Origin of the sequence: Pseudomonas sp. Sample_20, from assembly GCF_004307585.1 — a bacterium.
Lineage (GTDB): Bacteria > Pseudomonadota > Gammaproteobacteria > Pseudomonadales > Pseudomonadaceae > Aquipseudomonas > Aquipseudomonas atacamensis.
Genome location: NZ_RCOA01000032.1, coordinates 1 through 54976, shown reverse-complemented (window position 1 = coordinate 54976; position 54976 = coordinate 1). Strand labels below are relative to the sequence as shown.

The window sequence follows — 54976 nt, the reverse complement described above, 5'->3', positions numbered from 1 at the left end:
TAACCGCTCAGGACGTCGGACAGGCGACCACCTTCGGTGGTGACGCGGGTGTACTCGGAGAGAATGTGGTCAACCGTGCCAGGGAAGTGCGCAATTGCGCTCATCACTTCACGAATGCCTTCTTCGATCCGCTTGGCGATTTCGATTTCGCCTTCACGGGTCAGAAGCTCGACCGTACCCATTTCACGCATGTACATGCGCACCGGGTCAGTGGTGCGACCGATATCGGTCTCCACCGCCGCCAACGCAGCGGCTGCTTCTTCCGCAGCGGCCTCGTCGGTATCGGCGTCGGCCAACATAAGGGCGTCCGCATCCGGAGCACTCTCGTGTACGGGGATCCCCATGTCGTTAATCATGCGGATGATGTCTTCCACCTGCTCCGGATCTGAAATATCCTCGGGCAGGTGGTCGTTGACCTCGGCGTAAGTCAGATACTTCTGCTCACGACCCAGTTTGATCAACTCAATAATACGAGACTGCTGTTGCGCTTTTCCGGACATAACACCCTATCCACTGAAGGTCTTGGCGGGCAAAAAACAAGCCGAGGATTATACCTGAGCTATGACCTCACGCGCCAGTTGAGGTCGGGTTTGATGCGGAAACATTGCGACTTAAAAGGTCGCGCAGTTGATTTTTCTCTTCGACGCTCAGTTCGCTTTGCCGCGCTTTCCTGAGTAACTGTTCGAGATTTCGCTCGCGTTGGCGGGCGGACAAGCTAGTAATGGTGTCGAAAAACTGTTGTTCAAGGTTATCTCCGTCAATCAGCCATTCCTTTTCTGCCAGTGCCTTGAGCAAGCGACCCTGTTCAGTGCCGTGCCATCGCGCGATCAACTGAAATGAGTTTAGCTTGGGATTCTTCTGTACGGCTTCGAGCAGCGCCACAAGCAGCTGGGCGTTGGTCTGATTTTCATCGGCAATATGCCCGGCGTCCTCGACGCGCTTGGCCAGTTGCGGATGATGGAGCAATGTTCTCAATGCCGTCAGGGTCGGCGATTCAACGCCAATCGGCGTGCGCGGGCGCTGCTGTTCGCGATCGCCACCACGCTTGCCGTTCTTGTCCCACGGTTTCTTGTCCCACTTCTTGCCGCCGGCGCCGGGTTTCTTCGGCGTCCATTCCTGCTGCGGCGCGTACATGTCCTGTGCCTGCGGCTGATGGTAGTCGCTGTAGTCCGGCATGGCGTCGTAATCGAAGCCCGGATCGTAGGCGGGCGGTGCTTCCTGCGGCGCACTCTGAACCAATTGGCTGACGGTTTCGCTGCTCAGGCCGGTAATCTCGGTCAGGCGCTGACGCATGAGGATGCGCAGGTTCGCGCCCGGCACCTTGTCGATCAATGGTGCGGCGAGGGTGGCCATGTGCGCCTTGCCCTCAAGAGAGCGCGGGTCGGATTCTTCGGTCAGTTGCTGGAAAAAATAATCGGCCAGCGGCTGCGCGTGCTGATTGATGCGCGCCTTGAATGCGTCGGTGCCTTCGGCGCGAACCAGGGTGTCCGGGTCTTCGCCTTCGGGCAAAAACAGGAACCGCGCGCGACGACCGTCCTGCAGGCACGGCAGGGTCGCTTCCAGTGCACGCCAGGCTGCGTTGCGGCCGGCCTGGTCGCCGTCGAAGCAGAACAATACGTTCGGGACGACGCGGAACAGGCGTTTCAAATGTTCTTCGCTGGTCGCGGTACCCAGTGTGGCGACGGCATTGCGCAAGCCTTGCTGGGCGAGGGCGATGACGTCCATATAACCCTCGACGACGATGATTTCGTCGAGGTTGCGATTGTTCTTGCGTGCTTCATAAAGGCCGTAGAGTTCCTGGCCTTTATGGAATACCGGGGTTTCCGGTGAGTTCAGGTACTTGGGCTTGTCGTCGCCCAGTACGCGACCGCCGAAGGCGATGATCCGTCCACGGGTGTCGCGGATCGGGAACATCACGCGATCGCGGAAGCGATCATAGCGCTTGCCGGTTTCGGCGTTCTCGATCAGCAGGCCGGCTTCGATCATGGCTTTCTGTTGCAGGGTGTCGCTGCTCAGATGCTTGAGCAGGTTGTCCCAGCCTGGCGGCGCAAAGCCGAGGCCGAAATCCCGAGCGATCTCGCCGGTCAGGCCGCGGCCCTTGAGGTAATCCACCGCAGCCTTGCGCGACGGATGACTCTTGAGTGCCTGCCGGTAAAAATCAGCGGCGGCGGTGAGCAGCGGGTACAGCGGCGAATCGGTCGGCTGACGCGGCTTGCGCTCGCGGCCGCTTTCTTCGCGGGGGATTTCCATGCCGGCGGCTTTGGCCAGATCTTCGACGGCCTGGGGGAAATCCAGATTGTCGTGATCCATGAGAAAGCCGAGGGCGTTGCCGCCAGCGCCGCAGCCGAAACAGTAATAGAACTGCTTGTCGGGGCTGACGCTGAACGACGGGGTTTTCTCTTTGTGGAACGGGCAGCAGGCGGTGTAGTTCTTGCCGGCCTTCTTCAATTGCACGCGCGAGCTGACCACGTCGACGATGTCGGTGCGGTTCAGCAGGTCGTCAATGAAGCTCTGGGGAATCAGCCCGGCCATGGCGTTCTCGTTGTCTGCGCTGCAATAAATCCGTTGCGACAGGCTGTCGGACGCGGGCCATTGCTGGAAACGCACAAAAAGTGCGGCTCGACCGGTGTCGTCTGCGTGATCGCTGTCGGGAAGTGTATCTGCCGAAAATCCACTGACGTTAGTACCTATCAGTCTTCGACTATTTGAAAGTGTTGCGCTGAATCCGCTGACGGCCGGTTGTCGGCCTCGGATAGCTCAATAAAGCGGGCACGCATGCAGGTGCCTTGGGCTGATCGTCGTAAGAGGAATCAGTGGGTGTGCTCGTCAGTAGCCTTGAAAGGCTCGTCAGAAAAGACGTGCACCGCTGGCAAAAGAGCCAGGCCTGACGCGGTGAAGCAGATTTGTCTCGGTCGCATCGGCGGCGTCGACGGTGAAGCATCAAGCGTTTTACGCAAATGCCATTAGCCCGGCTGAGGGCCGGGCTTAGGCAAGAAGCTTGCTACGAACGTCTGTGGATTAGTACAGACGAACGGCGCGGCGCTGTTCGCGCTGAACTTTCTTGGCGTGACGCTTAACAGCGGCTGCTGCTTTGCGCTTACGCTCAGAAGTTGGCTTCTCGTAAAATTCGCGGCTACGAACTTCAGCCAGTACACCGGCTTTTTCGCAGGAGCGCTTGAAACGACGCAGAGCTACGTCGAAGGGTTCGTTCTCTTTTACTTTGACGGCTGGCATCCAGAGCTACCTTCATTCATTACCGGGGTCAACATCCTCGCGGCAAAAGAGCACTTGAAGACGTCGGTTTTTAAGGGTTGCGGATGTTAACCCCTCATCGCTCGGAATGCAAAGCCTCTGATCGAAAACCGCTGGTCGGGGCATCACGTGGCGACTATTATGCGCGCCTTCGAATTCAGCCTAAACAAGGCGCAAACCCATGCTAGTACTGGGATTAGAAACCTCCTGCGACGAAACCGGCGTCGCATTGTATGACAGTGAACGCGGTCTGCTGGCCGACGCGCTGTTCAGTCAGATCGACCTGCACCGAGTCTATGGCGGTGTAGTGCCGGAGCTGGCCTCGCGTGACCACGTCAAACGCATGCTGCCCTTGATCCGTCAGGTGTTGGCCGAGGCCGACTGTGTGCCGACCGAGATCGACGCAATCGCCTACACCGCAGGTCCTGGCCTGGTCGGCGCGCTGCTGGTCGGTGCCTCCTGCGCGCAGGCGCTGGCGTTTGCCTGGGGCATTCCGGCGCTTGGCGTGCACCACATGGAAGGCCACTTGCTGGCACCGATGCTGGAGCCGAAACCGCCGCAATTCCCGTTCGTCGCTTTGTTGGTTTCCGGTGGCCATACGCAGTTGGTTCAGGTCGACGGCATTGGCCAATACAGCCTGCTCGGCGAGACGCTCGACGATGCGGCCGGTGAAGCCTTCGACAAAACCGCAAAGATGATGGGCCTCAATTACCCCGGTGGGCCGGAAATCGCCAAACTGGCCGAGAAGGGCGTCGCAGGACGTTTCACTTTTCCGCGTCCGATGTGTGATCGCCCAGGTCTGGACTTCAGCTTCAGCGGCTTGAAAACCTTCGCCCTCAACACCTGGCAGCAATGCGTCAGCGCCGGGGACGACGGCGAGCAAGCCCGTTGCGACATCGCGCTGGCATTCCAGCAGGCCGTGGTGGAGACTTTGACCATCAAGTGCAAGCGCGCCCTGAAACAGGCAGGCATGAAGCGGCTGGTGATTGCCGGCGGCGTCAGCGCCAACAAGGCGTTGCGGGTTTCGCTGGAAAAGATGCTCGGCGATATGAAGGGCGATGTGTTCTATGCGCGCCCGGAGTTCTGCACCGACAATGGCGCGATGATCGCGTTTGCCGGTTGTCAGCGCCTGAAGGCTGGTCAGCAGGAAAGTCTGGCAATCACCGTGCAGGCACGCTGGCCAATGGAGCAGTTGTCGGCGCTGTAATGAGCGGCGCTCATGAACGGCAGTCAGAAATGCCGTTCGCGCCCGGCAAACAGGTCGCGTAGATTGCCGCGATGGCGCCAGACAATCAGCAAGGTCAGCGCGCTCATTGGCAGCAAGGCTTCCGGCTCTTGCCAGGCCAGCAACGGCAGGGTCAGTGGCGTGGCAATCAGCGCCGCCAGCGAGCTGGTGCGGGTCAGGTAGAACGTCAGTAGCCAGGCACATACGGCCAGCAGTGCGGCGGGTGGATACAGGCCGAGCAGCATGCCGGCGGCAGTGGCAACGCCTTTGCCGCCGCGGAAGCGAAAGTACAAAGGGAACAGGTGACCGATCACGGCGCACACGCCAATCCACGCCTGATCCTGCAGTGAGAGGCCCGCGCTCGAGGCGATCAGCACCGGCAGCAGGCCTTTGCACAGATCACCGAGCAGGGTCAGGATCGCCAGTTTGCGACCGGCCAGGCGCAGCATGTTGGTGGCGCCGGCATTACCCGAGCCACTCATTCGCGGATCCGGATTTCCGGTCAGGCGGCTGAGCAAAATGGCGAAGGACAGCGAGCCGAGCAGGTAGGCGAGAATCGCCAGTAACCAAAACATGCTAACTATTCCGGGCGAGGACGCCCTGATTCTAACGGCGCATCGCGCCCTTGTCGTGCAGCGGAGAGAAGTGCTTGGACAGAGTGTTTATCGAGGGCCTGGAAGTCGACACCGTGATCGGTGCCTACGACTGGGAGCGTGGCATCCGTCAGTGCCTGCGTCTTGATCTGAGCTTCGCCTGGGACAATCGCCCGGCTGCCGCCGGTGACGACCTGACCCTGGCGCTCGATTACGCCAGTGTTTCCACGCGCATTCAGGCCTTTGCCGAGCAGGCGCAGTTCCAACTGGTCGAAACCTTTGCCGAGCGTCTGGTTGAAGTGCTGATGGCCGAATTCAAGATCACCTGGGTGCGACTGAAACTGACCAAGCCGGGCGCCGTTCCGGCCGCCAAGGGTGGTGTGGGTGTGGAGATCGAGCGCGGATGTCGCTGACTCAGGTCTACCTCGGGCTCGGTAGCAATATCGAGCGCGAAACCCATTTGTGCGCAGGTCTCGATGCGCTGGCCACGTTCCTGGTGGATATCCGATGTTCGGCGGTGTTCGAGAGCCAGCCGGTGGGCATCAAGAGCGGACCGTTCTTCAATTTCGTGGTCTCGGCCTACACCGATCTGCCGTTGATGGAGCTTGATCGCCGCTTGAAATTCATCGAGGCAGACAACGGTCGCTATGCACCGGATCGCAAGGGCTTGCCGCTGGATATCGACGTGCTGCTGTATGGCGATCTGGTCGGTAACTTCGACGGATTGGTACTGCCGCGTGCGGAAATTCTGAAAAATGCCTTTGTGCTGTGGCCGTTGTCGTTGATTGCGCCGGAGCGGGTGCATCCGGGGGTGGGCAAGAGCTTTGCGATGTTGTGGGCTGAGGCGCAGATTGATCAGGTGTTGGCGCCGGTTGCGTTCGAATGGCGGGGGGAGCAGCTCACGCCTTCGGATTTGCGGTGATATCAAATTCGCTTTCGCGAGCAGGCTCGCTCCCACATTGGATCGAGGTCTCCGGTGGGAGCGAGCCTGCTCGCAAAGTTTTTTATCAGGCTGTCGCCGCCTCTTTGTAGGCTTTCAACGCCTTCAGTCGTTCCCGCTTCAGCGCTTCGCCCAGTTCAGGCCCCTTGAATCCCTGCTCCAGCAACGGCTGCACGGCCACTTCTCGTGCAGCTTTCGCCGCTCCGCGCAAATAATCTGCCTGTGGATAACTGCGCTGCTCCAGGCCCTTGCGGCCACGGGCATCCATCTCGCACGCGGCGATAAACTCTTCGAATCGTTGCGGCCGGCGATAGATATCGAAACTCTGCAGCAACTCCAGCAGCGTCGAGGCTTTCAGCTCCAGCGCCCGGTGCCCATGGGTGTGGTATTGCCCGACCAGCAGCGCCAGTTCCTGACAGTCTTTGGGGACTTTGAAGCGCTCGTTGACCGCTTTGATCAGCTTCAGCCCGGTGTACTCATGGGCGATATGCCTGGGCCATTCTTCTTCCGGCGTCAGGCCTTTGCCCAAGTCGTGCAGGAGGCAGGCCCAGCGCACTGTCAGTGGTTGTTTGTGCAGGGATGATTGCTCCAGCACGCTCAGAGTGTGCAGGCCGGTGTCGATTTCCGGGTGATGGGTCTCTGGCTGCGGCACGCCGAACAAGGCGTCGACTTCCGGCATTAGCTCTTTGAGTGCGCCACAGTCGCGCAAGACCTGGATGAACACCTGCGGGTGGTCTTCCATCAATGCTCGAGAAATCTCCTTCCAGCTACGTTCGGCAGTCAGCGCTTGTAGTTCGCCGGACTCACTGAGCTGGCGCATCAAGTCCATGGTCTCATCGGCGACCGTAAAGCCCAATCCTGCGTAGCGCGCAGCAAAACGGGCAACACGCAGGACACGGAGCGGATCTTCGGCGAATGCCGGGGATACATGGCGCAGGATTCGTGCTTCGAGGTCGCGTTGACCATGATACGGATCGGTCAGGTTGAGCTGATCGTCCTCGGCCATGGCATTGATCGTCAGGTCGCGTCGAATCAGGTCTTCTTCGAGCGTGACTTCGGGACTTGCGTAGAAAGTGAAACCGCCGTAACCGCGACCGCTTTTGCGCTCGGTGCGGGCGAGGGCGTATTCCTCACCGGTTTTCGGGTGCAGAAACACCGGGAAATCCGCGCCGACCGGGCGGAATCCCTGGGCGAGCATTTCTTCAGTGGTCGCACCGACCACGACCCGGTCGACATCAGTGACCGGCAACCCTAACAGGCGATCACGTACCGCGCCGCCAACCTTGTAAACCTGCATAAAAAACCTCCGTCAGTCCGACAGGATAACCCTTGCGTCAGACTTTCGGAGGCCAGAACCGGATCAAAGATGAATCACGGCCAGATCGAGCCGGCCGTAATCGCCCTCGCTGTGTTCACTGCGTGGCGGCACGTGATGGGTTTTCATGATCTGGTCGCCTTGCAGGGTTTCCAGATGAATGTCGAAGCCCCAGAGCCGGTGCAGGTGCTTGAGCACTTCCTCGGTGGAGTCGCCCAATGGTTTGCGGTCGTGCTGCTGATGGCGCAGGGTCAGCGAGCGATCACCGCGCCGGTCGATGCTGTAGATCTGCACGTTCGGCTCACGATTGCCGAGGTTGTACTGCGCTGCCAGGGTTTCCCGGATGATGCGGTAGCCGCCCTCATCATGAATGGCCGGCACCAGCAGATCGTCTTTCTGGTCATCATCGAGAATGCTGAACAGCTTCAGATCGCGGATCACTTTCGGCGACAGGTACTGCAGGATGAAGCTCTCATCCTTGAAACTGCTCATGGCGAACTTGATGGTCGACAGCCAGTCGGAACCGGCGATGTCCGGGAACCAGCGGCGATCCTCTTCGGTAGGCTCTTCGCACATGCGCCGAATGTCGCGGTACATGGCGAAACCCAAGGCATAGGGGTTGATGCCGCTGTAGTACGGACTGTCGAAACCCGGTTGGAATACCACGCTGGTGTGCGAGGTGAGGAATTCCATCATGAAGCCGTCGGTGACCAGGCCTTCGTCGTACAAATCATTCATCAGCGTGTAATGCCAGAACGTTGCCCAGCCTTCGTTCATGACCTGGGTCTGGCGCTGTGGATAGAAATACTGGGCGATCTTGCGCACGATGCGCACGATCTCGCGCTGCCACGGCTCCAGCAGCGGTGCGTGTTTCTCAATGAAATAAAGGATGTTTTCCTGCGGCTCGGCCGGGAAGCGGGCGTTGTCCTTGTCGCTGTATTTGTCCGCGCCTTTGGGAATGGTGCGCCACAGATCATTGATCTGCTTTTGCAGGTGCTCTTCACGATCCTTTTGCCGCCGGCGCTCTTCTTCGGCGGAGATCGGATACGGACGCTTGTAGCGGTCGACGCCGTAATTCATCAAGGCATGGCAGGAATCGAGCAGATCTTCCACGGCGTCGATGCCGTGGCGTTCCTCGCACTGCATGATGTACTGCTTGGCGAACACCAGGTAATCAATGATCGAACTGGCATCGGTCCAGGTGCGGAACAGGTAGTTGCCCTTGAAGAAGCTGTTGTGGCCATAGCAGGCATGGGCCACCACCAGCGCCTGCATGCAGATGGTGTTTTCTTCCATCAGATAGGCGATGCACGGATCCGAGTTGATCACGATCTCGTAAGCCAGGCCCATCTGTCCGCGACTGTAGGATTTCTCTGTGCTGAGGAAGTGTTTGCCGTAGGACCAGTGGTGATAGCCCAGCGGCATGCCCACCGAGGCATAGGCGTCCATCATCTGCTCGGCGGTGATCACTTCGATCTGGTTGGGATAGGTGTCCAGAGCATAGCGGGCGGCGATCCGGGCGATTTCGCGGTCGTAGGTCTGGATCAGCTCGAATGTCCATTCGGAGCCGGTGGAAATGGGTTGGCGTTTCTGCTCTTTGGCGGTCATGTCACTAACCTGCGCTGGAAGAGTTCACGGAAGACCGGATAGATATCTCCGGCCGAGACCAGTTGCTGCTGGGCAAACGTGTCAGAGAAGGCTTCGGCGATGCGTTCGTATTCGTACCACAGGGCCTGATGTTCGCGCGGGGTGATCTCCACATAAGTGTAGTACTGCACAAACGGCATGATCTGGTTGATCAGGATGTCACGGCAGATCGGCGAATCGTCGTTCCAGTTGTCGCCGTCGGAGGCCTGAGCGGCGTAGATGTTCCACTCGTTGCTCGGATAGCGCTCGGCCATGATTTCCTGCATCAGCTTCAGGGCGCTGGAAACGATGGTGCCGCCGGTCTCGCGAGAATAGAAAAACTCCTCTTCGTCCACTTCCCGGGCGCTGGTGTGGTGACGGATGAACACCACGTCGATCTTGTCGTAGTTACGCTTGAGGAAAAGGTACAGCAGGATGAAGAAGCGCTTGGCGATGTCCTTGGTCGCCTGCGTCATCGAACCGGAAACGTCCATCAGGCAAAACATCACTGCTTTGGAACTGGGATTGGGTTGCTTGACCAGCAGGTTGTATTTCAAGTCGAAGGTATCGAGGAACGGCACGCGATGGATGCGTGCGCTGAGTTTTTCAATTTCAGCCTCGAGTTCCTGGATATCGCCGAAGTTGTCCGGTTCTTCGCGCTTGAGCCGTGCCAGCTCTTCCTTAGCTTCACGAAGCTTTGCGCGGCTGCTGCCGGACAGGGCAATACGACGTGCATGTGCTGAGCGCAGGGTGCGGATGATATTGATGCGTGAAGGGTTACCTTCGTTGCTGATCCCGGCGCGTACGGTTTTGAACGTGTCGGTGCCGGTCAGGTTGCGTTTGACCAGGTTCGGCAGTTCCAGGTCTTCGAACATGAATTCGAGAAACTCTTCCTGCGTGATCTGGAAGACGAACTCGTCCATGCCTTCGCCGGAATTCCCCGCCTTGCCCGGACCGCGTCCACCGCCGCCTCCCGGTGGACGAGCGATATGTTCACCGGCCGTGAACTCTTTGTTACCGGGATGCACCACGGTCTGCTTGCCGCCGCGTCCATGATGAAGCACCGGCTCGTCGATATCGCGGCCGGGAATGCTGATCTGCTCGCCATGCTCCATATCCGTGATGGAGCGGCGACTGACTGCCTCTTCGACAGCCTTCTTGATGTGGTCACGGTAGCGCCGCAGAAAACGCTGGCGGTTCACCGTGCTCTTGTTCTTGCCATTGAGGCGTCGGTCGATCACATAGCTCATAAGGCCCCTCCGGGGAGCTTCAAGTTTTGAGCTGCAAGCTGCAAGTAGAAGCGAATGTCCGTGTTTTCGGGTTCACGCGCTTAGTTCTTGCAGCTTGTGGCCTATAGCTTGCAGCTGCCTCACTGCGACTTGCGGACCCGCAGGTACCATTCGGACAGCAGGCGTACCTGTTTATCGGTGTAGCCACGTTCAACCATTCGCGTTACGAAGTCGTTGTGTTTCTGCTGATCCTCCTTGCTGGCCTTGGCGTTGAAGCTGATGACGGGCAGCAGGTCTTCGGTGTTGGAGAACATTTTCTTCTCGATGACCACCCGCAGTTTTTCGTAGCTGAGCCAGGTCGGGTTCTTGCCGTTGTTGTTGGCCCGGGCGCGCAGGACGAAGTTGACGATTTCGTTGCGGAAATCCTTCGGATTGCTGATCCCTGCCGGTTTCTCGATTTTTTCCAGTTCTTCGTTCAGCGCCACGCGGTTGAGAATCTCGCCGGTTTCCGGGTCGCGATACTCCTGATCCTGAATCCAGAAATCCGCATACAGCACGTAGCGGTCGAAGATGTTCTGACCGTATTCGCTGTAGGACTCCAGATAAGCGGTCTGGATTTCCTTGCCGATGAACTCGATGTAGCGCGGCGCCAGGTATTCCTTCAGATAGCGCAGGTAGCGTTCGCGGGTTTCGGCCTGGAACTGTTCCTGTTCGATCTGCTGCTCCAGCACATAGAGCAGGTGCACCGGGTTGGCGGCGATTTCATGCGGATCGAAGTTGAACACCTTGGAGAGGATCTTGAAGGCGAAGCGGGTCGACAGACCGTTCATGCCTTCGTCGACACCGGCCGAATCGCGATACTCCTGAATCGACTTGGCCTTCGGATCGGTGTCCTTGAGGTTTTCACCGTCGTAGACGCGCATCTTCGAGTAGATGTTGGAGTTTTCCGGCTCCTTGAGGCGTGACAGCACGGTGAATTGCGCAAGCATTTTCAAGGTGTCCGGTGCGCAGTGCGCCTTGGACAAGGAACTGTTGAACAGGAGTTTGTCGTAGATCTTCACTTCATCGCTCACGCGCAGGCAGTACGGCACCTTGACGATATAGATCCGGTCGATGAACGCCTCGTTGTTCTTGTTGTTGCGGAAGGTGTGCCACTCCGACTCGTTGGAGTGAGCCAGCAAGATCCCGGTGAACGGAATCGCGCCGAGGCCTTCGGTACTGTTGTAGTTGCCCTCCTGGGTAGCAGTCAGCAATGGGTGCAGCACCTTGATCGGCGCCTTGAACATTTCGACGAATTCCATCAAGCCCTGGTTGGCCCGGCACAGCGCACCGGAGTAGCTATAGGCATCAGCGTCGTTCTGTGGGAATTCTTCGAGTTTGCGGATATCGACCTTGCCGACCAGCGCCGAGATGTCCTGGTTGTTCTCGTCACCGGGTTCGGTCTTGGCCACCGCAATCTGATTGAGGATCGACGGGTACAGCTTGACCACGCGGAACTGGCTGATGTCGCCGCCGAATTCGGCCAGGCGTTTGGTCGCCCAGGGCGACATGATGGTGTTCAGATAGCGCCTTGGGATACCGAAGTCTTCCTCAAGGATCGCGCCATCTTCAGTGGCGTTGAACAGACCCAGAGGTGATTCGAAGACCGGCGAGCCCTTGATGGCGTAGAAAGGCACTTTTTCCATCAGCTGTTTCAGCTTCTCGGCCAGGGACGATTTACCGCCGCCAACGGGGCCGAGCAGATAAAGAATCTGTTTCTTCTCTTCCAGGCCTTGGGCGGCGTGGCGGAAATACGAGACGATCTGGTCGATGCATTCTTCCATCCCGTGGAAGTCTTCAAAGGCCGGATAGCGGCGGATCACCTTGTTGGAGAAGATGCGCGACAGCCTCGAATTGGTCGAAGTGTCGAGCAGTTCCGGTTCGCCGATCGCCATCAAGAGACGCTCGGCGGCGGAAACGTAGGCGCTGCGATCGTTTTTGCACAGCTCCAGGTACTCCTGCAGAGAGAGTTCTTCCTGGCGTGTGGATTCGAAGCGTTGTTGGAAGTGGCTAAAGATACTCATGACGTCACCTCGCTCGATACGTGGAGCCGACGCCGGATCACTCAGTCGATGCTGGCAGCAGTCGCTGTGGCAGCTGCTGTTTACCCCCCAGAATTCTCCCACGGTCGACAAACCGCGAAAGCTACTCCCGATGATCCGCGCGCCGGTGTACCGGCTCTCCCCTGATTTGGATGGCCTGCGCTTAAGGATAGTTGGGAATTCGAGAGGTAAAGGCGAGATACGTAATTAGTTGTGGCAGACCGTTCGTCTGCCGCGCGCAGGCCCACGGCAGCCGGGGCCTGCGCGGCGCAAAAAAATTATTCGGCGGTGCCTTGCGCGGTTTCCGACGGATAAGTCGTACGCCACAGCTCAAAGCCGCCGTCCATGCTGTAAACGTCGGAGAAGCCTTGGCTGACCAGATAGGCGGCTGCGCCCTGACTGGAATTGCCGTGGTAGCAAACCACGACGGTCGGTGCATCGAGGTCGGCGCCCTGAATGAAAGCGTGCAGGGAATGGTTGTCGAGATGTTTGGAGCCGCTGATGTGCAGCGCGGCGAAGGTTGCTGGATCGCGCACGTCGACCACAACGGCGCCTTGTTCACGCAGGGCCTGCGCCTGTTCCGGGGGGATTCGTTTGAATTCGGTCATGACTAAGTACCTGTTGCTCTACTGAAGGCGCAGTCTAACGCGAGGCGTTGACGGGCGAATCGTTGGGGGTGAGTGGGGCGACTGATGGCGCAAGTCCGCCGTGCTCGTCGCATTTGCATGACAGGCGTTCGCCGCTGTCGACGTTCATCAGCGTCAGGCTGCCGCCCCAGACGCATCCGGTGTCCAGCGCGGAAATGCCCGGCTCGTGGATATTGCCCTCGAGCGCAGCCCAGTGACCGAAGATGATGCGCAGGCCTTTGGTCTTGCGCTCCTTGTGCTGAAACCACGGCCTGTAGCCGGGCGGGGCGCTGTCCAGGCCTTCCTTGCTTTTGAGGTCGAGCTTGCCCTCGGCGGTGCAAAAGCGCATGCGCGTGAAGTAATTGGTGATCACCCGCAGACGATCAATGCCTTTGAGGTCGTTGTCCCATTTTGCCGGCTCGTTGCCGTACATACCGTCAAGGTAGGCGGGGAATACGTTGTCGTCACGCAGGGCGGTCTCGACTTCGGCGGCGCACTTCAACGCGCGGCGCAGCGACCATTGCGGCGGGATGCCGGCATGGACCATCGCAACATCGCGTGTTTCGTCGTAATGCATCAGCTTCTGCTGGCGCAGCCATTCCATCAATTGCGGGCCATCGGGGGCCTCGATGATTTCGCGCAGTGTGTCGCTTTTCTTCAAGCGCTCGATCTTCTTCGCGGCGGCCAGCAGGTGCAGGTCGTGATTGCCGAGCACACAGACCAGCGACTCGCGCATCTCGTAGAGAAAGCGCAGGGTTTCCAGCGACTGCGGGCCACGGTTGACCAGATCGCCGACCAGCCATAGCCGATCCAGCACCGGGTCGAAGGCAACTTGCTTGAGCAGGCACTTGAGCGGTTCGAGGCAGCCTTGCAGGTCACCGACGGCGTAAGTCGTCATCAGTGCAGGGCTCCGGGTACGGCGAGGCGAAACGGTTTGATGACGGCATCGAAATGTTTGCCGTCATCGGCGAGCATTTGATAAGTGCCCTGCATGGTGCCGACCTTGGTGGTCATCACCGTGCCGCTGGTATACGTGTGGCTCTTGCCCGCATCGATCAACGGTTGCTGGCCGACGACGCCTTCACCGCGCACTTGTTCAACATGGCCGTCACCATCGGTAATCACCCAGTGCCGGGACAGAAGCTTGGCCGGAAGATCGCCATTGTTCTCCACAGTGATGGTGTAGGCGAAGGCGAAACGGTCGTGTTCGGGTTGCGATTGGTCTGCCAGATAGTGGGTGACGACGCTGACATCGACCTGATAACGGGAATCGGACATGCAAGAGGGCCTTAACGAAGCGGAACGCGGGGCGTAGCTGATGGGGAATCAGTCTAGGCAAGTATCGGGCAGTAAACCAGAGTGGTGTGCTGCCCGATAGCGTTCATCGCGGGTCAGTCGGCGGCGGGAGCTGCCGGGACCTGTATCGCGAGCTGGTCGGCCAGACGCACGAATGCGGCCAGATCCAGTTGCTCGGGACGCAGGCTGCCATCAACGCCAGCGGCTTCGATCTCGGCGTTGCTGAGCAATTGCTTGAGGGTATTGCGCAAGGTTTTGCGGCGCTGGTTGAAGGCTTCGCGTACCACGCGCTCCAGCAACTTGTGATCCTTGGCCGGGTGTGGCAGTACCGCATGGGGCACGAGACGAACGATCGCCGAATCGACTTTCGGCGGCGGATTGAATGCGCCCGGGCCGACGTTGAACAGATGTTCCACGCGGCAATGGTACTGAACCATGATCGACAAACGACCCCAGTCACCGCCACCCGGGCCTGCGGCCAGACGCTCGACCACTTCTTTCTGCAACATGAAGTGCATGTCACGAATGATGCCGGCGTTGTTCAGCAGGTGAAAAATCAGCGGCGTGGAGATGTTGTACGGCAGGTTGCCAACCACCCGCAGGCTGTTCGGTGCGGCGTTCAGCGTATTGAAGTCGAACTTCAGCGCATCGCCCTGATGCAGGTTGAAATTGCTCATGCCGGCAAACTGCTGATTGAGGATCGGGATCAGATCCTTGTCCAGCTCCACTACGTCGAGTTGCGCGCCGGAGCCCAGCAAACCTTGGGTCAGCGCACCCTGACCGGGGCCGATTTCCAGCAGGCGGTCGTCAGGCTTGGCGTGAATGGAGCGCAGAATGCGGTCGATAACGCCGGCATCGTGGAGGAAGTTCTGACCAAAGCGTTTGCGCGCCTTGTGTTGGTATTGCTCGTTCATAAACGGGTCTCGGCCATCTGGTAGGCGGTTTCCAGGGCGACTTGCAGGCTGCCGGTGTCGATCCTGCCGCTGCCGGCCAGATCCAGGGCGGTACCATGGTCGACCGAGGTGCGGATGATCGGCAGGCCCAGCGTCACGTTGACGGCAGCGCCGAAGCCTTTGTACTTGAGCACGGGCAAGCCCTGGTCGTGGTACATCGCCAGCACTGCGTCGCAGTGCTCCAGATATTTGGGGGTAAACAGAGTGTCGGCAGGCAGCGGGCCACGAAGGTCCATGCCCTCGCCGCGCAGGCGCTCTAATGTCGGTTCGATGATGTCGATTTCTTCATGGCCCAGGTGGCCGCCTTCACCGGCGTGCGGGTTGAGGCCGCAGACCAGGATGCGGGGCCGGGCGATGCCGAATTTCTCTTGCAGGTCGGCGTGCAGGATTCGCGTCACGCGCTCCAGCCGTTCCGGGGTAATCGCGTCAGCAATCTCGCGCAGAGGCAGATGCGTGGTGACCAGCGCCACGCGCAAACCGCGAGTGGCAAGCATCATCACTACTTGCGCGGTGTGCGTCAGCTCGGCAAGGAATTCTGTGTGTCCGGAGAACGCGATACCCGACTCGTTGATCACACCTTTGTGCACCGGCGCGGTGATCATCCCGGCGAAGTCGCCGTTCAGGCAGCCGTTGCCGGCGCGGGTCAAGGTTTCGAGGACGAATGCCGCGTTGGCCTTGTCCAGTTGCCCGGCGATTACCGGTGCGCTGAGCGGCGTGTCCCAGACGTACAGGCTGTTGGCCGGCGCTGAAACATCTGGCCACTGCCCCGGCGCGACATCCAGCAGATTGACGGCCAGCCCCAGCTGCGCGGCCCGCTCAAGGAGCAGGTCGCGGCTGGTGATGGCAATCAGGGGATGTGGCTGGGCTTGCGAGGCGAGCAGCAGGCACAGGTCGGGACCGATGCCGGCTGGTTCGCCGGGTGTCAGCGCGAAACGCTTGGGTTTCACTGCGCTGCCTGGTCTGCACCAGGGAGTTTGATCTCTACGTACGCTTCGTCACGGATCTGACGCAGCCAGGTTTGCAGCTCTTCGTCGTATTTGCGGTTCCGCAGTACGGACATCGCTTGCTGCTCACGGGCCTGCTCGGTGCCGTCAGTGGCGCGACGGCCAAGGACTTCCAGCACGTGCCAGCCGTATTGGGTCTGGAATGGCTTGGACAGCTGACCTTGTGGGGTCGAAGCCATCACTTCGCGGAATTCCGGTACCAGCACGTTCGGGTCGATCCAGTTCAGGTCGCCGCCGTTGAGGGCGGAACCCGGGTCTTCCGAGTAGTTTTTCGCCAGCTCGGCAAAGTCTTCGCCGGCGGTGATGCGGTCATACAACGATTGCACCAGTGCCTTGGTCTTGGCTTCGTCGCGGATCGGGCTCGGCTTGACCAGGATGTGACGCACATGCACTTCGTCGCGCATCTGCGCTTCGCCGCCACGTTTGCCCAGCAGCTTCAGAATGATGAAGCCGCCCGGTGTACGCGCAGGCTGAGTAATGTCGCCAACGGCCATGCTGCTCAATTCACGATCGAACGGCGGTGGCAGTTGCGCGGCTTTACGCCAGCCCATCTCGCCGCCTTCCAGCGCGTTGTCGCTACCGGATTTGGCCACGGCCATCTGACCGAAGTCGGCGCCTTGCTTGAGCTGCTGGTATACATCCATGGCCTGACGATAAGCGCTCTGAATCGCTTCGGAGTTGGCGCTTTCAGGGGTTGGAATCAGGATGTTGGCCAGGTGCAGTTCTTCGGACAGTTGCATCTTGCCGAGGTCAGAGGCGAGGAAGTTCTTCACTTCCTGCTCGGACACCTGAATGCGTTCTGCCACGCGACGCTGACGCACACGGCTGATGATCATCTCGCGCTTGATCTGATCACGGGCGTCGTCATAGTTCAGGCCATCGCGAGCCAGCGCAGCACGGAACTGATCAACAGTCATGTTGTTGCGTTGGGCGATGGTGCCGACAGCCTGGTTCAGCTCTTCGTCAGTAATGCGGATGCCGGAACGTTCGCCGATCTGCAGTTGCAGGTTTTCGACGATCAGGCGCTCAAGCACTTGCTGATCGAGCACGCCGGGAGGCGGCAGGCCGCCACCGCGCTTGGCGATGGTCTGCTGAACTTCGTGAACGCGCTGGTCCAGTTGGCTCTGCATGACCACGTCGTTATCGACGATCGCCACCACTTTATCGATGGACTGTACGGCGGCGTTGGCCGCCGTACCCAGGAACAACGCGCCCAGCAGCACCGGGCGCAGACAATCAGAAAGCTTGGTCTTCACGTTCACGATAACCTTGAATGCCTTTGTCGAGGAAGCTCTCTACCTTGGCGCCAGTCAGGCCGCCGAGTCCCTTCAGAACAATTTGGAGGAAGACGCCATGGTCGCCTTTTTCGTTTTGCGGAGCTTCCTGGCTGAACTCGTCATAGGAAACCCAGTAACGATTGATCAGGCGCAGTTTCCAGCAGCAGTTGTCGTATTCGAAACCACCGAAGGCTTCCAGCGTGCGATTGCGGTTGTAGTCGTACTGCCAGCGACTGATGGCGTTCCACTGCGGAACGATCGGCCAGATGACCGAGAAGTCATGCTGCTGGATCTTGTAGTAGTCCTTCACGTAGCCAGGTTGGCCCGGGGTGCCATAGTCACCGCCGCCCACAGTCCAGCGACCGGTGTTCTGGTCGTAACGAACCTGGTCGTTACGATAGCGGTAACCGACGTTGACCACCTTGTTCGGGTTGTCTTCCGGCTGGTAGTGGAACATCGCGCTGCCAGAGCGCGGGCTGCGGCTGTCCGGGTCCCAGTTGTAGTCGGCAGTGGTGCGCCAATCGCGGTTCCAGCGGTATTCGTATTCCAGCGCGTATGGCGAAACGTCGGATTTCGCGTCGTCACGATCGTTGAAAGCGATACCCGGCAGTTGGACCTTGCGATCCTTGAAGTACAGAGCCTGGCCGACGCTGATGCGCTGACGCTCGAAACCGTTGTCTTCGATCCAGCGACTGGTCACGCCCAGAGACAGCTTGTTCTCGTCACCGACACGGTCGGAGCCGGTAAAGCGGTTGTCACGGAAGAGCGACGAGTAGTTGAACGTCGTTTCGCTGGTGTCGAATACAGGAATGTCTTCCTGATCAACCTCAGGTACATAGAGGTAGAACAGGCGCGGTTCCAGGGTCTGACGGTAGTTTTTGCCGAAGTACGACGTGTTGCGGTCGAAGTACAGGCCGCTGTCGATGCTGGCGATCGGAACACCGCGGTTCTGATTGCTATCGAATTCGCCGTTGAGCTTCTTCTGTTCTGCGGTCATCGCATCGATCTGCGATTTACCGGTACTGTCCAGATCAAGCTGATACTGCGTGTACTGATACTTCAACGATGGTTTGAGGAAACCATACGTCCAGTTCATCGGCAGGCTGACGCCCGGCTTCAGATTCAGGCGATCACCGTTGGCGCGGGCCAGACCGCTGATGTTTGTGTCCAGACGACGCTCGGCAATGCCATCTTCATTGATGAAGTCACCATCACGTAGATCGCGATCGAAACGAACCAGCTCAGTCTCGTAATCGAAATTCAGACCTTCCGGATGGTACGGCAGCTGACCATTGAAGGTGATCTGCGGCAGACGACCATACGGTGTGATGTTGGAAACGGTAGCCAACTGATATTGCTGAGCATTCAGGCGTGCTGTGTAGTTGTCGCCACGATAGCTGACCGCACCCTGCTGATTGACGAAATCATCGCTCTTCACACCAATTTGATCGGTCTGCAGATCCTGGAAGTAATACGGATCGCTGATCTTGGTGTAATCAACTTCTGTGAGCACGCGGGAGTCGAGACCGCCCTTGTGCTGCCAGTTGTACATATAGCGGGTGTCTTTGTAGTCGGACTGAAGCTTGCGATCGTCGTTCTCATCGTTGAGATACGCCGCACCGAACTGACCTTCACTCGACTTGGTCAGGTAACGGAATTCACCTTCCACCAACATGCCGCGCTTGCTCATGTAGCGCGGGTACAACGTGGCGTCGTAGTTCGGCGCCAGGTTGAAGTAGTAAGGAGTGACCAGCATGAAGCCGGTGTCGCTGCCCGAACCGATGGTCGGCGGCAGGAAACCTGACTGGCGGCGGTCGTCGATCGGGAAGTAGATGTACGGGGTGTACAGAATCGGGATGTCTTTGACGCGCAACGTCACGTTGGTTGCGGTACCGAAACCGGTCGCCGGGTTCAAGGTGATGTTGTTGCCCTTGAGCTGCCAGGCGTTGCTGTTCGGTTCGCACGTGGTGTACGTACCGTCCTTCAAGCGGATGATCGCGTTTTCGGCACGCTTGGCATACAGCGCGTTACCGCGGATGCGCGATTTGTGCATCACGTATTCGGCGTTGTCGACCTTGGCTTCACCGGTGTCGAGCTGTACATCGGCGTGGTCGCCGACGATCAGCGCGCCGTTGTCACGGATGCGCACGTTGCCGGCCAGTTCGCCACGGCTCTCGGCCTGATACAGGTTGGCCTCGTCGGCTTCGACCTGCATGCTGCCCTGACGCATGACCACGTCACCGGCGAGGCTGGCGACTTGTGTGTCCTGCTCATAACGCGACGCTTTGGCACCGATGAAGGTCGGCGCGTCACTTTTATTCGTCTTGTCATTCATGCCAGGACGAATCGGTTCGATATAGGAACCAGAGCAGTAAGGACCAGTCTCGGCCAATTGGGCGGCGGTGAGCTTCTCGCGCGGAACCCAGTCGAGGTGACTGTAGTCTTCGCTACGGGATTTCAGGCCGCGGCCCTTGGACTCGGTGACCAGTGCGGTTTTTGCACCGGTCTCTGCGTCGGAACCGTTGTCGGCCGGGGCCTCGCCAGCAGAGCTGACGGCACTGCCGTCATGCACCGGGCGCGGCGGCAATGCCGCGGCGGGCGACTTGGGCGCACAGTCCCAGCCACCCGTAGCCGAGACGGAGCAGTCATACTGCTCGGCGGCAACAACGAATTGACTGGCCAGAGGTTGCATAGCCAGCAGACTGCCGGTTACCAACAACGGAAATTTTTTACGAAACGCGGGGGATTTCAATGCCATCTTATTAGTCCGGGCTTCCTGCGTGCCATCTGCCCGCGGTGTGGGCCGCACGCCTCTCGATGGTCTGAAAAAGATGCTGGATAATAAAGCATGACCCGCTTGACGGCTAGCGCCGTCGGAGACCCTTGCAATGCCTGACCAAGATGTACGCTTGCAACACCTGAAAGTTTGGCTCGATGAGCAGTTGGCAAAGTTGTTTGCCGAGCAGGGCTGGGGCACCGTGCCCCCGGCCACGTTGACTGCGGCCAGCAGCGACGCGAGTTTCCGCCGCTACTTCCGCTGGGAGGGCGATGGTCGCAGCTTCGTCGTGATGGACGCGCCGCCCCCCCAGGAAAACTGCAAACCGTTCGTGGATATCGCTTTTTTGCTGGCGAAATCCGGAATTAATGTGCCGAAAATTTACGCCGAAGACCTCGAGCGCGGTTTTCTTTTGCTCAATGACCTGGGCAACAAGACCTATCTCGACGTCATCGATGGCGAAAATGCCGACGCGTTATTCCACGATGCCCTGCAAGCGCTGTTGGCTTTTCAACAGTTGCCGATGGTTGCGCCGTTGCCCAGTTACGACGTCGCCCTATTGCGTCGTGAGCTTGAGTTGTTCCCCGAGTGGTACGTCAAGCGCGAGCTGGGCGTCGAGTTCGATGCGGCCCAGCAGCAACAATGGCAGCACATCAGCGAGTTGCTGATCGACAGCGCGCTGGCGCAGCCGAAAGTGCTGGTGCACCGCGACTACATGCCGCGCAACCTGATGCTTAGCGAGCCCAACCCCGGCGTGCTGGACTTCCAGGACGCGGTTTACGGCCCGGTGACCTACGACGTGACCTGCCTGTTCAAGGATGCTTTCCTCAGCTGGCCGGAAGAACGCGTGCGCGGCTGGCTGGAAAGTTATTGGCAGCAGGCCTCGGCGCTGGATATTCCGGTGCAGGCGGATTTCGAAGACTTCCTGCGTGCCAGCGACCTGATGGGCGTGCAGCGCCACCTGAAAGTCATCGGCATCTTTGCGCGCATCTGCCACCGCGATGGCAAGCCGCGTTATCTGGCCGACGTGCCGCGCTTCTTCTCTTATATAGAAGCGGTGATCGCCCGCCGTCCCGAACTGGCGGAGCTGCAAGCGCTGTTCAGCAGCTTGCGTGCTGGAGCGACGGCATGAAGGCAATGATCCTGGCCGCAGGCAAAGGCGAGCGCATGCGCCCGCTGACCCTGACCACGCCGAAACCGCTGGTGCGTGCCGCTGGCGTGCCGCTGATCGAGTATCACCTGCGCGCCCTCGCGGCCGCAGGCTTCAACGAAATTGTCATCAACCACGCCTGGCTCGGTCAGCAGATCGAGGATCATCTCGGCGACGGTTCGCGTTTCGGCCTGAGCATCCAGTACTCGCCGGAAGGCGAGCCGCTGGAGACCGGTGGCGGGATTTTCCGCGCGCTGCCGTTACTTGGTGACGATGCGTTTCTGGTGGTCAACGGCGACATCTGGACCGATTACGACTTCAGCGTGCTGCACCAGCCGATCAATGGCCTGGCGCATCTGGTGCTGGCGGACAATCCGCCGCATCACCCGAAAGGCGACTTCACTCTCATCGACGGCAAAGTGCAGGACGGCGAGCCTGATGCGCAGACGCTGACTTACAGCGGCATCGCCGTGCTGCATCCGCAGTTGTTCGATGGTTGCAGCGATGGCGCGTTCAAGCTCGCGCCGCTGCTACGCAACGCCATGGCCAAAGGTGAAGTTACGGGCGAGCGGTTGAAAGGGCATTGGGTAGATGTTGGTACCTACGAGCGTCTGGCCGAAGCCGAAGCCTTGATAGAAGCGAGTCGCTGAGATGCTGTGGCCAGGGACTCTGATTGGAGCCGGAGTGGGGTACGCGATTGCCAGCATTCCGGGGGCCATGCTTGGGGCGTTGTTGGGGCAGGCGCTGGATCGGCGCCTGCACTTGCAGAGCTGGGGACACTTGCGCGAAAAGCTCGGCGGCCGGCCGATGCTGCGCAACGATGAATTGCTGTTCGTGTTGCTCGGACGTCTGGCCAAGAGCGACGGGCGCGTCACTGACGGGCATATCCAGCAGGCGCGCAACGAAATGCGCGCGCTGGAAATGAGCGAGCCGGCGACACGGCGGGCCATTGCTGCATTCAATCGCGGCAAGTCCGGCAGCGACAATCTGCGCGGCTATCTGCGTCGTTTGAGTGCGCAACCGCATGCGGCTGAAGGCGTGTTGCGCGCCTGTTGGCGAATGGTCTGGGCTGATGGTCGCGCCGGGGTCAGCGAACGCGAGTTGCTGGCGCAGTGGGGCAAGTGGCTCGGCTGGACGGCGCAGCAGGTGCAGGCATTGGCCAGCGATTACGAACCGGGCAAGCGGCCGATCGTCAGTGCGGCAGTGAGCTATCAGGAGGCGATGAAGCTGCTTGGTGTGTCAGCGAGCAGCGAGCCGGCACAGATCAAGCGCGCTTACCGGCGATTGCTCAGTCGCCATCACCCGGACAAGATCGCCGGCAGTGGCGCGACCCCGGCACAGGTGCGTGAGGCGACCGAGCGGACGCGGGAATTGCACAATGCCTATACGTTGATTCGCGAGCGACGGGATTTTCGCTAGAAATTAGATGGGTGTTGCTTTTGCTTGCCTCTTCGCGAGCAGGCTCGCTCCCACATTGAATTTTGCATAGATCCAATGTGGGAGCGAGCCTGTTCGCGAAGAGGGGCGACTCGGTCTGAATGTCAGTCAACAGCCTGAGGATTCAACCAGCCCCGCACCCGCCGAAACAATTGTTCCTGCTCAGCCTTCTTGTCCGGCAATACCTTCAGCGCCACCTGGCTGAACGCCGAGGTCTTCAGACGCTTGCTCGCCTGCATGCGCTCCAGCGCCGCGTTGCGATCCAGCGCTTTGTCCATGTAGAAAATATCCACCGTCGGCAGCTTCAGCGTCGGCGTCAGCTCGGCGAGTGGCGGCAGGGCTTTGGTCGGGACTTGCGCATCGACCATCACCAGTTTTTCCACCTGCGGCGTCTGCCGCTCGCTGAGAAAACGCGCCGCCCAATAAGCGCCGGTGCCGTGACCGAGCACGACAATGCTGCGCGCGCTCTGCTGTTCGGCGTAGGCAATCGCCGCGTCGATGCGTCCGAAGATGCGATCGGCATCGGCCTTGGCTTGTTCTTCGCTGGTCTCGGCGACCACCTGTTCGGCAACTTCCGCTTCCCCACCAGCGGCTTGCTCGATCGGTTGCGCGGTGGTGGCATCCTTGCTTGTGGTTTCCGGGGCTTTCGGCGCCGCGGCCGGTTCGATCACGCGCGGAGCAAGGGCGTCGCCTTGCAGATCCGGCAGGGTGATACTCAGGCTGCTCCACTCGACGTCCGGCAATTTGCGTCGCAACGGGCCGATTGTCTGCGGCCAGTCAGCGGTTTCGCCGGCACCGGGGACGATGATCACCGCACCTTTGGGTTCGGCGCTGTTGGCCGGTTTCCACAGGGCGAGGAAAGTGTCGCTGCCAGCCTGCAGTTGTTGCTGCTCTTGCGCCGGCAGTTTACGTTGCAGTGCGGCGGCCTCTTCCTGACTACGCTCAAGCAGTGGCTGGCGCTCGGCCGGTTTTTCTTCGGCGGGTTTATCCGTGGCGGCAGGCGCCGGGTCGGCGGCTTCGACGGAAAACGCACAAGGCAGGATCAGCGACAGGCACAATGCTGGCAGTGCCAGGCGGTAGACAGAGGGCATCGGTTATTCCAGGCCAGAAAAGTATCCCGGCAGCCTAATGGGTTGGTCAGAATTTGTCAGTGTATGAGACTTCAATGAAGCGATTTTGCTGCCTGTGGGTTATCGGCTGTTTGTGGTTTCCCTTGATGGGCTGGGCGGCGCCTGCGCCACCGGATCATGCCGCGCAATTGTCGCCAGAGCAGCAGCAATGGCTGGCGCAGCACAACGAATTGCGCGTCGGCCTGGTCTTGCAAGCACCCTACGCGACCTACGATCGGCGCCTGCAGCGATTGTCCGGGGCCAATGTCGAGTTGATGAAACTGCTGGCCAACACCCTCGGCGTGGAACTGAGCTGGCGCAACTTTCAGGATCTGGGGGCATTGGAAAACGCTTTGCGCGAGGGCGAGATCGACATCGCCCCGGGCCTCAGCCAGACCCCCAGCGCGCTGCGCCTCTGGCAGTTTTCCGACCCGTACATGCGCGTGCCGCAACTGGTGGTCAGCGACCAGAAAAGCAGCGGCGCGGTCGATCTGGAAAAGCTCGACAGCCAGACCCGCGTCGCCGTGCGCATGCCGAGCAGCACTGCCGACTATATGCGCAGCAACTATCCGCACTTGAATTTGCAAGGCGTGCCGTTGGAACGTCAGGCCTTGCAACTGCTGTTGAGTCAGCAAGCCTCCTACGCGGTGGTCGACGAAGCACAGTTGGGCCGGCTGTCGGTGGAGCCGGAGTTTGCCGAACTGGTGGTGGTTGGCGATATCGGCCTGCCGCAGCTGCTGCGCGTGGCCTCGCGGCGCGATTGGCCGGAGCTGGCCGGCATCGTCCAGAGCGCCTTGCGCGCGATCCCGGCCAAGGATCTGGAACAACTGCACAACCAATGGCTGCAGCCGAAATACCCACGGCTGACCGAATCGCCGGGGTTCTGGCAGAACCTCAGTCTGTTGTTCGCGGTGATGCTGTTCAGTTGCGCGGCGATCGTGGCGTGGCAGCGGCGCCAACAGCACAGCCTCGAACAGCGCCTGCTCAGCGCCCGCGAAGACATTGCATTGCGCGCGGCCAGTGAAGAGGCGCTGCGGCTGACACAGTTTTCCATCGACCAAAGCACCGTCGGCATTCTCTGGGTCAATTGGGACAGCCATGTGCGTTACGCCAACCGCGCGGCGGAAAACATGCTTGGTTATCCCTCGGGCGGGCTGATCGAACGGCCGCTGATCGATTTCGAGCCCGGTCTGCACATGGATCGCTGGCTCAATCTGTGGAAGCGTGCGCGGGCCAGCGAAGAAGGGCCGCTGAGCTTCGAAACCAGCTGCCTGCGCGCCGATGGCAGCGTGTTGCCGGCCGACGTGTCTTTGAGTTTCCTGCGTTTTCGCGACAGTGAATATCTGGTGGTCTACCTCACCGACGTCACCGACCGCCGCCGCGCGCTCGCCGCTTTGCAGGAAAGCGAGGCGCGCCTGCAAGGCATCGCCGCCAACGTCCCGGGTCTGGTGTTCAGGCTGGAGCGGGCACCGGTGACCGGGCAGATCGACTTTGCCTACATCAGCGAGGGCAGCGAAAGTCTGGTCGGTTATGCGCCGGCAGCCATCGCACATCGCGACATGGGCTTGCGCAGCCTCGTGCACCCCGACGACAAGGCCAGTTATCACCGCACCCAGGATCAGGCGCTGGACACTGACAGCGACTGGTCGTGGCAGGGTCGCATCGTCACGCGCCAGGGTGAGCAGCGCTGGGCCGAGATCAAGGCGATCACCCGCCAGCTGGAGGACGGCGCCTATGTGTGGGACGGCATCGTCTGGGACATCAGCGAAAGCAAACGCATCGAGCTGGAACTGGCGGCCTCGCGCGAGCAACTGCGCGAACTGTCGGCGCACCTGGAAAGCGTGCGCGAAGAAGAGAAGGCGCGCATTGCCCGGGAAGTTCATGATGAGTTGGGGCAGATGCTCACCGTGCTGAAACTGGAGACATCGATGTGCGAATTGGCCTATGCGCAACTCGATCCGGGACTCAACGAGCGGCTCAACAGCATGAAACGCCTGATCGCGCAGTTGTTTCAGCTGGTACGCGATGTGGCGACGGCGTTGCGTCCGCCGATCCTTGATGCCGGGATTGCCTCGGCCATCGAGTGGCAGGCTCGGCGTTTCGAGGCGCGCACACAGATACCGTGTCTGGTGCAGGTGCCGGACAACCTGCCGGCACTCAGCGATGCCAAAGCGGTGGGGCTGTTCCGGATTTTGCAGGAGGCGCTGACCAATGTGATGCGCCATGCTCAGGCGCACACGGTGGAGCTGACGCTGGAGCTTGCGGGCGATGAATTGTGTCTGACCGTCAGCGATGATGGCGTAGGATTTGTCGCGGCCGAGGGTAGGCCGACGTCGTTTGGCCTGGTCGGCATGCGTGAGCGGGTGCTGATCATGGGCGGGCGGCTGGAGCTGCTGAGTGAGCCGGGGGAGGGCACCAGTCTGGTGGTGCGAGTGCCGGTGAGCGAAGTCTGAGGATTTGTGTCGTGAGTGCTGACGCCTTCGCGAGCAGGCTCGCTCCCACAGGGATTGGTGTGTACCTGAAATCTGGAGAAGAACGTGATCCGTGTACTGGTAGCCGAAGACCACACCATCGTCCGTGAAGGCATCAAGCAACTGATTGGCCTGGCCAAAGATCTGCAAGTGGTGGGGGAGGCGAGCAATGGCGAGCAACTGCTCGAAACCCTGCGCAGCGTGCCGTGCGAGGTGGTGTTGCTGGACATCTCCATGCCCGGCGTCAATGGCCTGGAAGCGATCCCGCGCATTCGGGCGCTGAACAATCCGCCGGCGATTCTGGTGCTGTCGATGCACGACGAAGCGCAAATGGCCGCGCGCGCATTGAAGGTCGGCGCGGCCGGGTATGCGACCAAGGACAGCGATCCGGCGCTGCTGCTCACGGCGATCCGCAAGGTCGCGGCGGGCGGGCGCTACATTGACCCGGAACTGGCCGACCGCATGGTCTTCGAAGTCGGCCTGACCGATACCCGGCCCCTGCATTCGCTGTTGTCAGAACGCGAATTCTCGGTGTTCGAACGCCTCGCTCAGGGCGCCAACGTCAACGACATCGCCCAGCAACTGGCCTTGAGCAGCAAGACCATCAGCACGCACAAGGCGCGGCTGATGCAGAAGCTCAACATCACCTCGCTGGCCGAACTGGTGAAGTATGCGATGGAGCACAAACTCCTCTGACCATCACCGCGATCAAATGTGGAAGTGAGCCTGCTCGCGATAGCGTCTTCTCTGAAAACAATTCAGCGACTGATACACCGCTATCGCGAGCAGGCTCACTCCTACAATGGATATGCGTGCGGGCATATCCATTAGCGACAAGCGCTTTTGCCTGTTCTTGCCGCTTGCAGCTTGCCCCTTGCCGCTGCGCTTGCCCAAACGCGCCATCCTTGTAGGGCAATCCCTACCCCCAACCTTCCATTGCGCTTAAGCGATTCTCTCCTGCGCCCCGATTTGCGTGGCCGCCGCCAGCCACTAGGCTTGATGAACAAGCAGTCATCAACAACAAAGGTGTGGGTATGAGCCAGGTCGATACAAGCGCAGGGACCAGTGATGTGCTGGTCAGCTTTCGTGGTGTGCAGAAGAGCTACGACGGCGAGAACCTGATCGTCAAAGACCTCAACCTGGACATTCGCAAAGGCGAATTCCTCACCCTGCTCGGGCCGTCCGGTTCCGGCAAGACCACCAGCCTGATGATGCTCGCCGGTTTCGAAACGCCGACCGCCGGTGAAATCCTTCTGTCCGGGCGTTCGATCAACAACGTACCGCCGCACAAGCGCGATATCGGCATGGTGTTCCAGAACTACGCGCTGTTTCCGCACATGACTGTCGCGGAGAACCTTGCTTTCCCGTTGACCGTACGCGGCTTGAATAAAAGCGATGTCAGCGAGCGGGTGAAGAAAGTCCTCAGCATGGTTCAGCTCGATGCCTTCGCTTCGCGCTATCCGGCGCAGTTGTCCGGTGGTCAGCAGCAACGTGTGGCACTGGCCCGCGCGCTGGTGTTCGAGCCGCAACTGGTGCTGATGGACGAACCGTTGGGCGCCCTCGACAAGCAACTGCGTGAACACATGCAGATGGAGATCAAACACCTGCACCAGCGCCTCGGCGTGACCGTGGTCTACGTGACCCACGATCAGGGTGAAGCGCTGACCATGTCCGACCGCGTCGCGGTGTTCCATCAGGGCGAAATCCAGCAGATCGCCCCGCCGCGCACGCTTTACGAAGAGCCGAAAAACACCTTTGTCGCCAACTTCATTGGCGAGAACAACCGCCTCAACGGTCGCCTGCTCAGCCAGAGCGGCGAGCGCTGCGTGGTCGAATTGGGGCGTGGAGAGAAGGTCGAGGCGCTGGCCGTCAACGTTGGCCAGACCGGCGAACCGGTGACCCTGTCGATCCGTCCGGAGCGCGTCAGCCTCAACGGTTCGAGCGATCAATGCGTCAACCGCTTCTCAGGGAGGGTGGCGGAATTCATCTATCTGGGCGACCACGTCCGGGTGCGCCTGGAAGTCTGCGGCAAGACCGACTTCTTCGTGAAACAACCGATTGCCGAGCTCGATCCTGCGCTCAGCGTCGGCGACGTGGTACCGCTTGGCTGGCAGGTCGAGCACGTTCGTGCGCTCGATCCGCTTTTAGAGGCGCACTAAGCGCCCCGGCAATACCAACACCAACCCTGCACGTGGAGAGAACAATAAATGTTGAGATCCCTGAAGTTCACCGCCCTGACTCTGGGCCTGATGGGTGCGACCGGCGCAATGGCCGCCGGCCCGGACTTGACCGTGGTGTCGTTTGGCGGGGCGAACAAGGCGGCGCAAGTCAAAGCCTTCTATGCACCGTGGGAAGCGGCGGGTAACGGCAAGATCGTTGCCGGCGAATACAACGGCGAGATGGCCAAGGTCAAAGCCATGGTCGATACCAAGAGCGTGTCGTGGGATCTGGTCGAAGTTGAATCGCCAGAGCTGTCCCGTGGTTGCGACGAAGACATGTTCGAGCAACTCGACCCGGCACTGTTCGGCAAGACCGAAGACTACGTCAAAGGCGCCATTCAGCCGTGCGGCGTAGGTTTCTTTGTGTGGTCTACCGTGCTGGCCTACAACGCCGACAAGCTGAAAACCGCACCGACCAGTTGGGCGGATTTCTGGGACACCAAGAAATTCCCGGGCAAGCGCGGCCTGCGCAAAGGCGCCAAATACACCCTCGAATTCGCGCTGATGGCCGATGGTGTGGCGCCGAAAGACGTCTACAAAGAGCTGGCAAGCAAGGGCGGCCAGGATCGCGCCTTCAAGAAACTCGATGAGCTCAAGCCAAGTATTCAGTGGTGGGAAGCCGGTGCACAACCGCCGCAATACCTCGCTTCCGGTGACGTGGTGATGAGCTCGGCCTACAACGGTCGCATCGCGGCGGTGCAGAAAGAATCCAACCTGAAAGTGGTGTGGAACGGCGGCATCTACGACTTCGACGCCTGGGCCATCCCGAAAGGTCTGGATGCCAAACGCGCGGAAGCGGCGAAGAAATTCATCGCCTTCTCGGTGCAGCCGCAGCAGCAGAAGACCTACTCGGAAAACATCGCCTACGGCCCGGCCAACACCCAAGCCGTGCCGCTGCTGGCCAAGGATGTCCTGAAAGACATGCCGACCACCCCGGAAAACATCGCCAACCAGGTGCAGATCGACGTCAGCTTCTGGGCTGACAACGGCGAGCAACTGGAACAGCGTTTCAACTCTTGGGCTGCCAAATAAGCCAAGCATGCGGACCGATGGCTTTCCGGATGATCGTTCCCACGCTCTGCGTGGGAATGCCGCCCGGGACGCTCCGCGTCCCTGTGTGACGCAGAGCGTCACTGGAATTCATTCCCACGCAGAGCGTGGGAACGATCACTGGCAAAAGTTCGAGGTGGTTCGCCACCTCTGTAACGATCAAAGATTTGCGGAGTACGTCATGGCCATCGCCGTTCCCCTGAACGAGGGCGCCAGCCCCACCTTGAAGCAGAAGCTCAAGCACGCCGAGCGGGTCAACCGCTGGAAGGCCCAGGCACTGATTGCGCCGCTGGTGCTGTTTCTGCTGCTGGTGTTTCTGGTGCCGATCGTGGCGCTGCTCTATAAAAGCGTCGGCAACCCGGAAGTGGTTGGCGGCATGCCGCGCACTGTCACTGCCATCGCGAGTTGGGACGGCCGTGGTCTGCCCGCCGAACCGGTGTACAAGGCGGCCAGCGAAGACCTCGCCGAAGCCCGCAAAAACCAGACGCTGGGCGATCTGTCCAAGCGCTTGAACATGGAGTTGGCCGGCTACCGCAGCCTGCTGACCAAAACCGCCCGGGCGCTGCCGTTCGCCAGCGAACCGGCTTCTTATAAAGAAGCGCTGGAAGCGCTCGACGAACGCTGGGGCGACCCGGCCTACTGGCAAGCGGTGAAACGCAACACCAGCAGCATCACTCCGTATTACCTGCTGGCGGCGGTCGATCACCGCATCGATGACCTCGGCGAACTGGCTCCGGCAACCCCGGATCAGGCGATCTACCTCGATATCTTCGCCCGCACATTCTGGATGGGCCTGGTCATCACCGTGATCTGCCTGTTGCTGGCGTATCCGCTGGCGTACCTGCTAGCGAACCTGCCATCGCGGCAGAGCAACCTGTTGATGATCCTGGTGCTTCTGCCGTTCTGGACCTCGATTCTGGTGCGCGTCGCCGCGTGGATCGTGCTCCTGCAATCCGGCGGTCTGATCAACAGTGGCCTGATGGCCATGGGCATCATCGATAAACCGCTGGAACTGGTGTTCAACCGCACCGGTGTGTACATCTCGATGGTGCACATCCTGCTGCCGTTCATGATTCTGCCGATCTACAGCGTGATGAAAGGCATCTCGCCGACCTACATGCGCGCGGCGATTTCCCTCGGCTGCCACCCGTTCGCCAGTTTCTGGCGGGTGTACTTCCCGCAGACTTACGCCGGCGTCGGCGCCGGCTGCCTGTTGGTGTTCATTCTCGCGATTGGCTACTACATCACCCCGGCGCTGCTCGGCAGCCCGAACGACCAAATGGTCAGCTACTTCGTCGCTTTCTACACCAATACCAGCATCAACTGGGGCATGGCCACCGCACTCGGCGGGCTGTTGCTGTTGGCGACCGTGGTGCTTTATCTGATCTACAGCTGGCTGGTCGGCGCCAGTCGCCTGCGCCTGAGCTAAGGGGAATTTGCGATGCTGAGTCCTTACATGTCGCCCATCGAACGGGTGTGGTTCTACAGCCTGCGGATCCTCTGCGGCCTGATTCTGTTGTTCCTGATCCTGCCGGTGCTGGTGATCATTCCGCTGTCGTTCAACTCGGGGAGTTTTCTGGTCTATCCGCTGCAGGGTTTCTCGCTGCAGTGGTACCACGACTTCTTCGCCTCGGCGGAATGGATGCGTGCACTGAAGAACAGCATCATCGTCGCCCCGGCGGCGACGGTGCTGGCGATGATCTTCGGCACGCTGGCGGCGATCGGCCTGACCCGTGGCGACTTCCCCGGCAAGTCGCTGGTGATGGCGCTGGTGATTTCACCGATGGTGGTGCCGGTGGTGATCATCGGTGTGGCGAGTTATCTGTTCTTCGCGCCGCTGGGGCTGGGCAACAGCTTCTTCTCGCTGATCGTCGTGCATGCGGTATTGGGTGTGCCGTTTGTGATCATCACCGTGTCGGCGACGTTGCAGGGGTTTAATCACAATCTGGTGCGTGCTGCTGCGAGTCTCGGAGCATCGCCGCTGACTGCATTTCGCCGGGTGACCTTGCCGCTGATTGCGCCGGGAGTGATTTCCGGGGCGCTGTTTGCCTTTGCCACTTCTTTCGATGAAGTGGTGGTGACGCTGTTCCTTGCCGGGCCTGAGCAGGCTACATTGCCTCGGCAGATGTTCAGCGGCATTCGCGAAAACCTCAGTCCGACGATTGCGGCTGCGGCGACGTTGCTGATCGCTTTCTCGGTGATTCTGCTGCTGACGCTGGAATGGTTGCGGGGGCGCAGCGAGAAGCTGCGTACTGCCCAGATCTAAAATCAAGATCAAAAGCTTACCCCCTCACCCCAGCCCTCTCCCCGAGGGGGCGAGGGGGAAGGGAGCAGATCTTCGTGGCTTTCGCGGCCGAAGTTCGACTCGGTAATTCAGGTCGATGTATTTCGAGAGTACAACCCGGTCAGTCCCCTCTCCCTCCGGGAGAGGGTTAGGGTGAGGGGCTCTTGATCTTCCTATCCGATCAACCATTCACACCCTGAATAGCAGACAACCCCAAATCCCCAGCTAATCTTGTGCCCAGCTCCCACATCTATAAGAGGCTGCGCACCATGAGTCTGTCCCAGTTCAAAATCGCTCACAAACTGATCACCGGCGCCGCAGCCATCGAACAACTGGCCGCCGAACTCACCCGCCTCGACATCGACAACCCGTTGATCGTCACCGACGCCGCGCTGGTCAAATCCGGCACCGTCGAGCTGGCGCTGGTGCAACTCGGCGGGCGCGAGTACGAGATTTTCGACCGTGTGCTGCCCGATCCGGAAATCGCCATCGTCGAAGACTGCATGCGCGCCTATCGCGAAGGCGGGCATGACGGTTTGATCGGCCTCGGGGGCGGCAGCGCCATCGATATTGCCAAAAGTGTCGCCGCCTACGCCGGATATCACGGCGCACTGGAAGATCTGTTCGGCGTCGATCAGGTGCCGCGCAAAGGCCCGCCGCTGATCGCCATCCCGACCACCGCCGGCACCGGCTCTGAAGTGACCAACGTGGCGATCCTCTCGGACAAGGTCGCGCAGTTGAAGAAAGGCATCGTCAGCGACTATCTGTTGCCGGACGTGGCGCTGGTCAGTCCGCAAATGACCCTGACCTGTCCGCGCAGCGTTACCGCCGCCAGTGGTGTCGATGCACTGGTGCACGCCATCGAATCCTACCTGTCGGTGAATGCCTCGCCGATCACCGATTCCCTCGCCATTGGCGCGATCAAGCTGATCGCCAGCGCCTTGCCCAAGGCCTACGCCAACGGCGCCAACCTGCAAGCGCGCGAAGACATGGCCACCGCCAGCCTCATGGCCGGTATGGCGTTCGGTAACGCCGGGGTGGGTGCGGTGCATGCGTTGGCGTATCCGCTGGGCGGGCGCTTCAACATTGCCCACGGCGTCAGCAACGCCTTGCTGCTGCCCTATGTGATGACCTGGAACAAAATGGCCTGTGTCGAACGCATGCAGGATATCGCCGAAGCCATGGGCGTGAAGACCGCTCATCTGAGCGCCAGCGAAGCTGCGGACAAAGCCGTGGAGGCCATGACCGACCTGTGCGCGGCGGTGGAAATCCCTGCCGGGCTGCGCAGTTTCGGCGTACCTGAGGAAGCAATTCCGGCGATGGCCGTGGAGGCCGCCGGCATCGAGCGCTTGATGCGCAACAACCCGCGCAAACTCAGCGCCGGCGACATCGAGAAGATCTACCGCGCGGCTTACTGAGGCGCGGTCGCTGAGGGCTCATGGCACAACCCAATCATCGCCGTCCCGGTGCGCGTGTGGAAACTTGAGGTATACAATGCGCGCCATCGTGATTTAGCTCAGCACAGGTGCGTCATGCAGCCCTTCGTAATTGCTCCGTCGATCCTCTCCGCCGACTTCGCCCGCCTCGGCGAGGAAGTAGACAACGTTCTCGCCGCCGGCGCCGACTTCGTCCACTTCGATGTCATGGACAACCACTACGTACCGAACCTGACGATCGGCCCGATGGTCTGTGCGGCGCTGCGCAAGTACGGCGTCACCGCGCCGATCGACGCGCACCTGATGGTCAGCCCGGTGGACCGCATCGTCGGCGATTTCATCGAAGCCGGCGCGACCTACATCACCTTCCACCCGGAAGCCACTTTGCACGTCGATCGCTCGCTGCAGCTGATCCGAGAAGGCGGCTGCAAGTCCGGTCTGGTGTTCAATCCGGCGACTCCGCTGGACGTGCTCAAGTACGTGATCGACAAGGTCGACATGGTCCTGCTGATGAGCGTCAACCCGGGCTTCGGCGGGCAAAAGTTCATCCCCGGCACCCTCGACAAATTGCGTGAAGCGCGGGCGATCATCGACGCTTCCGGTCGCGACATCCGCCTGGAAATCGACGGCGGCGTCAACGTCAACAACATCCGCGAAATTGCCGCTGCTGGTGCTGACACCTTCGTCGCCGGCTCGGCCATTTTCAACGCGCCGAACTATCAGGAAGTCATCGACAAGATGCGTTCCGAACTGGCACTGGCACGCCCATGAGCGGTTTTGAGCAGTTGTTCCCGGGGCAACTGCCACGGTTGGTGATGTTCGATCTGGATGGCACGCTGATCGATTCGGTTCCCGACCTGGCAGCGGCGGTGGACACCATGCTGCTCTCCCTCGGCCGTCCGCCGGCGGGTATCGAAGCGGTGCGCGAATGGGTCGGCAATGGCGCGCCGGTGCTGGTGCGTCGGGCCTTGGCGGGTGGCATCGATCACGCGGCAGTGGACGACGCTGAAGCCGAGCGCGCACTGGAGATTTTCATGGAGGCGTACGGCGCCAGCCATGAACTGACTGTGGTCTATCCCGGTGTGCGCGACACGCTCAAGTGGCTGCACAAGCAAGGCGTGGCCATGGCGTTGATCACCAACAAGCCGGAGCGCTTCGTCGCGCCTCTGCTCGATCAGATGAAGATCGGGCGCTACTTCAAGTGGATCATCGGCGGCGATACCCTGCCCCAGAAGAAGCCTGACCCGGCGGCGCTGTTTTTCGTAATGAAAATGGCCAACATTCCGGCCTCGCAATCGTTGTTCGTCGGCGACTCGCGCAGCGATGTGCAGGCGGCGAAAGCAGCGGGGGTCAAGTGTGTGGCGCTGAGTTATGGCTACAACCATGGCCGGCCGATTGCCGAGGAATCGCCGGCACTGGTGATCGACGATTTGCGCAAACTAATTCCCGGTTGCCTGGATCTGGCCGGTGGGATAACGTTGCCCGACGCTGTTCAACCCCCTTCTGGAAACGCCATCGTGGTGGTCACTCGCAAACTCTGGATGAAAGTCATCAAGGCCCTGGCCCGTTGGCGTTGGCGCGCCTGACTGATTCTGGCCGGCCGTGCCGGCGCGTTTGCATACCTGATTGATTGCACCTCACACCACGAGGCACCTTATGAATCGCGAAGAATTCCTGCGTCTGGCCGCTGACGGCTACAACCGCATCCCGTTGGCTTGCGAAACCCTGGCCGACTTCGACACGCCGCTGTCGATCTACCTGAAACTGGCCGACCAGCCCAACTCCTACCTGCTCGAATCGGTGCAGGGCGGCGAAAAATGGGGCCGTTACTCGATCATCGGCCTGCCGTGCCGCACCGTGCTGCGAGTCCACGACCATCACGTCAGCATCACCGTGGATGGCGTCGAGACCGAAAGCCACGAGGTTGAAGACCCGCTGGCGTTCGTCGAAACCTTCAAGGCGCGCTACAACGTGCCGACCATCGCCGGCCTGCCGCGCTTCAACGGTGGACTGGTCGGTTACTTCGGTTACGACTGTGTGCGCTATGTCGAGAAGCGTCTGGGCAAATGCCCGAACCCGGATCCGCTGGGCGTGCCGGACATTCTGCTGATGGTTTCCGACGCCGTTGTGGTGTTCGACAACCTGGCCGGCAAGATGCACGCGATCGTCCTCGCCGACCCTGCGCAGGCCGATGCCTTCGAGCAAGGCCAGGCGCGGTTGCAGGAACTGCTCGAGCAACTGCGTCAGCCGATCACCCCGCGTCGTGGCCTGGATTTCAGCAAACAGCAATCGGCCGATCCGGTGTTCCGTTCGAGCTTCACTCAGGACGATTACGAAAAAGCCGTCGACACCATCAAGGAATACATCCTCGCCGGCGACTGCATGCAGGTGGTGCCGTCGCAGCGCATGTCGATCGACTTCAAGGCTGCGCCGATCGATCTGTATCGCGCGCTGCGTTGCTTCAACCCGACGCCGTATATGTACTTCTTCAACTTCGGCGATTTCCACGTCGTCGGCAGCTCGCCGGAAGTGCTGGTGCGCGTCGAAGACAACCTGATCACCGTGCGCCCGATCGCCGGCACGCGCCCACGCGGCGCCACTGAAGAAGCCGATGTGGCGCTGGAGCAGGACCTGCTCTCGGATGACAAGGAGATCGCCGAGCACTTGATGCTGATCGATCTGGGCCGCAACGATACCGGGCGCGTTTCGGAAATCGGTTCGGTGAAGCTCACCGAGAAAATGGTCATCGAGCGTTATTCCAATGTGATGCACATCGTCTCCAACGTCACCGGCCAGTTGAAGTCTGGCCTGACCGCGATGGACGCACTGCGAGCAATTCTGCCGGCGGGTACTTTGTCCGGCGCACCGAAGATTCGCGCGATGGAAATCATCGACGAACTCGAGCCGGTCAAGCGTGGCGTATACGGCGGTGCGGTCGGTTACTTCGCCTGGAACGGCAACATGGACACCGCCATTGCCATTCGCACGGCGGTGATCAAGAACGGCGAGCTGCACGTGCAGGCCGGCGGCGGCATCGTTGCCGACTCGGTGCCGGCGCTGGAATGGGAAGAAACCCTGAACAAACGCCGCGCGATGTTCCGCGCCGTGGCCCTGGCCGAGCAGACCCCGGACGCCTGACACGCAATTTCCCATGTGGGAGCGAGCCTGCTCGCGAAGAGGTGAGTCAGTCACCGTTGATGCTGACTGACCCAGCGCTTTCGCGAGCAGGCTCGCTCCCACATTAGGTTTTGTGTTGAGGCATAAAAAAAAGCGGCGCCCTGACAGGCGCCGCTTTTTTGCATCTACGACTCAGAAATCCAGCACAACCCCGACATTCAGGCCCTGCTGCTTGAAGTCATCATCCTTGCGGAACGTATACCCCCCACGCAGCGCCAGATCCGCCGTCAGCTTGTGACTGACACCCAGGCTCAAGCGGTTCAGGTGACTTGCCGGTGTGTAGCCTTCAAGGGTGAAGTCATTGGCCGGCAGGGTATTGAGGGCGATGTTGACCTTCTGCACGTCATCTTCGTACTCACGCTCGTGAGCGTATTCGCCATATACCTGGGTTTGCGCGGTGAAGTTGTACTTGCCTTGAATCCCCAGTCCCAGGCGTTTCGAATCGCGGCTCTGGTCATCGAAGGTCAGCGCGGTGGCGCGGTTGCTCTTTTCCGAGTAACCGTCGACATCGACACTGGCGTAATCGGCGCTGACAAACGGCGACAGATGCCATTGGCTGCCCGGTTGCGCAATGTCATAGCCCAGGCGCGTGCTGAACGCCCATAGGCTGCCGTCGGTATCGCCTTTCTCCGCGCCCTCGCTGGCGCCGAGGTCGAACTTGCGCTTGAGGTTGTCGTAGTCGAGTTTGCCGCCGGTCAGCGCCGCGTCGGCCCACCAGCGGTTCTGCTGGAACTGGGCGAACGCGGTGGCCATGTAGCTGTTGAGTTTGTAGTCGGAATCGTTGTGCCCGGCCTCGAGATTCTGTCGGTACAAACCGGCCGCCACGCCCACGCGCCAGGCCTCGTTCAAGCGATAGCTGCCGCCGACGTTGAGGTTGTAACCGCTGCCATCGGCGCTGGCGCCGCTGCTTTGGCTGTCGACATCCAGATGCTGTCCGCCGGCCGAGACAATCGCACGCCATTGGCCGACCGCTTGCCAGTTCTCCCAGTCTGCCTGCCATTGGTTGCGCAATTCATCCTGATGCGCACGCACGGTGCCGTGGGCCATTTCAGGTAGCAGGCTCAATTCCCACGGTGCAGCCAACAGCGAATAGGCGTAATCGGCGATCAGTTTTTGCCCGGATTCGGTCGGGTGTACGCCATCGTTGTAGATCAGTTTGGTCGGATCCGGCGTGGCGCTGTTGATCCCGTAGCGGGCGTTTTCCGTGCAGCTATTGCCACTGAAGCAGGTGGCGGTGAGGTTCTGGTCGGTAGCCAGGCCAAAGCGCCCCGGGTCGGCGAAGACTTCCGAGAGCAGCACCGGAATGTTCAAAGGAATCACTTCGGCGTCGATGCCTTGCAGGCGCGTCACCAACTGACTGTTGAACTGGTTGGCGAGGGTGCTGCTGAACGCTTGCAGCGGCGTGCCGTTCAGAGCAGGTGTCAGGCCCACGTCGGGCAGCAGCCAGACCATCACGTATTTGGCGCCAGCGGTCTGCAGGGTCTGCACGCTATCGGCCAGTCGATCGGCTGCGGCGTTGGCCTGGGGCAGGCTGAGAATGCGGCCCTGGAGGAAGTCGTTGCCGCCACCGGAAATGTAATACAGTGCGTTCGGGTCGGCGCGGAAGCCGTTCGACGGCAGGTATCCGGCGCGGGTGCGTTCACCGGTGGCCGATTGGGTGGTGATCGAGTCGAGAATCTGGTCGGTGCGATAGCCACCGACCGCCCAGTTGTTGCCGTCAGGCTGGCCGTTTTCCGCGCGCACTGCGGAGCTGGAAGAGGCTGTCTGGTCGGGCGAAAAGCCCAGGCGGCCGCCGAGCAACTGGGTGGAATTCAATGAAAAAACTTCGCCGCTGCCATCCTGATACACCGGCCCGGTGCGGTTGGTGTAACGCTCGGTGGAGCCCGCCGGGCCGCCGGTGTCGGCGAATGTGCCGGCATCGTTGAGGCTGTCGCCGAACACAATGAAACTGGAATAAGGATTGGGCGCTGCATTGGCCTGAGCGCAAGCGAGTGCGAGCAAGCAGCTGGCCAGCGGTACAAACAACGTCTGTCTGATCATGAGCAAGTCCGTTTATTTATTGTTGTAGGTGAACGAAACGACAGTACCAAAAACGTTCGGCGTTTTGCCATCGGTCGTGAATCCCTCTGCCGTTTTATAACCCGCAGGCCCCGCCATATTGCGTGCTCCGCCCAGCTAAGTTACTGTGCCGGAACGTATGAACGAGACCTTCCCCGTGTTGATCACCAGCAAACTTCTGGATCAAGTCATCAAGGCACACGCCCGCTGGCGTTGGCGCGCCTGAATCTTCTCTGCCGGCTCCGCCGGATCTGTATCGCTTTGCCTTCCTTGTCTGTTTGAAATGCCGCTGTGCTGGCGCCCTGTGCGCGTCCGACATCGCGCAGCCACCCGCGGGCAAGTCATCTGAAGGCTGTCATCAAGTCAGAATTCAAGAGGTTCGAAACGCCATGTTGCTGATGATCGACAACTACGACTCCTTTACCTACAACGTTGTGCAATACCTCGGCGAGCTGGGTGCCGAGGTCAAAGTGGTGCGCAACGACGAACTGACCATCGCCGAAATCGAAGCGCTGAATCCCGAGCGCATCGTGGTTTCCCCGGGGCCGTGCACGCCCACCGAGGCGGGCGTTTCCATCGACGCGATCAAGCACTTCGCCGGCAAACTGCCGATCCTCGGCGTCTGCCTCGGCCACCAGTCCATCGGCCAGGCCTTCGGCGGTGATGTGGTGCGAGCCCGCCAAGTCATGCACGGTAAGACTAGCCCGGTATTCCACGAGGACAAGGGCGTGTTTGCCGGCCTCAATCATCCGCTCACCGTTACCCGTTATCACTCGCTGATCGTCAAGCACGACAGCCTGCCCGATTGCCTCGAGCTGACCGCATGGACCCAGCACGATGACGGCTCGGTCGACGAGATCATGGGCCTGCGTCACAAGACCCTGAACATCGAGGGCGTACAGTTCCACCCCGAATCGATCCTCACCGAGCAGGGTCATGAATTGTTTGCCAACTTCCTCAAACAAACCGGCGGCACGCGCTAAGGACTTCCCATGAACATCAAGACAGCCCTCAGCCGTATCGTCGAACACCTCGACCTCAGCACCGATGAAATGCGCGATGTGATGCGCGAAATCATGACCGGTCAGTGCACCGAAGCGCAGATCGGCGCGTTCATGATGGCCATGCGCATGAAGAGCGAGAGCATCGACGAAATCGTCGGCGCGGTGTCGGTGATGCGTGAGCTGGCAGATCAGGTCGAGCTGAAAACCCTCGACGGCGTGGTCGATGTGGTCGGCACCGGCGGTGACGGTGCGAATATCTTCAACGTATCGACCGCGTCTTCCTTTGTTGTCGCAGCCGCCGGTTGCACCGTCGCCAAGCACGGCAACCGCGCAGTGTCCGGCAAGAGCGGCAGCGCCGATCTGCTGGAAGCTGCCGGCATTTATTTGAACCTGACCCCGGTGCAGGTCGCGCGCTGCATCGACAACGTCGGCATCGGTTTCATGTTCGCCCAGACTCACCACAAAGCGATGAAGTACGCCGCCGGCCCGCGCCGCGAACTCGGCCTGCGCACGCTGTTCAACATGCTCGGCCCGCTTACGAATCCGGCCGGTGTGAAGCATCAGGTCGTCGGCGTATTCACCCAGACGCTGTGCCGGCCATTGGCCGAAGTCTTGCAGCGACTGGGCAGCAAACACGTTCTGGTCGTGCACTCGAAGGACGGCCTGGACGAATTCAGCCTCGCCGCGCCGACCTTTGTTGCCGAGCTGAAGAACAACGAAATCACTGAGTATTGGGTCGAACCGGAAGACCTCGGCATGAAGAGCCAGAGCCTGCACGGTCTGTCGGTCGAAGGCCCGGAAGCATCGCTGGCGCTGATCCGTGATGCCCTTGGCAAGCGCAAGACGGAAAACGGTCAGAAAGCTGCCGAGATGATTGTGCTCAATGCCGGTGCGGCGCTGTACGCCGCCGACCTGGCAAGCAGTCTGAAACAAGGTGTGGAGCTGGCGCACGACGCGCTGCACACCGGCCTCGCTCGGGAAAAGCTCGAGGAGCTGGGTGCCTTTACCGCGGTATTCAAAGTGGAGAATGAAGGATGAGTGTACCGACGGTTCTGGAAAACATTCTGGCGCGCAAGGTTGAGGAAGTCGCCGAGCGCAGCGCCCGGGTCAGCCTGAGCGAGCTGGAAAGTCTGGCCAAGGCGGCCGATGCACCCCGTGGTTTTGCCCAGGCATTGCTGGCACAAGCGAAGAAGAAGCAACCGGCCGTGATTGCCGAAATCAAAAAGGCTTCGCCGAGCAAAGGCGTGATCCGCGAAGACTTCGTCCCGGCCGACATTGCCAAGAGCTACGAGAAGGGTGGGGCCACGTGTCTGTCGGTGCTGACCGACATCGATTATTTCCAGGGTGCTGACGCCTATCTGCAACAGGCGCGCGCCGCCTGCAAATTGCCGGTGATCCGCAAGGATTTCATGATCGATCCGTACCAGATCGTTGAAGCCCGCGCGCTGGGCGCCGATTGCGTGCTGCTCATCGTCTCCGCACTGGACGACGTTAAAATGGCCGAGCTGGCCGCCGTGGCCAAAGGCGTCGGTCTCGACGTGTTGGTGGAAGTGCACGACGGTGACGAGCTGGAGCGCGCGCTGAAGACGCTCGACACGCCGTTGGTCGGGGTCAACAACCGCAACCTGCACACATTCGACGTCAGTCTGGAAACCACCCTCGACCTGCTGCCGCGCATCCCGCGCGATCGCCTGGTGATCACCGAGAGCGGCATCCTCAATCGGGCCGACGTCGAGCTGATGGAAATCAGCGATGTGTACTCGTTCTTGGTCGGCGAGGCGTTCATGCGCGCGGAAAATCCGGGCATTGAATTGCAGCGCCTGTTCTTTCCGGAGCGTGGTGTGCCGATCAGCGGTTCGACCCTCGACTGACCGAGTCGACCTCATTCGCGAGCAGGCTCGCTCCCACATTTGGAATGCATTTCCCCCTGTGGGAGCGAGCCTGCTCGCGAAGGGGCCTTCGAATCCGCTAAAGAGACTCAACTTGCCGGAGCTCACCATGTCGCTGCCAACCCCGCTGACCATCGAATCCGGCCTGCAAGCCGAACAGGACTTGCTGGCCTCGGTCTGCTCTGGCGACGCCGAATTTGGCCTGCTGTTCTGGCAACCCACCGACCGCGCGCTAGTCATGCCGCGCCGCCTCAACCGTCTCGCGCAATTCGACCACGCCTGCGAAGTTTCCGCTGCTGCTGGCTGGCCGGTGCTGTTGCGTGAAACCGGCGGTGAGCCCGTCCCGCAATCCGCTGCGACCGTCAACATTGCCTTGGTATATGCCCCGTCTCGCAGCGAAGGCGATCTAAACCGCATCGAAACCGGCTACCGTCGTTTGTGCGATCCGATCTGTCAGTTGCTGGATGAGTTGGGTGGCACGTCGTCAGTCGGGGAAATCGACGGCGCATTCTGCGACGGCCGTTTCAACGTCAATCTCGACGGTCGCAAGATGGTCGGCACCGCCCAGCGCTGGCGCCAGAGTCAGGGCGGCCAGCGTCCAGTGGGGCTGGTGCACGGTGCAATGCTGATGGATGACGAGCGTGAAGCGATGGTTGCCGCGGTCAATCGCTTCAACGAAGCCTGCGGTCTGGAGCAGCGGGTGAGGGCGCAAAGCCACATCGCCCTGCATGAGAAATTCAACGCGCCACAGGCGTTGGCGCGTCTCGATGAATTGTTTCGTTTGATGCTGGCGCAGATTTACAGTGCCTGATTTACGAGCTTAGCGCGTACCGAAGACCACCATGGTCTTGCCCTTCACGTCGACCAGATTGCGTTCTTCAAGATCCTTGAGCACGCGGCCGACCATTTCTCGCGAACAACCGACAATCCGACCGATTTCCTGACGGGTGACTTTGATCTGCATGCCGTCCGGATGGGTCATGGCGTCTGGCTGTTTGCACAGCTCCAGCAGGCAGCGGGCGACGCGGCCGGTGACGTCGAAAAACGCCAGGTCGCCGACTTTGCGCGTGGTGTTGCGCAGGCGTTGTGCGATTTGTCCGCTGAGGGCGTAAAGAATGTCTGGATCCTGCTGCGATAACTCGCGGAACTTGGCGTAACTGATTTCCGCAGTTTCGCATTCGACCTTGGCCCGCACCCAGGCGCTGCGTTCCTGCTCCTGACCTGCCTGCTCGAACAGACCCAGTTCGCCGAAGAAATCTCCGGCGTTCAGGTAAGCGATGATCATCTCGCGACCATCGTCGTCTTCGATGAGGATGGTGACCGAGCCTTTGATGATGAAAAACAGCGTGTCCGAGCGATCCCCGGCGCAGATTATATTGCTCTTGGCCGCATGACGCCGGCGCTGGCAATGCATCAACAGCTTGTCGATGTTCTTGATTTTGGGTGTGGGGGTAATAGCAACCATGGTTGTATCCCGAAAAGACTGCACGGTGATGTTTGAGTTTTTATGAGGCGCTGAAGGCGGTCGCTACAGGGCTGACGAATTGGCGCCAGCGAATTGGCGCCAGCTTACCAGACACTTCGTCGAAAATTCGAGAAATTACCTACAGTCAAAAAGCATCCGTCCTAGGACGTCGTTCCTGTCGGGACAAAGCGCTGTGCTAAGCTGGCGACCCTTTTTTTACAGTGGAGTCTGGGCGATGAAGGCACGCATCCAATGGGCTGGCGAAGCCATGTTCCTCGGCGAATCCGGCAGCGGTCATGTCGTGGTGATGGACGGCCCGCCAGATGCCGGTGGGCGTAATCTCGGGGTTCGCCCGATGGAAATGCTCTTGCTGGGTGTCGGCGGTTGCAGCAACTTCGACGTGGTCAGCATCCTGAAGAAGTCGCGCCAGGCCGTTGAAAGCTGCGAAGCCTTCCTCGACGCCGAGCGTGCGACTGAGGATCCCAAGGTCTTTACCAAGATCCACATGCACTTCGTGGTCAAGGGCCGGGGCCTGAAAGAAGCTCAGGTCAAGCGCGCCATCGAGCTGTCGGCCGAGAAGTATTGCTCGGCGTCGATCATGCTCGGCGCGGCTGGCGTGGCGATTACCCACGACTATGAAATCGTTGAACTCGGCTGAACCGACATTCAACTATCATAAAAGCAGTGCAGACTCTGGCGATCCCCCGCTGACGTCTGCATAATGCGCCACTTTTTTCAGGGCAGTGATCGGTCAGCCGACAGGTCATCCGCCTGAACAGATAACCAAAATCGCCATCGCGAAGAGGTGTTAACCGTCCTACGCAGGTGCGTTGTTCGCACTTGACGGGCATGCTTGATCACGCGGCCGCGCCGCATACATAGAGAGTTTTTAACGGTGAAAAGCAAACTCAAGCTCCACGGGTTCAATAACCTGACAAAGACCTTGAGCTTCAACATCTATGACATCTGCTACGCGGAGACCCCGCAAGACCAGCAGGCTTACGTCGAGTACATCAATCAAGAGTACAACGCGAAACGCCTGACGCAGATTCTCACAGAAGTTGTCGAGATCATTGGTGCCAACATCCTGAACATCGCCAGTCAGGACTATGAACCCCAGGGCGCCAGCGTCACGATTCTGATTTCGGAAGAGCCGGTGACCCCGACTGACAGCCAGATCGAAGAATCGCCGGGCCCGTTGCCCGAAATCATTCTGGCCCACCTCGACAAGAGCCACATCACGGTGCACACCTATCCGGAAATCCATCCGGACGACGGTATTGCGACCTTCCGTGTGGATATCGACGTGTCGACTTGTGGTGTCATTTCACCGCTCAAAGCGCTCAACTTCCTCATTCACCAGTTCGATTCGGACATCGTGACCGTGGATTACCGTGTGCGCGGCTTCACCCGTGACGTTGAAGGCAACAAACACTTCATCGACCACGAGATCAACTCGATCCAGAACTACCTCTCCGAAGACACCCGCGACGCGTACCAGATGACCGACGTGAACGTGTACCAGGAAAACCTGTTCCACACCAAAATGCTGCTGAAGAACTTCGAACTGGATAACTACCTGTTCGGCGACGCCACCAGCAACCTCTCGCCCGAGCAGCGTGCTCAGGTGACCGACCGTGTGAAACACGAAATGCTGGAAATCTTCTACGCGCGCAACATGCCGACCTAAGATTCCCGGACACAAAAAAGGCGACCTCCTGGTCGCCTTTTTCATGCCTCACACAAAACCCCTGTGGGAGCGAGCCTGCTCGCGAAGAGGTCATCAGCACCGACACAGATCTCAGATCCGATAAGTACTCTTGGTCATCACCTTCGCCAACAAACTCATGCCGAACTTCACTGGCGCCGGAAAACGAAATCCGCCCGCATCCAACGCACTTTCCGCATGGTGTTCTTCATCGATGCGCATCTGCTCAAGAATTGCCCGGGACTTTTCGTCCTCGGCCGGCAATTGCTCCAGATGTTCGTTCAAGTGCTTGCAGACCTGATGCTCGGTCGCCGCTACGAAACCAAGGCTGACCTTGTCGCTGATCAGCCCGGCAACCGCGCCGATACCGAACGACATGCCGTAAAACAGTGGATTCAGCACGCTGGTGTGGCTGCCCAACTGATGGATGCGCTGTTCACACCAGACCAGATGATCGATCTCTTCTTCAGCCGCGTGCTCCATGGCTGCGCGTACCTGCGGCAACTTTGCGGTCAGCGCCTGTCCCTGATACAGCGCTTGGGCGCAGACTTCGCCGGTATGGTTGATGCGCATCAGACCGGCGACATGGCGGGTGTCTTCATCGCTCATTTGCATATCCGGCTGCAGAATCGCTGGCGACGGGCGGTACGGCTGGCCACTGAAGGGCAACAGGGTGCGCATCGCGGCATCGGCTTGCAGCAGCAGACGGTCTATGGGCGAGTAGTGACGTTGGGTAGTCATGCTGACCTCCGGGAAGAATCTCGGCGGCCAGTTTAACCGAATCGGCCGTCGAGGGTTTGCGCTGGGTCATTGGCCGCTGATTTTGCTCTTTGTGGGAGCGAGCAGGCTCGCTCCCACAGTTGGTTGTCGCCAATCAGCCCGGCGGCCAGTTCATCTGGCGCTGCCCCAGCACGTGCATATGGATGTGATAGACAGTCTGCCCGCCAAGTTCATTGCAGTTCATCACCACGCGGAAGCCCTCTTCGCAACCCAGTTCCAGCGCCAGACGCTGCGCGGTGAACAGGATGTGCCCGGCCAGCGCCTTGTCGTCTTCGGTCAGGTCGTTGAGCGTGCGCACCGGTTTTTTCGGGATCACCAGAAAGTGCACCGGAGCCTGTGGGGCGATGTCGTGGAAGGCCAGAACCTGGTCGTCCTCGTAAATGATCTTGGCCGGGATTTCCCGGTTGATGATCTTGGTGAACAGAGTATCCACTGCTGTTTCTCCGTTGAGTTGGGCTGAATCGAGTGTACCGCTTCGAAGTCGTCTTCCTAGCGGGGGCAGTAAGCTTTGTTGATCATGCCGACGATGGTGCGATTGAGCCAGCGCGAACCCAGCCGCGGCAGGAACGCCAGCCAGCGGTTGCGTCGTCCCGGAATGATGATGGCGCGGTTTTTATCCATTGCGCGTACGGCATGCAGTGCCACTTCTTCCGGACTCATCAGCGAGTGGCTGCTTTCGATCTTTTCGCTACTCATCTGTGCGGTACGGAAGAACGGTGTGCGCGTCGGGCCAGGGCACAGCACGGAGACTTTCACGCCGCTTTGTTTGAGCTCCACGCGCAAGGCTTCGGAAAAATGCAGCACATAGGCTTTGCTGGCGTAGTACGTGCTCATCCATGGGCCGGGGCTGTACGCAGCCACCGAGGCGACATTGAGGATCTGCCCGCCACCCAGCAGTGCCATGCTGTTACCCAGCGCATGGCAGAGGCGTGTGAGGGCGAGGATATTGACCTCGATGAGGTCCTGCTCGGTCATCCAGTCCTGCGCGAGGAATGGTCCGCAGGTGCCGATGCCTGCGCAATTGACCAGCAGATCGATCTGCCGGTCGCCTTCTTCCAGCTCCAGCAAAAAGCCCGACAGGCGCAACGGTTCGCCGAGATCGCAGGCACGAAACAATACTTCGACATCGAAACGCTGGGTCAGCTCGATGGCGATACTTTCCAGCTGATCACGCTGTCGTGCCACCAGAATCAGGCTGCGGCCGCGCCGGGCCAGCGCTTCGGCCATGGCCAGGCCGATGCCGCTGGAAGCGCCAGTGATCAGAGCGTAACGGGTCATGCAGTTCTCCATCGCAACAGCTCCGCGCCGGCGACGCGGTTGTCGCGGCAGGGAGCGCTGTTCATTCTTGCGCAGAGTCTACAGGGGCCTGCGCCGGTTCGGCTGCCTCGTCGGCGGAAATCACTGGCGGTTCGACGACCTCAACTTCGTCGGTGGTCACCGAGCCGCTGTCATAGCTGCTCTCCAGATTGCTTTCATATTCTTCCTGCACAGCCGAGAAGCCGCCAAGAAGGCCTCCGGCAAAAATCAGTGCGAAGAATACGATCCACAACGAGCACAGCACTTTGACCGCCGTGCTGTTCGGTGGCGGTGGCGGCCCATAGCGGTTGGCGCCGGTATTGCCGGGCACAACCATCATCACCAGCGGGAAAAAACTGCCCACGAACGGCACCAGATTCAACAGCCACAGCCAGCCCGACCAGCCGATATCGTGCAGGCGCTGAACGCTGAACAGAATGCTGACGATCATGAAGCCAATGAACAGGAAGACCGCCAGAATGCCGCCGAGGATCAGGCCGGTGGTTGAATCGCCGCTGACCAGGCCTAAGGCAATCAAGGCAAACACACCGACGATGGGCAAGGTCACCAGGCTCAAGACCATGGTCCAGGCCAGAAAACGCAGGCGACCGATCCGGCCTTCGACGCTGAATGGCTTGAGCGTGGCGAATGGCGGCAGAGCTTCACCGACATTGGCGCGCGGTGGGGCGTAAGGCGAGTCCGGTTCCGCCACCGCTGCAGGGTTATCGTGGACATCCGCGAGATTCAGCTCGATGGCGGTTTCCGCCTCGATCCGCGCATCGATCCCGGTTTTGTTCAACGCCTGCAGATACGTCTGCGCATCGCTGTGAGATAAATCACGTTTGAGAGCGACGGTGCGGCCATTGAACAGGCGCTCGATGGCGGCCACATCGCTTTTGAACAGATCCGCCAGATTCAGTTTGGCGGTGGTGAGGTCGACGCCGGGCTGTAGCGCGCCGTCGAAGACGATCTTGTAACGGGTGTCGCTCATGGCCGAGGCATCCTTGTCGCGATTGGGTTTGCAGTAGTCAGTTCAAGGCTAGTCTGACAGCGACTGGCCGGGGGTATTGCTCAGCGCGGCCAGCGTTCCGGCAGCTGTGCGGCGCGCGCCTGAGCCTGACGATATTCAGCGTCGAGCCGGGCGATCAACTGCTCCACGCTTGGCAGATCACCAATCTGGCCAACACCCTGACCCGCCGACCACACGGTCTTCCAGGCTTTGGCTTCATCGTTGATCGGCTTGAGCTTGTCGCCGAAATTGACCTCGCCCTTGCCTTGCAGGGCCGCCATGTCGAAACCGGCCGCCTCCAGACTCTGGCGCATGAAACTCGCCGGCACTCCCGACACCGCTGGAGTATGAATGATGTCGGCAGCCTTGGCTGTCAGCAGCATTTCTTTATAAGCGTCAGGCGCGTGACTTTCGGTGGTGCCGATAAATCGCGTACCGAAGTAGGCCAAATCCGCGCCGAGCAACTGTGCGGCGAGAATCTCATGGCCGTGGTTCAAACATCCTGCAAGCAACAGCGTCTTGTCGAAAAACTCACGGATCTCGGCAATCAGCGCAAACGGACTCCAGGTGCCGGCGTGCCCGCCGGCGCCGGCCGCGACGGCAATCAGCCCGTCGACACCGGCTTCAGCGGCTTTCTCGGCATGGCGCCGCGTGGTCACGTCGTGAAACACCAGACCGCCGTAGCTGTGCACCGCGTCGACCAGTTCCTTCACCGCGCCGAGGCTGGTGATAACGATCGGCACCTTATGCTCGACGCAAATGTCCAGATCCGCCTGAAGGCGCGGGTTGCTGTGGTGAACAATCAGGTTCACCGCATAAGGGGCCGGATTATCCAGCGTCGCCAGGCCCGCTTCGATCTGTTCCAGCCAAGCCTTGAACCCACTGCTTTCGCGTTGGTTCAGAGCCGGAAAGCTGCCGACCACGCCGTTGCGGCAGCAGGCGAGCACCAGTTCCGGATTGGAGATCAGAAACATCGGCGCCGCCACGACGGGCAGACGCAGACGTTGTTCGAGCAGAGCGGGCAGCGACATTGAGAACACCCCGAGGATCTGTATTGGTTGAAGTTAGAACGGCTTGACCACGACCAGAATTACGATAGCCAGCAATATCAGAACCGGCACTTCATTGAACCAGCGATAAAAGACATGGCTGCGGGTGTTTTCGCCACGGGCAAAGCGTTTTACCTGCGCGCCGCACATGTGGTGGTAGCCGATCAGCAATACGACCAGAGTCAGTTTTGCGTGAATCCAGCCGCCCTGGCTGAAGATTGATGGATTAAGGTAGATCAGCCAGCCACCGAAGATCAGCGTGGCGATCATCGCCGGGCCCATGATGCCGCGATACAGCTTGCGCTCCATGACGCTGAAGCGTTCCTGGCTGATCGTGTCGGTGCTTTGCGCGTGGTAAACGAACAGGCGCGGCAAGTAAAACAGCCCGGCAAACCAGCAGACGACGCTGACAATGTGAAACGCTTTGAGCCATAGATAGAGCATTTTTGGTTATTCCCTCATTCACGGTAGCCAGATAGTAGAGGCTTGAGCGTCCGCGCGTCACCTTGGCGGTTGTCGCAGGCGCGCGCGGCCCCTATTATCGACGGCTTTCCAGTGGGTTCGTTGAGGGCAGGTTTATGGTCAAGGTCGGTATCGTCGGCGGCACGGGTTACACCGGTGTCGAACTGCTGCGTCTGTTGGCACAGCATCCGCAGGCAGAAGTGGTCGTCATCACTTCCCGATCCGAGGCCGGTCTGGCCGTGGCTGACATGTACCCGAACCTGCGCGGTCACTATGACGGGCTGGCGTTCAGCGTGCCGGACGTGAAAACCCTAGGCGGCTGCGATGTGGTTTTCTTCGCCACGCCACACGGTGTGGCTCACGCCTTGGCAGGCGAGCTGCTGGCGGCGGGCACCAAGGTCATCGACCTGTCCGCCGACTTCCGTCTGCAAGATGCTGATGAATGGGCCAAGTGGTACGGCCAGCCACACGGCGCACCGCAATTGCTGGACGAAGCGGTCTATGGTCTGCCGGAAGTCAATCGCGAGCAGATCAAGAAAGCGCGCCTGATCGCGGTGCCGGGTTGCTATCCGACCGCAACGCAATTGGGTTTCCTGCCGTTGCTGGAAGCAGGTCTGGCCGACGCATCGCGTTTGATCGCCGACTGCAAATCCGGTGTCAGTGGTGCCGGGCGTGGTGCGGCTGTAGGTTCTTTGTACTCCGAGACGTCGGAAAGCATGAAGGCCTATGCGGTAAAAGGTCATCGTCATTTGCCGGAAATTCGCCAGGGGCTGCGTCGCGCGGCGGGCAAGGACGTCGGCCTGACGTTCGTCCCGCACCTGACGCCGATGATTCGCGGTATCCATTCGACGCTCTACGCGACTGTGGTCGATCGCTCGGTGGATCTGCAGGCACTGTTCGAAAAGCGCTATGCCAACGAACCGTTCGTCGATGTGATGCCTGCGGGCAGCCACCCGGAAACCCGTAGCGTGCGCGGCGCCAACGTCTGCCGCATCGCCGTGCATCGTCCACAGGATGGCGATCTGGTGGTCGTACTCTCGGTGATCGACAATCTGGTCAAGGGCGCCTCGGGCCAGGCGGTGCAGAACATGAACATTCTGTTCGGACTGGACGAGCGCTTCGGCCTGTCACACGCCGGCATGCTGCCGTAACGTTAGCCGCAACCTGTAAGCCGCAAGCTTGAAGCTCACCGCTTGAAGCTTGCCGCTGCTCCTCTAATAGTTGACCAATTTTCTAGGACAAGCGGATAATGCGCGTCATCACGCATTATGGCGGCGTAACGCCGGGAGATAGTCAGCATGAGCGTCGAATCCTTCACCCCCACGGCTTTGCAATTCACTCAAGGTGCTGCGCACAAGGTGAAGAGCCTGGTCGATGAAGAGGGGAATGATCGCTTGAAGCTGCGCGTATTTGTTACGGGCGGCGGTTGTTCAGGGTTTCAATACGGTTTCACCTTCGATGAAGACGTGGCCGATGACGACACCATCGTCGAGCGCGAAGGCGTGAGCCTGGTGGTCGATCCGATGAGCTTCCAGTACCTGGCCGGTGCCGAGGTGGATTATCAGGAAGGTCTGGAAGGTTCGCGCTTCGTGATCAAGAACCCGAATGCCACCACGACTTGTGGTTGCGGGTCGTCGTTCTCGATCTGATCGCGCTTCACCGCACACAACAAAACGCCGCAGAGCCTTTCGGTTCTGCGGCGTTTTTGTATCTGAAGTTTAGGCCGGGTAGATGGCGCCGAGTACGCGCAGGCCGCGAGCGCCGGTGACGCTTGGTCGATTGGCGGCGATGCCTTCGAGGCAGCAGTGCGCAAGCCAGGCGAAGGCCATGGCTTCCACCCAGTCAGGGTCAACGCCGTGAGTTGCGGTGCTGGCGACTTGGGTATTTGGCAGCAGATCCGCCAGACGTCTCATCAGCGTGGCGTTGTGCGCGCCGCCGCCACAAACCAGCAGTTCCTGAGTGTCTGATTGAGCGCTTTGTAGCGACTCGATGATGGTCAGCGCCGTCAGTTCGAGCAGCGTGGCCTGAACGTCTTCGGCTGCGAAAGTCGGCAGACGCGATAGATGCTGTTCCAGCCATGGCAGATTGAAGACTTCGCGGCCGGTACTTTTCGGGCCTTTGGTGACGAAGAACGGGTCGCTCAGCAGTGCCGTGAGCAGGGCTGGTTCAACCTTGCCGGTCGCAGCCCATTTGCCGTCCCGGTCATAGCTTTCGCCACGTTGCCGGTGAATCCAGGCGTCCATCAGAACATTTCCCGGGCCGCAGTCGAAACCGGCTACAGGTTTGTTTGGCTCAATCAGGCTGAGATTGCTGAATCCGCCGACATTCAAGACTGCCTGGTTACCAGTACGCTCTTCAAACAACGCTTCGTGAAAGGCTGGTACCAGAGGCGCACCCTGGCCACCCGCTGCGACATCGCGACTGCGGAAATCGCTGACGACGGTAATACCGGTCAACTCAGTCAGCAGGGCTGGATTACCGATCTGCACGGTAAACCCGCGCGCCGGCTCATGGCGAATGGTCTGACCGTGGCTACCGATGGCACGGATGGCATCGGGCTTGAGTTGTTGTTGCGCGAGTAGGCTGTGAATGCCCGACGCGGCAAGTTCGACCCAGTGTTGCTGGGCAATCGCCGAGCGGGCGATCTCGTCGGGGCCGCTGGCGCACAAGCCAAGCAGCTCGGCGCGCAGGGAGTCAGGCATTGGCAGGTAGTGGGTGGCGATCAGTTTGATCGCCGAGGTCTGCTCGATCAGGGCGATGTCCAGCCCGTCGAGACTGGTTCCGGACATCACACCGATATACAGGGTCATGGCTTAGCGCTTGCTCGAAGCCAGCATGGTGGCCTTCTCTTGATCCATGCGCGCCATCAGTGGCTGGCTCTGCGCGAGGAAGCGCGCTCGTTCGGACTTGGCGATCGGATCGGCCATTGGCAGCTTCTGGCCCAGCGGATCGACGTGAACGCCGTTGACCTGGAACTCATAGTGCAAATGCGGGCCGGTGGAAAGGCCAGTCGTACCGATATAGCCAATGACTTGACCTTGCTTGACGCTGCCACCGGTTTTCACGCCTTTGGCAAAGCCCTGCATATGGCCGTAGAGCGTACGGTAAGTGTTGCCGTGCTGAATGATCACAGTGTTGCCGTAGCCACCGCGACGGCCGGCCAGCAGGACTTTGCCGTCACCGGCAGCCTTAATCGGCGTGCCTCGCGGCGCTGCGTAGTCGACACCTTTGTGCGCGCGGATCTTGTTGAGGATCGGGTGCTTGCGGCCCATGGAGAACTTCGAGCTGATGCGGGCGAAGTCAACCGGCGTACGGATGAAGGCCTTGCGCATGCTGTTGCCATCGGCAGTGTAATAGCTGCTGTTGCCTTGTTTGTTGGTGTAGCGAACAGCGGTGTAAGTCTTGCCGCGGTTGGTGAAGCGCGCCGACAGGATCGGGCCGGTGCCGACAGCCTTGCCATTGATGACTTTCTGCTCGTAGATCACATCGAATTCGTCGCCTTGACGAATGTCCTGCGCGAAATCGATGTCGTAGCCAAAGACACTGGCCATGTCCATGGTCATGCTGTGAGAAAGGCCGGCGCGGGCTGCGGACTGCGACAGTGAGCTGTTGATGACACCGTGGACGTAGGCAGTGCGAACAGTTGGCTTGGCAGTCACGCGGTTGAACGAATAACCCCTGTCATTCTTGGTCAGGGTGATGGTTTCAATGTCGCTGACCTTGCTGTGCAGGCTGGTCAGTTGGCCTTCCGGGCTGAGTTCGAATTCGAGTTTCTGACCGCGCTTGAGTTGGCTGAACTGCTTGGCTTGCTTGTCGCTTGCCAGTATTTCGTGCACGGAGGCTGCCGGTAGGCCGACTTTTTCAAACAGGGTAGACAGCGTATCGCCTTTGGAAACCACGACCTCACGGTGCCCAGGCTCTTTTGGTTTCTCAGCAGGCGCTACAGGTGCTGGCGCGGTTTCAGCGGTTTGCGCGGTGTTTTCGTCGCTGTTTTCGATTTGTGCGAACGGCGAAGCTGCGGGCTCGTTTGTGGCTTGAGCGGCATCAGCAGCGTCTTGATCTTGTGTCAGTTGTTCAGCAGGACTTTCCAGTTCAAGACTCAGAGTCGTCTTTTTGGCTTCAACATCGCTGGAGGGAAATACCAGCAGCGCCAGGCTGAGAAGGGCGGCGATTCCACTTGCGGCGAGCAGGTGGGTCTTCGGGTAAAGCGGGGGCGCTTTAGACGGTTCTGTGGTCATAGGTAATTTTTGACTTTGAAATAGATGAATTGGAAAAGATGAATGACATGATGAAGATGAAATAACTGTATAAAATATAACCAAATCATCGCTGAAGCAAGTCTACAGACCTCGGGTCTGTGGATTGGTGTCCGTGCGCCGGGCAAAACTTGTAATTGGTGCGCGTTCTTGTATGGTTGGTTCCCTTTGAATCTGAGCCTTGCGGGTCTGTTATGAAGTCGGTTGAAGAGCAGCTAGCGCTGATTAAACGTGGTGCGGAAGAACTGTTGGTCGAGTCCGAGCTGGTCGAAAAGCTCAAGCGCGGCCAGCCGCTGCGTATCAAGGCTGGTTTCGACCCTACCGCTCCGGATCTGCATCTTGGTCATACCGTGCTTATTAATAAGCTGCGTCAGTTCCAGGAGCTGGGGCACCAGGTGATCTTCCTTATAGGTGACTTCACCGGGATGATCGGTGATCCGAGTGGCAAGAGCGCCACGCGTCCGCCACTGACGCGTGAGCAGGTTCTGGAAAATGCCGAGACCTACAAGACTCAGGTTTTCAAAATCCTTGATCCGGCGAAAACCGAAGTTGCCTTCAACTCCACCTGGATGGACAAGATGGGGCCGGCGGATTTCATTCGCCTGACTTCGCAATACACCGTCGCTCGCATGCTCGAGCGCGATGACTTCGACAAGCGCTATACCACCAACCAGCCGATCGCTATTCACGAGTTCCTCTATCCGCTGGTTCAGGGTTATGACTCGGTCGCGCTGCGCGCCGATGTCGAGCTGGGCGGTACCGATCAGAAATTCAACTTGCTGATGGGGCGTGAGTTGCAGCGTGGTTATGGCCAGGAAGCCCAGTGCATTCTGACCATGCCATTGCTGGAAGGTCTGGATGGTGTGAAGAAGATGTCCAAGTCGCTGGGTAACTATGTCGGTATCCAGGAAGCGCCGGGCGTCATGTACAGCAAGCTGGTCTCCATCCCGGATGCGCTGATGTGGCGTTACTTCGAGTTGCTCAGCTTCCGTTCGATGGATGAAATCAACGCATTCCGGGCTGACGTCGAAGCTGGGGCGAATCCGCGTGACATCAAAATCAAACTCGCTGAAGAGATCGTTGCGCGTTTCCATGGTGAAGAGGCTGCGGCGAACGCTCACCGAGGCGCTGGCAACCGCATGAAGGATGGCGAACTTCCAGATGACTTGCCTGAGATCGAGCTGTCTTCGGTTGAGGATATGCCAATCGCTGCCGTCCTTAATAAGGCAGGCTTGGTGAAGAACTCAGCGGCGGCGCGAGATCTGTTGGCGGCTGGCGGGGTGCGTGTCGATGGTGAGGTGGTTGATCGCTCCTTTATATATGTACTGGGCACGACTCACGTTTGCCAGGCCGGCAAGAAAGCTTTTGCACGTATTACGCTGAAATCTGAATAAAGTTGAAATTGGGGGTTGACGGCGAATTCCAGAGGTCTATAATTCGCCCCACTTCCGGCGCAGTCGAAACGGAAAACTCC

52 protein-coding genes are annotated in these 54976 nt (G+C 59.8%); 25 read left to right on the top strand and 27 right to left on the bottom strand.

Translation table 11 applies throughout. The annotated features are described in order from the left end of the window. The 3 genes from D8U70_RS08155 to rpsU all read right to left on the bottom strand — a co-directional run. Window positions 1-500, bottom strand: a 500-nt coding sequence (locus D8U70_RS08155; protein ID WP_277751263.1) for an RNA polymerase sigma factor region1.1 domain-containing protein, incomplete at its 3' end; no start/stop codon positions are given. A 67-nt stretch (window positions 501-567) separates the two neighbouring features. Continuing rightward, window positions 568-2532: a DNA primase gene (dnaG, locus tag D8U70_RS08150; RefSeq protein ID WP_024014549.1), complete on the bottom strand. Its 1965-nt coding sequence runs from the start codon at window positions 2530-2532 to the stop codon at window positions 568-570. A 486-nt stretch (window positions 2533-3018) separates the two neighbouring features. Further along, complete coding sequence (gene rpsU / locus D8U70_RS08145; RefSeq protein ID WP_002551877.1) at window positions 3019-3234, bottom strand: 30S ribosomal protein S21; 216 nt, start codon at window positions 3232-3234, stop codon at window positions 3019-3021. A 199-nt stretch (window positions 3235-3433) separates the two neighbouring features. Here rpsU and tsaD point away from each other — a divergent pair, with 199 nt between their 5' ends. Continuing rightward, window positions 3434-4459, top strand: a complete 1026-nt coding sequence (tsaD, locus tag D8U70_RS08140) for a tRNA (adenosine(37)-N6)-threonylcarbamoyltransferase complex transferase subunit TsaD (RefSeq protein ID WP_016772883.1) — start codon at window positions 3434-3436, stop codon at window positions 4457-4459. Between the two features lie 23 nt (window positions 4460-4482). Here the strand turns inward: tsaD and plsY are convergent, their stop codons facing one another. Next, the gene (gene plsY / locus D8U70_RS08135) at window positions 4483-5052 is read right to left on the bottom strand and encodes a glycerol-3-phosphate 1-O-acyltransferase PlsY (RefSeq protein ID WP_024014548.1); all 570 of its coding nucleotides are present in this window, start codon (window positions 5050-5052) and stop codon (window positions 4483-4485) included. Between the two features lie 74 nt (window positions 5053-5126). Here plsY and folB point away from each other — a divergent pair, with 74 nt between their 5' ends. Both folB and folK read left to right on the top strand, forming a co-directional pair. Next, a complete protein-coding gene (gene folB / locus D8U70_RS08130) occupies window positions 5127-5483 on the top strand; it encodes a dihydroneopterin aldolase (RefSeq protein ID WP_016772885.1) in 357 nt (118 codons plus the stop codon). Further along, a complete protein-coding gene (gene folK / locus D8U70_RS08125) occupies window positions 5474-5992 on the top strand; it encodes a 2-amino-4-hydroxy-6-hydroxymethyldihydropteridine diphosphokinase (RefSeq protein ID WP_130928616.1) in 519 nt (172 codons plus the stop codon). Before folB ends, folK begins: the two co-directional genes overlap by 10 nt. An 85-nt stretch (window positions 5993-6077) precedes the next feature. Here folK and D8U70_RS08120 read toward each other — a convergent pair whose 3' ends face one another. The 11 genes from D8U70_RS08120 to D8U70_RS08070 all read right to left on the bottom strand — a co-directional run bounded on the left by D8U70_RS08120 (window position 6078) and on the right by D8U70_RS08070 (window position 20175). Continuing rightward, a complete protein-coding gene (locus D8U70_RS08120; protein WP_130928615.1) occupies window positions 6078-7307 on the bottom strand; it encodes a multifunctional CCA addition/repair protein in 1230 nt (409 codons plus the stop codon). A 63-nt stretch (window positions 7308-7370) separates the two neighbouring features. Continuing rightward, window positions 7371-8933: a SpoVR family protein gene (locus D8U70_RS08115; protein ID WP_073476558.1), complete on the bottom strand. Its 1563-nt coding sequence runs from the start codon at window positions 8931-8933 to the stop codon at window positions 7371-7373. Further along, on the bottom strand, window positions 8930-10201 hold the full coding sequence (locus tag D8U70_RS08110; RefSeq protein WP_039757709.1) for a YeaH/YhbH family protein: 1272 nt from the start codon (window positions 10199-10201) through the stop codon (window positions 8930-8932). The genes D8U70_RS08115 and D8U70_RS08110 overlap by 4 nt, the downstream gene beginning before the upstream one ends. A 119-nt stretch (window positions 10202-10320) precedes the next feature. Continuing rightward, on the bottom strand, window positions 10321-12243 hold the full coding sequence (locus D8U70_RS08105; RefSeq protein WP_016772892.1) for a PrkA family serine protein kinase: 1923 nt from the start codon (window positions 12241-12243) through the stop codon (window positions 10321-10323). Between the two features lie 296 nt (window positions 12244-12539). Further along, window positions 12540-12869: a thiosulfate sulfurtransferase GlpE gene (gene glpE / locus D8U70_RS08100; RefSeq protein ID WP_095181409.1), complete on the bottom strand. Its 330-nt coding sequence runs from the start codon at window positions 12867-12869 to the stop codon at window positions 12540-12542. Between the two features lie 34 nt (window positions 12870-12903). Further along, complete coding sequence (locus tag D8U70_RS08095; RefSeq protein ID WP_130902120.1) at window positions 12904-13785, bottom strand: symmetrical bis(5'-nucleosyl)-tetraphosphatase; 882 nt, start codon at window positions 13783-13785, stop codon at window positions 12904-12906. Beyond that, window positions 13785-14165 (bottom strand): Co2+/Mg2+ efflux protein ApaG, encoded by a 381-nt coding sequence (apaG, locus tag D8U70_RS08090; protein ID WP_073476562.1) that lies wholly within the window; start codon window positions 14163-14165, stop codon window positions 13785-13787. Before apaG ends, D8U70_RS08095 begins: the two co-directional genes overlap by 1 nt. Before the next feature lie 113 nt (window positions 14166-14278). Further along, window positions 14279-15097 (bottom strand): 16S rRNA (adenine(1518)-N(6)/adenine(1519)-N(6))-dimethyltransferase RsmA, encoded by an 819-nt coding sequence (gene rsmA, locus D8U70_RS08085; protein WP_041476699.1) that lies wholly within the window; start codon window positions 15095-15097, stop codon window positions 14279-14281. Beyond that, complete coding sequence (gene pdxA / locus D8U70_RS08080; protein WP_130928614.1) at window positions 15094-16083, bottom strand: 4-hydroxythreonine-4-phosphate dehydrogenase PdxA; 990 nt, start codon at window positions 16081-16083, stop codon at window positions 15094-15096. Before pdxA ends, rsmA begins: the two co-directional genes overlap by 4 nt. After that, entirely contained in the window at window positions 16080-17402 is a 1323-nt protein-coding gene (surA, locus tag D8U70_RS08075) for a peptidylprolyl isomerase SurA (protein WP_177433953.1), read from the bottom strand. The genes pdxA and surA overlap by 4 nt, the downstream gene beginning before the upstream one ends. Next, window positions 17377-20175 carry an LPS-assembly protein LptD gene (locus D8U70_RS08070; RefSeq protein ID WP_130928613.1) on the bottom strand — a complete coding sequence of 933 codons (2799 nt, stop codon included), beginning with the start codon at window positions 20173-20175 and terminating at the stop codon, window positions 17377-17379. The genes surA and D8U70_RS08070 overlap by 26 nt, the downstream gene beginning before the upstream one ends. Window positions 20176-20305: 130 nt before the next feature. On the opposite strand from D8U70_RS08070, the gene D8U70_RS08065 reads away from it, so the two are divergent. The 3 genes from D8U70_RS08065 to D8U70_RS08055 are packed head-to-tail and all read left to right on the top strand — an operon-like array spanning window position 20306 to window position 22762. After that, a complete protein-coding gene (locus D8U70_RS08065) occupies window positions 20306-21325 on the top strand; it encodes a phosphotransferase (RefSeq protein WP_016772900.1) in 1020 nt (339 codons plus the stop codon). Beyond that, the gene (gene murU, locus D8U70_RS08060; protein ID WP_130928612.1) at window positions 21322-21993 is read left to right on the top strand and encodes an N-acetylmuramate alpha-1-phosphate uridylyltransferase MurU; all 672 of its coding nucleotides are present in this window, start codon (window positions 21322-21324) and stop codon (window positions 21991-21993) included. Before D8U70_RS08065 ends, murU begins: the two co-directional genes overlap by 4 nt. Window position 21994: 1 nt before the next feature. Beyond that, window positions 21995-22762 carry a TerB family tellurite resistance protein gene (locus D8U70_RS08055; RefSeq protein ID WP_073476573.1) on the top strand — a complete coding sequence of 256 codons (768 nt, stop codon included), beginning with the start codon at window positions 21995-21997 and terminating at the stop codon, window positions 22760-22762. Window positions 22763-22884: 122 nt separating this feature from the next. Here D8U70_RS08055 and D8U70_RS08050 read toward each other — a convergent pair whose 3' ends face one another. Continuing rightward, window positions 22885-23871, bottom strand: coding sequence for an alpha/beta hydrolase family protein (locus D8U70_RS08050; protein WP_130928611.1), 987 nt, complete (start codon window positions 23869-23871; stop codon window positions 22885-22887). A 74-nt stretch (window positions 23872-23945) separates the two neighbouring features. Between D8U70_RS08050 and D8U70_RS08045 the strand changes: the two genes are divergently transcribed. Both D8U70_RS08045 and D8U70_RS08040 read left to right on the top strand, forming a co-directional pair. Further along, complete coding sequence (locus D8U70_RS08045; RefSeq protein WP_130928610.1) at window positions 23946-26342, top strand: sensor histidine kinase; 2397 nt, start codon at window positions 23946-23948, stop codon at window positions 26340-26342. 84 nt (window positions 26343-26426) lie between these two features. Then, window positions 26427-27056 (top strand): response regulator transcription factor, encoded by a 630-nt coding sequence (locus D8U70_RS08040; RefSeq protein WP_003228820.1) that lies wholly within the window; start codon window positions 26427-26429, stop codon window positions 27054-27056. Between the two features lie 12 nt (window positions 27057-27068). On the opposite strand, the gene D8U70_RS08035 is transcribed toward D8U70_RS08040, so the two are convergent. Continuing rightward, window positions 27069-27254: a hypothetical protein gene (locus D8U70_RS08035; RefSeq protein ID WP_130928609.1), complete on the bottom strand. Its 186-nt coding sequence runs from the start codon at window positions 27252-27254 to the stop codon at window positions 27069-27071. Window positions 27255-27394: 140 nt separating this feature from the next. Between D8U70_RS08035 and D8U70_RS08030 the strand changes: the two genes are divergently transcribed. From D8U70_RS08030 to trpE, 8 genes are all read left to right on the top strand, one after another. Further along, window positions 27395-28519, top strand: coding sequence for an ABC transporter ATP-binding protein (locus D8U70_RS08030; protein ID WP_041476689.1), 1125 nt, complete (start codon window positions 27395-27397; stop codon window positions 28517-28519). Window positions 28520-28567: 48 nt separating this feature from the next. Next, on the top strand, window positions 28568-29611 hold the full coding sequence (locus D8U70_RS08025) for an ABC transporter substrate-binding protein (protein ID WP_016772907.1): 1044 nt from the start codon (window positions 28568-28570) through the stop codon (window positions 29609-29611). A gap of 199 nt (window positions 29612-29810) precedes the next feature. After that, entirely contained in the window at window positions 29811-31058 is a 1248-nt protein-coding gene (locus D8U70_RS08020) for an ABC transporter permease (protein ID WP_130928608.1), read from the top strand. A 12-nt stretch (window positions 31059-31070) separates the two neighbouring features. Continuing rightward, on the top strand, window positions 31071-31895 hold the full coding sequence (locus D8U70_RS08015) for an ABC transporter permease (RefSeq protein ID WP_122748123.1): 825 nt from the start codon (window positions 31071-31073) through the stop codon (window positions 31893-31895). A gap of 287 nt (window positions 31896-32182) precedes the next feature. Next, complete coding sequence (locus D8U70_RS08010; protein ID WP_122748122.1) at window positions 32183-33331, top strand: iron-containing alcohol dehydrogenase; 1149 nt, start codon at window positions 32183-32185, stop codon at window positions 33329-33331. Between the two features lie 114 nt (window positions 33332-33445). Continuing rightward, entirely contained in the window at window positions 33446-34120 is a 675-nt protein-coding gene (gene rpe / locus D8U70_RS08005; RefSeq protein WP_007918813.1) for a ribulose-phosphate 3-epimerase, read from the top strand. Further along, a complete protein-coding gene (locus tag D8U70_RS08000) occupies window positions 34117-34935 on the top strand; it encodes a phosphoglycolate phosphatase (RefSeq protein WP_110646329.1) in 819 nt (272 codons plus the stop codon). The genes rpe and D8U70_RS08000 overlap by 4 nt, the downstream gene beginning before the upstream one ends. Window positions 34936-35005: 70 nt before the next feature. Further along, window positions 35006-36487 carry an anthranilate synthase component I gene (gene trpE, locus D8U70_RS07995; protein WP_122699644.1) on the top strand — a complete coding sequence of 494 codons (1482 nt, stop codon included), beginning with the start codon at window positions 35006-35008 and terminating at the stop codon, window positions 36485-36487. A 171-nt stretch (window positions 36488-36658) separates the two neighbouring features. On the opposite strand, the gene estP is transcribed toward trpE, so the two are convergent. Beyond that, a complete protein-coding gene (gene estP / locus D8U70_RS07990) occupies window positions 36659-38566 on the bottom strand; it encodes an esterase EstP (protein WP_130928607.1) in 1908 nt (635 codons plus the stop codon). A 407-nt stretch (window positions 38567-38973) separates the two neighbouring features. On the opposite strand from estP, the gene D8U70_RS07985 reads away from it, so the two are divergent. The 4 genes from D8U70_RS07985 (at window position 38974) to D8U70_RS07970 (ending at window position 42288) form a co-directional block, all read left to right on the top strand. Further along, the gene (locus tag D8U70_RS07985; RefSeq protein WP_041476683.1) at window positions 38974-39567 is read left to right on the top strand and encodes an aminodeoxychorismate/anthranilate synthase component II; all 594 of its coding nucleotides are present in this window, start codon (window positions 38974-38976) and stop codon (window positions 39565-39567) included. A 9-nt stretch (window positions 39568-39576) separates the two neighbouring features. Then, window positions 39577-40626, top strand: coding sequence for an anthranilate phosphoribosyltransferase (trpD, locus tag D8U70_RS07980; RefSeq protein WP_016772917.1), 1050 nt, complete (start codon window positions 39577-39579; stop codon window positions 40624-40626). Further along, entirely contained in the window at window positions 40623-41459 is an 837-nt protein-coding gene (gene trpC / locus D8U70_RS07975) for an indole-3-glycerol phosphate synthase TrpC (protein WP_041476681.1), read from the top strand. The genes trpD and trpC overlap by 4 nt, the downstream gene beginning before the upstream one ends. Window positions 41460-41586: 127 nt before the next feature. Continuing rightward, window positions 41587-42288 carry a lipoate--protein ligase family protein gene (locus tag D8U70_RS07970; protein WP_130928606.1) on the top strand — a complete coding sequence of 234 codons (702 nt, stop codon included), beginning with the start codon at window positions 41587-41589 and terminating at the stop codon, window positions 42286-42288. A 9-nt stretch (window positions 42289-42297) separates the two neighbouring features. On the opposite strand, the gene crp is transcribed toward D8U70_RS07970, so the two are convergent. Further along, window positions 42298-42942 (bottom strand): cAMP-activated global transcriptional regulator CRP, encoded by a 645-nt coding sequence (crp, locus tag D8U70_RS07965; protein WP_041476679.1) that lies wholly within the window; start codon window positions 42940-42942, stop codon window positions 42298-42300. Between the two features lie 235 nt (window positions 42943-43177). Between crp and D8U70_RS07960 the strand changes: the two genes are divergently transcribed. Continuing rightward, window positions 43178-43600 carry an OsmC family protein gene (locus tag D8U70_RS07960; RefSeq protein ID WP_016772921.1) on the top strand — a complete coding sequence of 141 codons (423 nt, stop codon included), beginning with the start codon at window positions 43178-43180 and terminating at the stop codon, window positions 43598-43600. 237 nt (window positions 43601-43837) lie between these two features. After that, window positions 43838-44632, top strand: coding sequence for an adenosylmethionine decarboxylase (gene speD / locus D8U70_RS07955; protein ID WP_024014530.1), 795 nt, complete (start codon window positions 43838-43840; stop codon window positions 44630-44632). Window positions 44633-44743: 111 nt separating this feature from the next. On the opposite strand, the gene coq7 is transcribed toward speD, so the two are convergent. The 6 genes from coq7 to hemJ all read right to left on the bottom strand — a co-directional run bounded on the left by coq7 (window position 44744) and on the right by hemJ (window position 49228). Next, entirely contained in the window at window positions 44744-45391 is a 648-nt protein-coding gene (gene coq7 / locus D8U70_RS07950) for a 2-polyprenyl-3-methyl-6-methoxy-1,4-benzoquinone monooxygenase (protein ID WP_130928605.1), read from the bottom strand. Window positions 45392-45524: 133 nt separating this feature from the next. Next, window positions 45525-45863, bottom strand: a complete 339-nt coding sequence (locus D8U70_RS07945) for a histidine triad nucleotide-binding protein (RefSeq protein ID WP_017128660.1) — start codon at window positions 45861-45863, stop codon at window positions 45525-45527. A gap of 56 nt (window positions 45864-45919) precedes the next feature. Next, window positions 45920-46708 (bottom strand): SDR family oxidoreductase, encoded by a 789-nt coding sequence (locus D8U70_RS07940; RefSeq protein WP_130928604.1) that lies wholly within the window; start codon window positions 46706-46708, stop codon window positions 45920-45922. A gap of 61 nt (window positions 46709-46769) precedes the next feature. Continuing rightward, window positions 46770-47717: a DUF805 domain-containing protein gene (locus D8U70_RS07935; protein ID WP_122748119.1), complete on the bottom strand. Its 948-nt coding sequence runs from the start codon at window positions 47715-47717 to the stop codon at window positions 46770-46772. Window positions 47718-47797: 80 nt separating this feature from the next. Then, window positions 47798-48766: a nitronate monooxygenase family protein gene (locus tag D8U70_RS07930; RefSeq protein WP_130928603.1), complete on the bottom strand. Its 969-nt coding sequence runs from the start codon at window positions 48764-48766 to the stop codon at window positions 47798-47800. Between the two features lie 33 nt (window positions 48767-48799). Beyond that, window positions 48800-49228, bottom strand: coding sequence for a protoporphyrinogen oxidase HemJ (gene hemJ, locus D8U70_RS07925; RefSeq protein WP_071173754.1), 429 nt, complete (start codon window positions 49226-49228; stop codon window positions 48800-48802). A 134-nt stretch (window positions 49229-49362) separates the two neighbouring features. Between hemJ and argC the strand changes: the two genes are divergently transcribed. Next, window positions 49363-50397: an N-acetyl-gamma-glutamyl-phosphate reductase gene (gene argC / locus D8U70_RS07920; protein WP_130928602.1), complete on the top strand. Its 1035-nt coding sequence runs from the start codon at window positions 49363-49365 to the stop codon at window positions 50395-50397. Between the two features lie 147 nt (window positions 50398-50544). Beyond that, entirely contained in the window at window positions 50545-50895 is a 351-nt protein-coding gene (gene erpA / locus D8U70_RS07915; RefSeq protein WP_007918905.1) for an iron-sulfur cluster insertion protein ErpA, read from the top strand. Between the two features lie 69 nt (window positions 50896-50964). Here erpA and D8U70_RS07910 read toward each other — a convergent pair whose 3' ends face one another. Next, window positions 50965-52056: an anhydro-N-acetylmuramic acid kinase gene (locus D8U70_RS07910; protein ID WP_130928601.1), complete on the bottom strand. Its 1092-nt coding sequence runs from the start codon at window positions 52054-52056 to the stop codon at window positions 50965-50967. 3 nt (window positions 52057-52059) lie between these two features. Continuing rightward, the gene (locus D8U70_RS07905) at window positions 52060-53484 is read right to left on the bottom strand and encodes a peptidoglycan DD-metalloendopeptidase family protein (protein ID WP_122705758.1); all 1425 of its coding nucleotides are present in this window, start codon (window positions 53482-53484) and stop codon (window positions 52060-52062) included. A gap of 212 nt (window positions 53485-53696) precedes the next feature. On the opposite strand from D8U70_RS07905, the gene tyrS reads away from it, so the two are divergent. Beyond that, window positions 53697-54896 (top strand): tyrosine--tRNA ligase, encoded by a 1200-nt coding sequence (tyrS, locus tag D8U70_RS07895; protein WP_016772931.1) that lies wholly within the window; start codon window positions 53697-53699, stop codon window positions 54894-54896. The last annotated feature ends 80 nt before the right edge of the window (window positions 54897-54976 follow it).

Excerpts from the sequence above, each read along its gene's own strand:
- plsY (WP_024014548.1), bottom strand. The coding sequence starts at position 5,052 with ATGTTTTGGTTACTGGCGATTCTCGCCTACCTGCTCGGCTCGCTGTCC.
- D8U70_RS08000 (WP_110646329.1), top strand. The coding sequence starts at position 34,117 with ATGAGCGGTTTTGAGCAGTTGTTCCCGGGGCAACTGCCACGGTTGGTG.
- apaG (WP_073476562.1), bottom strand. The coding sequence starts at position 14,165 with ATGTCCGATTCCCGTTATCAGGTCGATGTCAGCGTCGTCACCCACTAT.
- tyrS (WP_016772931.1), top strand. The coding sequence starts at position 53,697 with ATGAAGTCGGTTGAAGAGCAGCTAGCGCTGATTAAACGTGGTGCGGAA.
- rpsU (WP_002551877.1), bottom strand. The coding sequence starts at position 3,234 with ATGCCAGCCGTCAAAGTAAAAGAGAACGAACCCTTCGACGTAGCTCTG.
- trpD (WP_016772917.1), top strand. The coding sequence starts at position 39,577 with ATGAACATCAAGACAGCCCTCAGCCGTATCGTCGAACACCTCGACCTC.
- D8U70_RS07940 (WP_130928604.1), bottom strand. The coding sequence starts at position 46,708 with ATGACCCGTTACGCTCTGATCACTGGCGCTTCCAGCGGCATCGGCCTG.
- D8U70_RS08050 (WP_130928611.1), bottom strand. The coding sequence starts at position 23,871 with ATGCCCTCTGTCTACCGCCTGGCACTGCCAGCATTGTGCCTGTCGCTG.
- tsaD (WP_016772883.1), top strand. The coding sequence starts at position 3,434 with ATGCTAGTACTGGGATTAGAAACCTCCTGCGACGAAACCGGCGTCGCA.
- rsmA (WP_041476699.1), bottom strand. The coding sequence starts at position 15,097 with ATGAACGAGCAATACCAACACAAGGCGCGCAAACGCTTTGGTCAGAAC.
- D8U70_RS08110 (WP_039757709.1), bottom strand. The coding sequence starts at position 10,201 with ATGAGCTATGTGATCGACCGACGCCTCAATGGCAAGAACAAGAGCACG.
- argC (WP_130928602.1), top strand. The coding sequence starts at position 49,363 with ATGGTCAAGGTCGGTATCGTCGGCGGCACGGGTTACACCGGTGTCGAA.
- D8U70_RS08120 (WP_130928615.1), bottom strand. The coding sequence starts at position 7,307 with ATGCAGGTTTACAAGGTTGGCGGCGCGGTACGTGATCGCCTGTTAGGG.
- D8U70_RS08105 (WP_016772892.1), bottom strand. The coding sequence starts at position 12,243 with ATGAGTATCTTTAGCCACTTCCAACAACGCTTCGAATCCACACGCCAG.
- coq7 (WP_130928605.1), bottom strand. The coding sequence starts at position 45,391 with ATGACTACCCAACGTCACTACTCGCCCATAGACCGTCTGCTGCTGCAA.
- D8U70_RS08030 (WP_041476689.1), top strand. The coding sequence starts at position 27,395 with ATGAGCCAGGTCGATACAAGCGCAGGGACCAGTGATGTGCTGGTCAGC.
- D8U70_RS08070 (WP_130928613.1), bottom strand. The coding sequence starts at position 20,175 with ATGGCATTGAAATCCCCCGCGTTTCGTAAAAAATTTCCGTTGTTGGTA.
- D8U70_RS07910 (WP_130928601.1), bottom strand. The coding sequence starts at position 52,056 with ATGACCCTGTATATCGGTGTGATGTCCGGAACCAGTCTCGACGGGCTG.
- D8U70_RS08010 (WP_122748122.1), top strand. The coding sequence starts at position 32,183 with ATGAGTCTGTCCCAGTTCAAAATCGCTCACAAACTGATCACCGGCGCC.
- D8U70_RS07985 (WP_041476683.1), top strand. The coding sequence starts at position 38,974 with ATGTTGCTGATGATCGACAACTACGACTCCTTTACCTACAACGTTGTG.
- erpA (WP_007918905.1), top strand. The coding sequence starts at position 50,545 with ATGAGCGTCGAATCCTTCACCCCCACGGCTTTGCAATTCACTCAAGGT.
- D8U70_RS08055 (WP_073476573.1), top strand. The coding sequence starts at position 21,995 with ATGCTGTGGCCAGGGACTCTGATTGGAGCCGGAGTGGGGTACGCGATT.
- D8U70_RS07930 (WP_130928603.1), bottom strand. The coding sequence starts at position 48,766 with ATGTCGCTGCCCGCTCTGCTCGAACAACGTCTGCGTCTGCCCGTCGTG.
- D8U70_RS08065 (WP_016772900.1), top strand. The coding sequence starts at position 20,306 with ATGCCTGACCAAGATGTACGCTTGCAACACCTGAAAGTTTGGCTCGAT.
- hemJ (WP_071173754.1), bottom strand. The coding sequence starts at position 49,228 with ATGCTCTATCTATGGCTCAAAGCGTTTCACATTGTCAGCGTCGTCTGC.
- glpE (WP_095181409.1), bottom strand. The coding sequence starts at position 12,869 with ATGACCGAATTCAAACGAATCCCCCCGGAACAGGCGCAGGCCCTGCGT.
- D8U70_RS07960 (WP_016772921.1), top strand. The coding sequence starts at position 43,178 with ATGAAGGCACGCATCCAATGGGCTGGCGAAGCCATGTTCCTCGGCGAA.
- D8U70_RS08045 (WP_130928610.1), top strand. The coding sequence starts at position 23,946 with ATGAAGCGATTTTGCTGCCTGTGGGTTATCGGCTGTTTGTGGTTTCCC.
- D8U70_RS08025 (WP_016772907.1), top strand. The coding sequence starts at position 28,568 with ATGTTGAGATCCCTGAAGTTCACCGCCCTGACTCTGGGCCTGATGGGT.
- D8U70_RS08115 (WP_073476558.1), bottom strand. The coding sequence starts at position 8,933 with ATGACCGCCAAAGAGCAGAAACGCCAACCCATTTCCACCGGCTCCGAA.
- D8U70_RS08015 (WP_122748123.1), top strand. The coding sequence starts at position 31,071 with ATGCTGAGTCCTTACATGTCGCCCATCGAACGGGTGTGGTTCTACAGC.
- D8U70_RS08095 (WP_130902120.1), bottom strand. The coding sequence starts at position 13,785 with ATGACGACTTACGCCGTCGGTGACCTGCAAGGCTGCCTCGAACCGCTC.
- D8U70_RS07935 (WP_122748119.1), bottom strand. The coding sequence starts at position 47,717 with ATGAGCGACACCCGTTACAAGATCGTCTTCGACGGCGCGCTACAGCCC.
- crp (WP_041476679.1), bottom strand. The coding sequence starts at position 42,942 with ATGGTTGCTATTACCCCCACACCCAAAATCAAGAACATCGACAAGCTG.
- trpC (WP_041476681.1), top strand. The coding sequence starts at position 40,623 with ATGAGTGTACCGACGGTTCTGGAAAACATTCTGGCGCGCAAGGTTGAG.
- D8U70_RS08020 (WP_130928608.1), top strand. The coding sequence starts at position 29,811 with ATGGCCATCGCCGTTCCCCTGAACGAGGGCGCCAGCCCCACCTTGAAG.
- dnaG (WP_024014549.1), bottom strand. The coding sequence starts at position 2,532 with ATGGCCGGGCTGATTCCCCAGAGCTTCATTGACGACCTGCTGAACCGC.
- folK (WP_130928616.1), top strand. The coding sequence starts at position 5,474 with ATGTCGCTGACTCAGGTCTACCTCGGGCTCGGTAGCAATATCGAGCGC.
- murU (WP_130928612.1), top strand. The coding sequence starts at position 21,322 with ATGAAGGCAATGATCCTGGCCGCAGGCAAAGGCGAGCGCATGCGCCCG.
- trpE (WP_122699644.1), top strand. The coding sequence starts at position 35,006 with ATGAATCGCGAAGAATTCCTGCGTCTGGCCGCTGACGGCTACAACCGC.
- D8U70_RS07970 (WP_130928606.1), top strand. The coding sequence starts at position 41,587 with ATGTCGCTGCCAACCCCGCTGACCATCGAATCCGGCCTGCAAGCCGAA.
- D8U70_RS07905 (WP_122705758.1), bottom strand. The coding sequence starts at position 53,484 with ATGACCACAGAACCGTCTAAAGCGCCCCCGCTTTACCCGAAGACCCAC.
- estP (WP_130928607.1), bottom strand. The coding sequence starts at position 38,566 with ATGATCAGACAGACGTTGTTTGTACCGCTGGCCAGCTGCTTGCTCGCA.
- rpe (WP_007918813.1), top strand. The coding sequence starts at position 33,446 with ATGCAGCCCTTCGTAATTGCTCCGTCGATCCTCTCCGCCGACTTCGCC.